This is a genomic window from Pelagicoccus albus, assembly GCF_014230145.1.
Lineage (GTDB): Bacteria > Verrucomicrobiota > Verrucomicrobiia > Opitutales > Opitutaceae > Pelagicoccus > Pelagicoccus albus.
The window spans coordinates 180514-238039 of sequence record NZ_JACHVC010000005.1 but is presented as its reverse complement, the minus strand read 5'-3'; the positions used below and the strand labels follow the sequence as shown (position 1 = coordinate 238039).

General features: G+C 52.2%; 53 protein-coding genes and 1 tRNA gene (2 of these 54 running past the window's edge). 22 read left to right on the top strand and 32 right to left on the bottom strand.

Features of this window, described 5'->3' with window-relative positions:
* The 3 genes from H5P27_RS03005 to pyk form a co-directional block, all read left to right on the top strand.
* On the top strand, positions 1–904 hold the 3' portion of the coding sequence (locus tag H5P27_RS03005) for an ATP-binding cassette domain-containing protein (RefSeq protein WP_185658889.1). Its footprint begins 515 nt before the window's first position; only the last 904 of its 1419 coding nucleotides appear in the window; its start codon lies beyond the left edge, outside the window; it ends in the stop codon at positions 902–904.
* Positions 905–997: 93 nt separating this feature from the next.
* Positions 998–1795, top strand: coding sequence for an MBL fold metallo-hydrolase (locus H5P27_RS03000; protein ID WP_221774583.1), 798 nt, complete (start codon positions 998–1000; stop codon positions 1793–1795).
* A gap of 113 nt (positions 1796–1908) precedes the next feature.
* Complete coding sequence (gene pyk / locus H5P27_RS02995) at positions 1909–3369, top strand: pyruvate kinase (RefSeq protein ID WP_185658888.1); 1461 nt, start codon at positions 1909–1911, stop codon at positions 3367–3369.
* Positions 3370–3462: 93 nt separating this feature from the next.
* On the opposite strand, the gene H5P27_RS02990 is transcribed toward pyk, so the two are convergent.
* Positions 3463–4875, bottom strand: coding sequence for a hypothetical protein (locus tag H5P27_RS02990; protein ID WP_185658887.1), 1413 nt, complete (start codon positions 4873–4875; stop codon positions 3463–3465).
* A 220-nt stretch (positions 4876–5095) separates the two neighbouring features.
* On the opposite strand from H5P27_RS02990, the gene gdhA reads away from it, so the two are divergent.
* The 4 genes from gdhA (at position 5096) to H5P27_RS02970 (ending at position 10484) form a co-directional block, all read left to right on the top strand.
* The gene (gene gdhA / locus H5P27_RS02985) at positions 5096–6433 is read left to right on the top strand and encodes an NADP-specific glutamate dehydrogenase (protein ID WP_185658886.1); all 1338 of its coding nucleotides are present in this window, start codon (positions 5096–5098) and stop codon (positions 6431–6433) included.
* A 165-nt stretch (positions 6434–6598) separates the two neighbouring features.
* Positions 6599–8803: an ATP-binding protein gene (locus H5P27_RS02980; protein WP_185658885.1), complete on the top strand. Its 2205-nt coding sequence runs from the start codon at positions 6599–6601 to the stop codon at positions 8801–8803.
* 14 nt (positions 8804–8817) lie between these two features.
* Complete coding sequence (locus H5P27_RS02975; RefSeq protein ID WP_185658884.1) at positions 8818–9249, top strand: response regulator; 432 nt, start codon at positions 8818–8820, stop codon at positions 9247–9249.
* Positions 9250–9401: 152 nt separating this feature from the next.
* The gene (locus H5P27_RS02970; protein ID WP_185658883.1) at positions 9402–10484 is read left to right on the top strand and encodes a sensor histidine kinase; all 1083 of its coding nucleotides are present in this window, start codon (positions 9402–9404) and stop codon (positions 10482–10484) included.
* Between the two features lie 41 nt (positions 10485–10525).
* On the opposite strand, the gene H5P27_RS02965 is transcribed toward H5P27_RS02970, so the two are convergent.
* The 4 genes from H5P27_RS02965 to H5P27_RS02950 all read right to left on the bottom strand — a co-directional run bounded on the left by H5P27_RS02965 (position 10526) and on the right by H5P27_RS02950 (position 13533).
* The gene (locus H5P27_RS02965; RefSeq protein WP_185658882.1) at positions 10526–10951 is read right to left on the bottom strand and encodes a DUF6941 family protein; all 426 of its coding nucleotides are present in this window, start codon (positions 10949–10951) and stop codon (positions 10526–10528) included.
* Between the two features lie 65 nt (positions 10952–11016).
* Positions 11017–11853, bottom strand: a complete 837-nt coding sequence (gene trpA, locus H5P27_RS02960; RefSeq protein WP_246462475.1) for a tryptophan synthase subunit alpha — start codon at positions 11851–11853, stop codon at positions 11017–11019.
* Between the two features lie 69 nt (positions 11854–11922).
* On the bottom strand, positions 11923–12951 hold the full coding sequence (locus H5P27_RS02955; protein ID WP_185658881.1) for a LacI family DNA-binding transcriptional regulator: 1029 nt from the start codon (positions 12949–12951) through the stop codon (positions 11923–11925).
* A gap of 505 nt (positions 12952–13456) precedes the next feature.
* Positions 13457–13533 (bottom strand) — tRNA-His (locus tag H5P27_RS02950).
* A gap of 349 nt (positions 13534–13882) precedes the next feature.
* Between H5P27_RS02950 and H5P27_RS02945 the strand changes: the two genes are divergently transcribed.
* A complete protein-coding gene (locus H5P27_RS02945; protein ID WP_185658880.1) occupies positions 13883–15088 on the top strand; it encodes an MFS transporter in 1206 nt (401 codons plus the stop codon).
* A 100-nt stretch (positions 15089–15188) separates the two neighbouring features.
* Here the strand turns inward: H5P27_RS02945 and H5P27_RS02940 are convergent, their stop codons facing one another.
* Both H5P27_RS02940 and H5P27_RS02935 read right to left on the bottom strand, forming a co-directional pair.
* Positions 15189–16064 (bottom strand): DMT family transporter, encoded by an 876-nt coding sequence (locus tag H5P27_RS02940; protein WP_185658879.1) that lies wholly within the window; start codon positions 16062–16064, stop codon positions 15189–15191.
* A 98-nt stretch (positions 16065–16162) separates the two neighbouring features.
* Positions 16163–17446, bottom strand: coding sequence for an O-acetylhomoserine aminocarboxypropyltransferase/cysteine synthase family protein (locus tag H5P27_RS02935; protein WP_185658878.1), 1284 nt, complete (start codon positions 17444–17446; stop codon positions 16163–16165).
* Between the two features lie 190 nt (positions 17447–17636).
* Between H5P27_RS02935 and H5P27_RS02930 the strand changes: the two genes are divergently transcribed.
* The gene (locus H5P27_RS02930; RefSeq protein WP_185658877.1) at positions 17637–19016 is read left to right on the top strand and encodes an MATE family efflux transporter; all 1380 of its coding nucleotides are present in this window, start codon (positions 17637–17639) and stop codon (positions 19014–19016) included.
* Positions 19017–19085: 69 nt separating this feature from the next.
* On the opposite strand, the gene H5P27_RS02925 is transcribed toward H5P27_RS02930, so the two are convergent.
* From H5P27_RS02925 to H5P27_RS02910, 4 genes are all read right to left on the bottom strand, one after another.
* The gene (locus H5P27_RS02925) at positions 19086–20450 is read right to left on the bottom strand and encodes an OmpP1/FadL family transporter (protein ID WP_185658876.1); all 1365 of its coding nucleotides are present in this window, start codon (positions 20448–20450) and stop codon (positions 19086–19088) included.
* Positions 20451–20566: 116 nt separating this feature from the next.
* Positions 20567–21484 carry a 3-methyladenine DNA glycosylase gene (locus H5P27_RS02920; RefSeq protein ID WP_185658875.1) on the bottom strand — a complete coding sequence of 306 codons (918 nt, stop codon included), beginning with the start codon at positions 21482–21484 and terminating at the stop codon, positions 20567–20569.
* The gene (locus H5P27_RS02915) at positions 21460–21861 is read right to left on the bottom strand and encodes a phnA protein (protein ID WP_185658874.1); all 402 of its coding nucleotides are present in this window, start codon (positions 21859–21861) and stop codon (positions 21460–21462) included. Before H5P27_RS02915 ends, H5P27_RS02920 begins: the two co-directional genes overlap by 25 nt.
* A 71-nt stretch (positions 21862–21932) precedes the next feature.
* Positions 21933–22781: a methyl-accepting chemotaxis protein gene (locus H5P27_RS02910; RefSeq protein WP_185658873.1), complete on the bottom strand. Its 849-nt coding sequence runs from the start codon at positions 22779–22781 to the stop codon at positions 21933–21935.
* Positions 22782–23073: 292 nt separating this feature from the next.
* Here H5P27_RS02910 and H5P27_RS02905 point away from each other — a divergent pair, with 292 nt between their 5' ends.
* The gene (locus H5P27_RS02905; protein WP_185658872.1) at positions 23074–23313 is read left to right on the top strand and encodes a hypothetical protein; all 240 of its coding nucleotides are present in this window, start codon (positions 23074–23076) and stop codon (positions 23311–23313) included.
* An 82-nt stretch (positions 23314–23395) separates the two neighbouring features.
* On the top strand, positions 23396–24037 hold the full coding sequence (pdxH, locus tag H5P27_RS02900; RefSeq protein WP_185658871.1) for a pyridoxamine 5'-phosphate oxidase: 642 nt from the start codon (positions 23396–23398) through the stop codon (positions 24035–24037).
* Positions 24038–24047: 10 nt separating this feature from the next.
* Here the strand turns inward: pdxH and H5P27_RS20020 are convergent, their stop codons facing one another.
* The 4 genes from H5P27_RS20020 to H5P27_RS02880 all read right to left on the bottom strand — a co-directional run bounded on the left by H5P27_RS20020 (position 24048) and on the right by H5P27_RS02880 (position 27804).
* On the bottom strand, positions 24048–24848 hold the full coding sequence (locus H5P27_RS20020) for a DNA-formamidopyrimidine glycosylase family protein (protein WP_185658870.1): 801 nt from the start codon (positions 24846–24848) through the stop codon (positions 24048–24050).
* Positions 24849–24866: 18 nt separating this feature from the next.
* Complete coding sequence (locus H5P27_RS02890) at positions 24867–26033, bottom strand: M24 family metallopeptidase (protein ID WP_221774582.1); 1167 nt, start codon at positions 26031–26033, stop codon at positions 24867–24869.
* A 63-nt stretch (positions 26034–26096) separates the two neighbouring features.
* Entirely contained in the window at positions 26097–26894 is a 798-nt protein-coding gene (locus tag H5P27_RS02885; protein ID WP_185658868.1) for a disulfide bond chaperone, read from the bottom strand.
* Positions 26895–26958: 64 nt separating this feature from the next.
* Positions 26959–27804 (bottom strand): hypothetical protein, encoded by an 846-nt coding sequence (locus H5P27_RS02880; RefSeq protein ID WP_185658867.1) that lies wholly within the window; start codon positions 27802–27804, stop codon positions 26959–26961.
* A gap of 198 nt (positions 27805–28002) precedes the next feature.
* Here H5P27_RS02880 and H5P27_RS02875 point away from each other — a divergent pair, with 198 nt between their 5' ends.
* Positions 28003–28710 carry a hypothetical protein gene (locus tag H5P27_RS02875; protein ID WP_185658866.1) on the top strand — a complete coding sequence of 236 codons (708 nt, stop codon included), beginning with the start codon at positions 28003–28005 and terminating at the stop codon, positions 28708–28710.
* A gap of 26 nt (positions 28711–28736) precedes the next feature.
* On the opposite strand, the gene phoU is transcribed toward H5P27_RS02875, so the two are convergent.
* From phoU to H5P27_RS02840, 7 genes are all read right to left on the bottom strand, one after another.
* The gene (phoU, locus tag H5P27_RS02870; protein WP_185658865.1) at positions 28737–29399 is read right to left on the bottom strand and encodes a phosphate signaling complex protein PhoU; all 663 of its coding nucleotides are present in this window, start codon (positions 29397–29399) and stop codon (positions 28737–28739) included.
* A gap of 110 nt (positions 29400–29509) precedes the next feature.
* Positions 29510–30349, bottom strand: coding sequence for a phosphate ABC transporter ATP-binding protein PstB (gene pstB, locus H5P27_RS02865; RefSeq protein ID WP_425511335.1), 840 nt, complete (start codon positions 30347–30349; stop codon positions 29510–29512).
* The gene (pstA, locus tag H5P27_RS02860) at positions 30349–31491 is read right to left on the bottom strand and encodes a phosphate ABC transporter permease PstA (protein WP_246462473.1); all 1143 of its coding nucleotides are present in this window, start codon (positions 31489–31491) and stop codon (positions 30349–30351) included. Before pstA ends, pstB begins: the two co-directional genes overlap by 1 nt.
* A gap of 9 nt (positions 31492–31500) precedes the next feature.
* Entirely contained in the window at positions 31501–33093 is a 1593-nt protein-coding gene (gene pstC, locus H5P27_RS02855; RefSeq protein WP_185658864.1) for a phosphate ABC transporter permease subunit PstC, read from the bottom strand.
* Positions 33094–33252: 159 nt separating this feature from the next.
* Positions 33253–34092: a phosphate ABC transporter substrate-binding protein gene (locus H5P27_RS02850; protein WP_185658863.1), complete on the bottom strand. Its 840-nt coding sequence runs from the start codon at positions 34090–34092 to the stop codon at positions 33253–33255.
* 167 nt (positions 34093–34259) lie between these two features.
* Entirely contained in the window at positions 34260–35594 is a 1335-nt protein-coding gene (locus H5P27_RS02845; RefSeq protein WP_185658862.1) for a putative porin, read from the bottom strand.
* Between the two features lie 231 nt (positions 35595–35825).
* Positions 35826–36761 carry a tetratricopeptide repeat protein gene (locus H5P27_RS02840; protein WP_185658861.1) on the bottom strand — a complete coding sequence of 312 codons (936 nt, stop codon included), beginning with the start codon at positions 36759–36761 and terminating at the stop codon, positions 35826–35828.
* 261 nt (positions 36762–37022) lie between these two features.
* On the opposite strand from H5P27_RS02840, the gene H5P27_RS02835 reads away from it, so the two are divergent.
* Entirely contained in the window at positions 37023–37400 is a 378-nt protein-coding gene (locus H5P27_RS02835; protein ID WP_185658860.1) for a hypothetical protein, read from the top strand.
* A gap of 36 nt (positions 37401–37436) precedes the next feature.
* Here the strand turns inward: H5P27_RS02835 and H5P27_RS02830 are convergent, their stop codons facing one another.
* Positions 37437–37985 (bottom strand): hypothetical protein, encoded by a 549-nt coding sequence (locus H5P27_RS02830; RefSeq protein ID WP_185658859.1) that lies wholly within the window; start codon positions 37983–37985, stop codon positions 37437–37439.
* A 137-nt stretch (positions 37986–38122) separates the two neighbouring features.
* On the opposite strand from H5P27_RS02830, the gene H5P27_RS02825 reads away from it, so the two are divergent.
* Positions 38123–39307: an isochorismatase family protein gene (locus H5P27_RS02825; RefSeq protein WP_185658858.1), complete on the top strand. Its 1185-nt coding sequence runs from the start codon at positions 38123–38125 to the stop codon at positions 39305–39307.
* 2 nt (positions 39308–39309) lie between these two features.
* Here the strand turns inward: H5P27_RS02825 and tsaD are convergent, their stop codons facing one another.
* Positions 39310–40344, bottom strand: a complete 1035-nt coding sequence (gene tsaD / locus H5P27_RS02820; RefSeq protein ID WP_185658857.1) for a tRNA (adenosine(37)-N6)-threonylcarbamoyltransferase complex transferase subunit TsaD — start codon at positions 40342–40344, stop codon at positions 39310–39312.
* Between the two features lie 192 nt (positions 40345–40536).
* Between tsaD and H5P27_RS02815 the strand changes: the two genes are divergently transcribed.
* The 3 genes from H5P27_RS02815 (at position 40537) to rpmB (ending at position 43218) form a co-directional block, all read left to right on the top strand.
* Positions 40537–41709: a CsgG/HfaB family protein gene (locus H5P27_RS02815; protein ID WP_185658856.1), complete on the top strand. Its 1173-nt coding sequence runs from the start codon at positions 40537–40539 to the stop codon at positions 41707–41709.
* A 168-nt stretch (positions 41710–41877) separates the two neighbouring features.
* On the top strand, positions 41878–42891 hold the full coding sequence (locus tag H5P27_RS02810) for an SAM-dependent methyltransferase (RefSeq protein ID WP_185658855.1): 1014 nt from the start codon (positions 41878–41880) through the stop codon (positions 42889–42891).
* Positions 42892–42987: 96 nt separating this feature from the next.
* The gene (gene rpmB, locus H5P27_RS02805; protein WP_185658854.1) at positions 42988–43218 is read left to right on the top strand and encodes a 50S ribosomal protein L28; all 231 of its coding nucleotides are present in this window, start codon (positions 42988–42990) and stop codon (positions 43216–43218) included.
* 166 nt (positions 43219–43384) lie between these two features.
* Here the strand turns inward: rpmB and H5P27_RS02800 are convergent, their stop codons facing one another.
* Positions 43385–44104 (bottom strand): phosphoadenylyl-sulfate reductase, encoded by a 720-nt coding sequence (locus H5P27_RS02800; RefSeq protein WP_221774581.1) that lies wholly within the window; start codon positions 44102–44104, stop codon positions 43385–43387.
* 289 nt (positions 44105–44393) lie between these two features.
* Between H5P27_RS02800 and H5P27_RS02795 the strand changes: the two genes are divergently transcribed.
* Entirely contained in the window at positions 44394–45581 is a 1188-nt protein-coding gene (locus H5P27_RS02795) for a methyl-accepting chemotaxis protein (protein WP_185658853.1), read from the top strand.
* A gap of 186 nt (positions 45582–45767) precedes the next feature.
* On the top strand, positions 45768–46739 hold the full coding sequence (locus H5P27_RS02790; RefSeq protein WP_185658852.1) for a D-2-hydroxyacid dehydrogenase: 972 nt from the start codon (positions 45768–45770) through the stop codon (positions 46737–46739).
* Positions 46740–46755: 16 nt separating this feature from the next.
* Here H5P27_RS02790 and H5P27_RS02785 read toward each other — a convergent pair whose 3' ends face one another.
* From H5P27_RS02785 to H5P27_RS02775, 3 genes are all read right to left on the bottom strand, one after another.
* Positions 46756–48192 carry a S1/P1 nuclease gene (locus tag H5P27_RS02785; protein ID WP_185658851.1) on the bottom strand — a complete coding sequence of 479 codons (1437 nt, stop codon included), beginning with the start codon at positions 48190–48192 and terminating at the stop codon, positions 46756–46758.
* Between the two features lie 106 nt (positions 48193–48298).
* Positions 48299–50209 carry a RecQ family ATP-dependent DNA helicase gene (locus H5P27_RS02780; protein WP_185658850.1) on the bottom strand — a complete coding sequence of 637 codons (1911 nt, stop codon included), beginning with the start codon at positions 50207–50209 and terminating at the stop codon, positions 48299–48301.
* A 32-nt stretch (positions 50210–50241) separates the two neighbouring features.
* Positions 50242–51237 carry a nucleoside hydrolase gene (locus H5P27_RS02775; RefSeq protein ID WP_185658849.1) on the bottom strand — a complete coding sequence of 332 codons (996 nt, stop codon included), beginning with the start codon at positions 51235–51237 and terminating at the stop codon, positions 50242–50244.
* 164 nt (positions 51238–51401) lie between these two features.
* Here H5P27_RS02775 and H5P27_RS02770 point away from each other — a divergent pair, with 164 nt between their 5' ends.
* Positions 51402–52142, top strand: coding sequence for a DUF2293 domain-containing protein (locus tag H5P27_RS02770; protein WP_185658848.1), 741 nt, complete (start codon positions 51402–51404; stop codon positions 52140–52142).
* Here H5P27_RS02770 and H5P27_RS02765 read toward each other — a convergent pair.
* The 3 genes from H5P27_RS02765 to H5P27_RS02755 form a co-directional block, all read right to left on the bottom strand.
* Complete coding sequence (locus tag H5P27_RS02765; RefSeq protein ID WP_185658847.1) at positions 52139–52618, bottom strand: ribonuclease HI; 480 nt, start codon at positions 52616–52618, stop codon at positions 52139–52141. The genes H5P27_RS02770 and H5P27_RS02765 overlap by 4 nt on opposite strands.
* A gap of 50 nt (positions 52619–52668) precedes the next feature.
* Positions 52669–53643 (bottom strand): ADP-ribosylglycohydrolase family protein, encoded by a 975-nt coding sequence (locus H5P27_RS02760; protein WP_185658846.1) that lies wholly within the window; start codon positions 53641–53643, stop codon positions 52669–52671.
* Between the two features lie 116 nt (positions 53644–53759).
* Positions 53760–54140 (bottom strand): SpoIIAA family protein, encoded by a 381-nt coding sequence (locus H5P27_RS02755; protein ID WP_185658845.1) that lies wholly within the window; start codon positions 54138–54140, stop codon positions 53760–53762.
* A gap of 294 nt (positions 54141–54434) precedes the next feature.
* Here H5P27_RS02755 and H5P27_RS02750 point away from each other — a divergent pair, with 294 nt between their 5' ends.
* Positions 54435–55319, top strand: coding sequence for an alpha/beta hydrolase (locus H5P27_RS02750; RefSeq protein WP_221774580.1), 885 nt, complete (start codon positions 54435–54437; stop codon positions 55317–55319).
* 118 nt (positions 55320–55437) lie between these two features.
* On the opposite strand, the gene H5P27_RS02745 is transcribed toward H5P27_RS02750, so the two are convergent.
* Positions 55438–56925, bottom strand: a complete 1488-nt coding sequence (locus H5P27_RS02745) for a fibronectin type III domain-containing protein (protein ID WP_185658843.1) — start codon at positions 56923–56925, stop codon at positions 55438–55440.
* Between the two features lie 311 nt (positions 56926–57236).
* Between H5P27_RS02745 and rlmN the strand changes: the two genes are divergently transcribed.
* Positions 57237–57526, top strand: partial view of a 23S rRNA (adenine(2503)-C(2))-methyltransferase RlmN gene (gene rlmN / locus H5P27_RS02740; protein ID WP_185658842.1) — the 5' portion only. It continues 739 nt past the right edge of the window; 290 of the gene's 1029 nt are visible here — the first part of the coding sequence; its start codon is at positions 57237–57239; its stop codon lies beyond the right edge, outside the window.

Sequence of the window (57526 nt, the reverse complement as noted above, 5' to 3'; positions counted from 1 at the left end):
CCACCAGGTTATCCTCTTTGCCAATCGCCGGAGCGACATTTCACCTTGGTGCACCCACCTCGCTTTGCTGGAACACGGTAGCCTAATCGCCAAAGGGAGCATCCAAGAGGTACAGAGCAACCCCGAACTTGACCGACTCTTCCCTACCGAAATGGGAGCTGCCCCAAAACTACCCGAGGCTCCGGAGGCACATTCCATTTCACCCATATTCAAACTGAGCGAAGTCCAGATCAAATATGGCTCCACCTACCAATTCAAAGACCTGAACTGGACCTTGATGCCCGGAGACCACAGTTTGATCGTCGGCCCTAACGGTTGCGGAAAGTCTAGCCTACTCGCCCTCCTAACCGGAGACCATCCACAGTGCTACACCAACCAAATCGATATCTTCGGATTTCGTCGCGGTACCGGAGAAAGCATCTGGGAGATCAAGAAAAACATCGGCTACCTTTCTCCGGCCTTACACCGAGACTACCGCGTCAGCTGCGACCTCACCAGCGTTTTGATATCTGGCTTCTTCGATAGCATAGGCCTCTATCAGACCCCCAACGCTCAACAAAGACGCATCGCCCTGCAATGGCTCGAGCTTTTCGACCTGCAAGAACATCAACGCAGCTCCTTCCGCTCCCTCTCCTACGGCCAGCAGCGACTCGCCTTGATCGCCCGAGCTCTCATAAAACAGCCTCCCCTCGTCATCTTGGACGAACCAACCCAAGGTCTCGACGATTTTAATAGACAGCTTGTTCTATCTTGTCTCGATCGATTGGCCGGATTGAAGCAGACCACGCTTCTTTTTGTGAGCCACCGGGTAGACGAGCATCTTTCGCTGTTCAAAAAACGCCTTCAATTCGAACCAATCAGCCCGCAAACAGATACTCTTTATCAGATAGTTAAGAATTTCTAATTTCCGCTTAACAGTTATGTTCTGACGGTCTGGAAATATTTTTTTCATTTCCTAAACCCGCATACTAATCCCTAATCCCGCCCAATTATCCTCATGACGATGCAATTTTCCATTCTAGGTAGCTCTAGCTCCGGCAACGCCGGGCTCTTGCTGACGGAAAATTGCAAGGTCCTGATCGATGCTGGCTTCAGCTGCAAGCGCTTGTGCGGAATGCTGGAGGAGCGCGGGATTCGTCCCGATGAGATCGACGCGATCTTCGTGACCCACGAGCATAGCGACCACATAGCGGGCATATCTACCTTTTCCAAAAAGTTTGGGCCCAAAGTCTTTGCCAATCCTCTCACCGCAAAAGCGATTCAGCCAAAGCTCAAGAGCTCCCCTAACTGGATGCTCTTCCAAACCGGATCCCAATTCGAATACCGCGACTTGCAGGTACAGAGTTTCTCCATACCGCACGACGCTCACGACCCAGTCGGATACAAATTCACTAACGGCACGGGCGACGACCTGTTTTCTCCAATCAAGCGAATGGCATGGGTGACCGACCTCGGCTTCGCCCCTCAGCACGTCAGCCAGAATATCCAGGATGTCGATACGCTTGTAGTGGAATCCAACTACGATTCTAAGATGTTGGAAGAGGATACCCGCCGCCCTTGGGCTCTCAAACAACGTATCAGCGGCCGGCACGGCCACTTGTCCAACTCGGCCGCCCGGCAATTGCTGTCATCCATCGACAAGCCGTCCTGGAACCGAGTTTACCTCGCCCACTTGAGCAGCGACTGCAATAGCGCAGACGCAGTGGACGCCGAATTTTCAGAACTGCGCCAAAACGCAAACTACCAAATAGAGACTGTGCTTTCCGGCCAAGGCTCCACTCTCGCAGCCGTCTAGGCATAAGCTATGCTTAACCGAAGAATGGCGCAGAAAAGCAACCGAGAGCTCCTTGCCATCTTCCGGCTGTCCGAAAAGCTACGATTTCATCTCACCATCCAGAACACATAGATATGTATCAGGACTCACACCGCATACCTCGACGCACCAAGATTATCTTCACCATCGGTCCCGCGACCGACAGTGAAGAGATGCTCGAAAAGCTTATCGGCGAACAGTACGTCGATATTTGCCGCATCAACATGGCCCATGCCAATCATGACTATGTGCGTACTGTCGTCCGACGTATTCGCAAAGTCGGCGAGCGTTTAAACCGGCACATACCAATCATGATGGATGTCAAGGGCCCGGAAATACGCACCGGCGATCTGGAGGCTCCGATAGAATTGAAGCCAGGCGAAATCTTCGACTTCACCATCAAGCCAGGGGGAGCCGACGGCAAGCCAAGCAGCGGCGAGGAAATCCGCTCGGTAGACGTAAACTACGCGGAACTCATCAACGACGTGGAAGTTGGCTCTATCGTTCTAGTCGACAACGGTCTGATCCGCCTGGAAGTGCTGGAAAAGATCGATGCTCGCATCCGCTGCAAGGTCATGATCGCTGGTGAATTGACGAGCCGACGCCACATCAACCTTCCCGGCGTTAAAGTGAATCTCCCTGCCCTCACGGAAAAAGATAGAGGCGACACTCGAGTCGGCATCGAAGAAGGCGTCGATTTCTACGCCCTATCGTTCGTGCGGGAGAGCTCCGACCTACAGCTTCTAAGAGACTTCCTCGACGAAAACGGAGCCCATCGAGCTCTCATTATCGCAAAGATCGAGGACCAGTCAGCCATCTCAAACCTACAAAGCATCGTAGCGGATTGCGATGGCCTCATGGTCGCCCGTGGAGACCTCGGAATCGAGTGTCCTTTCGAAACGCTTCCCACCATTCAGAGAAAAGCGGTCAAAGCCTGCCTCGCCCAAAGCAAGCCGGTCATCATCGCAACTCACATGCTCGAATCCATGATCGGCAGCCCAATGCCGACCCGAGCCGAGGTTTCGGATGTGGCGAACGCCGTACTCGAAGAAGCAGACTGCGTCATGCTGTCCGGCGAAACGACTATCGGAAAGTATCCCTGCGAGTGTGTCGACGCCATCACTAAGATTTCCACAGAAGTCGACCGAAACGGGGAAAAGACCGGCTACGCCCAGTACGTGCCACTTGATAGCGACAAGGCTAAGATTCAGCACTCCGCAGTCGTAATGGCCAATGAGCTGAACGCGGTCGCCATCATCTGCTTCACCAGAAGCGGCAACATGGCAAAAGGTGTATCCGCTCTACGCCCCGAGCTCTCGCCAATATTCGCCTTCTCGAATTCCCACGACACCATCAAGCAACTTCGCCTGCACCACGGTGTCATCCCCTTCGAGATGGTTTTCTGCACCGAGCCAGACGCCACTGTCAGCCGGGCAATGAAGCACCTCAAGAAGATGGGGTATTTGGTTCCTGGCGACAAAATCGTCGTGGTATCTGACATCCTCGCCGCAGACTCGGTGATAGACAGCGTACAACTACGTACCGTATCTAATTAAACCTTACAGAACAGCATTTGCAGAGAGACACTCGAAAGAGTGTCTCTTTTTTTGTCTCAGTGGCCAAGGCTTGAACTGCCAATTGCGGCAATTCTAGAAATTGTGGACGTAGAACCCGTCCCTGGTCTTGCTCGCAAGCGTGTAGTGAACCGCCGCCAATAGGAAGGGCACCCATATCAAACACTGCAAGGTCCACGGCATGCTCCACTCTGTCGCGTCGCCAAAGACTCGATACGCGCCAAAATAGGCAAAAGCTGACAGGCTAGCGACCCGGAAGATATAATTCCCATGAGCAACTCCTACGATAGCTAGAATGGCAAACGTCCATGGATAAACGGAAGTGGCCAAGACCAAAGTCCACACAAAATAAAAGGACAAAAACCGCTCCAAACTTTCGCAGCTATGTACCATCCAAACCGTTCCAAGCCCGAGGAGAACGAGGAAGAAAGTCGGTCCCAAGCTCTCCGCGAAAACGAAGTTCAAGATCGCCGGGATCAATGCAACACCCCGGCCAGACCTTCCGAACTCAGGAGCGATCACCGCCGCAAGGTCCACCCCGAGCGAGATTGACGCCCACATCAATGTCAGCACCAAAGGAGCCGCCCCGAAAACCATGGCCACCAAGCCTGCCCGTATTCCACTTCGCTTCAGGACATGCCAAATCAGCCAAATAAGACCCGGAAGCAGGATGATATTCAATGCAGCCCCGATCCCCATCAACAGGGAGGAGACGCAAACCATTTGCCCCAGAGCGCTGCCGATTCCACCCGAAGCCTTGATCGCGGAAACGCCGCCTTTCTGATCAATCCAGAAGTCCCACATTAAAAAGCCGCCCACGAAGGGAAGCAGACTCAAACTGTAATCAACTCCCAGGCCTGCTACTGCGTAAATGACGAGCGGATTCCACGCATAAAGGACCGCGCGATCCGCTCCGTAGCGGAGAGCGAAAAGCAGGCAAATCACAAGGTCTACGATGACGAGGAATGACTTAAACCAATCTCGCGGTTCCCCAATGTCCTGGATCGCCGAGTAAACCCAGAGCAATCCCGGCAGGTAGCTCGCAGGTTGATCCTTGTTTTCGATCTTTTCCCAATTGTCGCCTCGGAAGAGCAGAAATACGTCCGTGCTCGGCGGCGACTGGTAAGGATTATGTTCCGCGGCCAAGACCTGACTATCCCAAAGACGCCTCTCCAAGACATCACCTGGCTCGATGGGCAACATGGCAATTCTAGCAATCGCTGCCACGAGCAACATAACCCAAATCAAACGTTTGGAGAACTGCCAGGCCAGCACGTAGCCAAGCGCAATGAAGCCGAAGCTGATCTGGAACTTGGACACGTTCTCCGCCACTCCGAGGTCCGCGAAGCTCACCAATCGAAAACTTCCCACCAAAACCAATATCGCCGCCAAAAACGGAAGCACGTAGTCCCGTCGCTTGGTGCGATAAAAGGATGCCTGGCGAGAGCCATCGCTTGACTGGTTGAGAATTACCGAATTTCCACGCATAAAAGGCGGAGGATCAAAGGGATGCCTAGAGCTGAAGAGAGGATGCAACTCTCAACATTTCCGCTCATCACTCAAGCAATATGCTCCGACAAATGTAAATATGAGCTAATTCGACAAATCCTCTCCGAGATCTCGCCTCCTCAACTTGCAGCTAGGAACTATACCCCATAGAATACTGTCAGCCGGACAATAACCCCAACCCGTTTCGGCACGAAACCCCATGAACGAGTATATACAGAATTGCATCGATTCCCTAACGGAAAGAAACCCCGCCCAAAACCTTTTTCTGCAAGCTGTCACCGAAGTCTTCGAGTCTCTCGACCCCATCGTCGCTGAGATTCCGGACATTGAGCAGCATTCCATTTTACAACGCATCTCCGAACCGGAGCGACAGATCATGTTCAGGGTAGCTTGGGTGGACGATCAGGGAAAGATATGCGTCAACCGTGGATACCGAGTCGGCTTCTCCTCTGCCCTTGGGCCTTACAAAGGCGGCATGCGCTTCCATCCCTCTGTGAGGTTGGACGTCATTAAGTTTCTCTCTTTCGAGCAGATTTTCAAAAATGCCCTCACTGGCCTTGGCATCGGCGGCGGAAAAGGTGGTTCCGATTTCGATCCCAAAGGGAAATCCGACGGAGAGATCATGCGCTTTTGCCAAGCATTCATGTCTGAACTCTACCACTTTCTCGGGGAAACGACAGATGTGCCGGCGGGCGATATCGGTGTCGGAGCTCGCGAGATTGGTTATCTGTTCGGTCAATACAAACGGCTCACTAAACGTTTCGCCCAAGGAGTGCTCACCGGCAAGCAGGTTGGACTAGGCGGATCGCTCGCCCGCAAGGAGGCAACCGGATTTGGAGCGGTCTATTTCGCCAAAGAGATGCTCGCCACCCGAAGCGATACGCTGGAGGGCAAGACTTGCGTGGTATCTGGCTCTGGAAATGTCGCCATCTACTGCGCTCGAAAAATCCAAGAGCTGGGCGGCAAAGTGATAGCCATGTCGGACTCGGGCGGCGCGATCCATGATCCCGCCGGTATCGATCTCGATATCGTCACCGCTCTAAAAGAGGTCGAGCGGGCCCGAATATCCGAGTATCCAAATCGTCGGCACGGCTCTACCTTCCTACCCGGTGAAAAAGTATGGAAGCTCCCCTGCGATGTAGCATTTCCCTGCGCCACCCAAAATGAACTCGGTTTGGTAGACGCCAAAGAGCTCGTCGAAAACGGCTGCTTCGCCATCATTGAAGGAGCGAATATGCCGACTACGCCGGAAGCCATCGCCTACCTCCGGGAGAAGAACGCACTATTCGCCCCCGGCAAAGCGGCCAACGCAGGCGGAGTGGCTGTATCAGCCCTCGAAATGCAACAGAACGCCGCTCTCCAAAATTGGACTTTCCAGCAAGTTGACGACCGACTCAAGACAGTCATGGCCTCGATCCACAGCGACTGCGTCTTCTACGCTAAAAAATACCATCGAGAGGAAGACTACGTTTTCGGAGCAAACGTGGCCGGATTCCTCAAAGTGGCCAATGCCGTCCAATCTTATGGAGTCGTGTGAGAAATTTCGGTACCTTCACTGAGCTTTGGTAAATTGCGATAGAACATTACCCTACGCCGCTTGACATAGGTCAGGATACCTACCCCAGCACAATCTAGACAAACTTAGATAGATCACCCCAAATAAGTTTGCAGGTTGCTCGAATTTCGAATTCCAGTGATCCTCATGGACAGCGCTTCAGAAATTGCCGCCCTGGAGAATTGTGCCCGTGAGCCCATACGCACCCCCGGTGCGATTCAGGCTTTTGGGCATTTGCTTGTTTGCGATAAATCGTTGGAGACCGTCTTACAATGCTCCCAAAACATTTCGACTCTGTTCGGCAGATCCGTTGAGGACACCCTCAATCAGTCCGTCGCGAGCCTAGTCGGGCAAGAGCTGCATGCGCAAATCCGAGACCGAATAAGCTCGTCCAACAAATCGAAGGCCTACTTACGTGCTACGATTTCAGAGCAAGAGCTCTGCATCATCTCCCACCTCACGGACGACTACGGCATCATCGAAATCGAACCGATCGAGAGAGATCTGACGCTCGAAGGCTTCCTAGTGGATTTCGAATCCATCATAGACTGCCTACAGCCGCAAATGGGGCATAAGGAGCTTCTCAAAAGCGTGACCCGGCAAATCAAGACCTTAAGCGGCTTCGATCGCGTGATGGTCTACAAGTTCGACGAAGAATGGAATGGCAAGGTCGTCGCCGAGGAGAGAGAGGCAGACCTCGAGCCGTATTTAGGACTCAACTACCCAGCTTCCGATATACCTCCCCAGGCTCGTGCTCTGTACGAGACCCAGCTCGTACGCGTCATCGTCGATACGCTCTCGCAAAATCAACCCCTGGTTTCTAGTCCCGATTGTAGGACCAAGGTAGATTTGGGAGAGACCACCATGCGAGCCGTTTCTCCCATCCATATCGAGTATCTTCACAACATGGGAGTGCGAGCGACTCTGACGATTTCGATCCTGCTCGAAGGCAGGCTATGGGGGCTCATCGCTTGCCATCACAGAGCTCCCAAGCATGTGGATATGCGGGGGCGTTCCGCCTGTCGTATGCTAAGCAGCATTCTTTCTAGCAAAATCGAAGCTGCCATATCTCACGAAAAGACCTTTGACCGCCTTCAGCTAAACCAACGTGGAGAGAAGCTTTTTGAGAATCTTCTGGAGTCCTTCGACGTCGAAAAGTCTTTGGCCGGCGAGACGGAGAACCTCATGGATTTCATCCCATGCGACGGGGCCGCTCTGGTCCGTGGAGCAACGTGCAAGATCATGGGAACTACCCTTCCCGAGCTGACCATTCGGGCATTGATTGACGAGGTTCCCTTCGATTCCGAAACCAGCCTCTTCCATACCAACAAACTCGCTCGTTTCCTGCCTCAGGATGCACTCAATGAACACGCGATCGCCGGAGTCATCATAGCGCCAATCTCCCATGACAACGAGCAATGCATGCTCTGGTTCCGCCTCGAGAAAACTCAAACCATCGAGTGGGGAGGTAATCCGCAAAAGACGATAAAGCATACCGATAATGGCCCCCGACTTTCCCCCAGAAAGTCCTTCGAAAAATGGACCGAAATCGTGAAGGACCAAGCCGAGCCTTGGACTGAAATAGAAATCCGAGGCGTCGCTAAGCTCAGATCTCTCGTGGTCGATATTTTCGCCAAAAGAAGTCTCGAACTGGAGGAGCTCAACACTCGACTCGCTCTTGCCAACGAAGCGTTGGAATCATTCACCCATACCGTTTCCCACGATCTGCGAGCGCCACTCCGGCGCATAAAGATCTACTCGGAAATGCTAATGGAGCACCAAGACTTCGTTTCCGATCACCCACTTCACCGCATCGAATCCTCAGCGAAACAGATGAACGGGCTTATCGTAGACTTGTTAGAGTTTTCGAAAATTGGACATATTGCAGAATGGCGTTTTCAGTCCATCGACATGACCAAGCTCGCCCGAGAGGTCTTCAGAGATCTAACCGAAACGGAACGAGTTCATAAGATAGATTTCACCTGCCAAGAGTTGCCTGCTGTCTGGGGTGATCGAACACTTCTGAGACAGCTTTTGGAAAACCTTTTCTCCAACGCGATCAAGTACACATCCCATAGAAGCTCTCCAGCCATAAAAATCTCAGGCGCTTCAAAACCTGGATACAAAACATTTTGCGTGGAGGACAACGGAGTCGGATTCGACATGGCTCACCGGGAAAAGATTTTCGACATATTTCAGAGGTTCCAAGACTCCGATCGTTTCCCGGGAACTGGCATAGGACTCGCTATCGCGAGACGAATCGCAAAAGCGCATCGTGGTTCGATTTGGGCAAAATCAAAACAAGGAGAAGGAAGCGAATTCTACTTTCAGCTCCCCGTAATGGCGATGTAACTACGTATATACCTATGGATTTGCTAATTTTAGAAGACAACGAGGATGACATTTTCCTGATCCAGGCAGCCATTAAGGAGGTAAGCAACGGGATGGAAATCGTCTTCGCTCGAAACGTCGAGGAAGCGAATTCACTTCTTACGCAAGCGATTGCCGACAGGACTCTGCCCAAGGCCTGTCTTGTCGACCTACGCATAGAGGGAGGCGTCAGCGGATTCGAGTTTTTGGAAAACGTTCGCTCGAATCCAGAAGCAAAACTCATTCCTTTGGTGGTTTTCTCGAGTTCAGACTACGTTGTCGATATCGAGACGGCCTACAGAAAGGGTGCAAACAGCTACCTCGTTAAACCGTTTTCCTTCTCCGCACTAGTGGAACTAGTTAAATCGTTTGAAGACTACTGGATGAGACAGAACAACCTCCCCCCTGCCTTTCGAGGTGAGTCTTAACGGACAAAAAACCTGTGAGATCCAGATAAATGACTCTCTAGGCCAAGGCAGCCGAAAATGAAATACCACATTCTCAGAACGAAAGTACGGGAAATTAAAACAGATCAGCCAACAGGAAAAATTTAAGGAAAGGGTTCCCCCTAATACGCGAAATGGAGCGAACAAAACGCCCTAGGACATTGAATATAGTCGTCGTCGACGATCAAAAGGAAGAATACCAATGGATCGGCCAAGTCTTGGACCGACTGCCAAACGTGAAAGTAAACCACTGGTGGATATCAAATCCGCTGGAGGTAAACGATCTGCACGAGCTACATGATCTGGATGCGATCCTCATAGACTTCCATCTGGAGGACCTGACCGCGCCTGAAGCACTCGACCTCTTTAACTACGGAGTTCGCTCCTTACCCATCATCATGATGACGAGTACAGGTGGAATCAGCTCAAGCGTTGGCGGTCTGGAGAAGGGAGCCACTCTCTTCATGGATAAGAATGAACTAGAGCCATCCTTGATAGAGCGAATTCTTCTCTACTCAATCCGCCAAAAGGAGCACGAAGCACGACTGTCAAAGTTTGCTGGATACGTTGCCCACGATATTGCCGCCCCCTTGAGAAGTATCCAATCTTTCGCCAATATCCTACTCGATTCCTTTTCAGAACACGTCGGAGAGACGGAAAAAGAGGTGGCGAATGACATCATCAGGAGTTCCAAGAAGTCGCTTAACCTAGTAGACGACCTTTTAACTTATACGCTCGCTGCCCAATCCGAAATCGAGATCACCGAGGTCAAGTTTTCCGAGTTTGCCCACTCCGCGGTGGAAGGCATGAGAGACACCATCGAAGAAGCCGACGCGGATGTAGTCGTCGAAGAGACCGACCTCACAATCCATTGTAGCACATCCCTCACGAATCACGTACTCACAAACTTAATACAAAACGGAATCAAGTACAACAATTCAAGGAGCCCATCCATCAAAGTCAGCTATGAATACCGTGATCATTGGCAGGTTGTGTCGATTACTGACAATGGAATCGGGCTAGAGATGAAGCATGCGAAACAGGTATTTGAACCGCTTTACCGACTCCAGGATGTCAAGAAGTCGAGCAAAGGGACGGGCCTAGGATTGGCCATTTGCAAAGAGGCAATTGAGAGACAGGGAGGAAATATTTGGATCCAGTCCGAACCAAACGTCGGTACAACCGTATTTTTCAGAATCCCGTTCCCAGAACACTAGATGAGATAGCCTCGAACTTCGAGCTGCTGGCCGCTGCTAAATTAATTTTCCATCGCTCCCGTGATCCTGGAGCGAGCTCGCGCTTGTGCGACGAGGAGTGGGATTTCGCTTTTCCATTCCCCATCTACTAAAAGCTGAATTCGGTAAGTTCCGAATCTCGGAAAGCTGATGCGATTCAAGTTCACCACGAGATTGTGAGCTCCGCTCTCCCTGCCCTTCTGCATTTTCACACTGATCCCCGCATTCATAACCGGGCCAATAGTGTTGTCATCTTTGTCCACGAATTTGACTGCGACGAGATGCTTGCCTTCTTCCAAAACGCCAAAGCGCATCCGAATAGCGATTGAACAGCTCTCCCGCGTAATGGGAGCCGACGCAGAGGCAATCCCTTCGAAGGCTCCGAGCAAATTCAGTCGCCCACTATAGTCAGTGGCGGCATCGCAAATCGATAGGATCTCAACAATCATTCGTAGGGAGACTAGTCGCCTTCGGCGAAAACTCAAGTGACCAAGCTAAGATGCTTCGAGCAGGACTATCTTACCTGAGTTCCCGCGACCAAATCGGAGACCAAGGTTCCCATGTTAGAGGTAATCGCGGCCGTATCCCCTAGGTTTTCCTTAATCGTATTCACGATCGCGCTACCAACCACGACCCCATCCGCCAATTCGCAAATCGCTCTGACTTGCTCGCGTTTGGAAACTCCGAATCCCACGACGAGGGGTTTGTCTGTAGCCTCGCGGATCATTCCAACCATTTCATTCAAATCGTCGGCGAGATCATCCCGAACACCCGTAACACCCGTGCGGGATACATAGTAGACAAACCCGGTAGCGTGCTTGGCGATGTAGCCGACTCGATCGGACGGGGTCGTGGGAGCGATCAGAAATACGGTGCCCATACCATACTTTTCGCAGGAGGCTAGGTGGTCTTCCGCCTCTTCTGGTGGCAGATCGAGAACCAGCAAGCCGTCAACACCCGCAGCTCGAGCGGCGGCAATGTACTGATCCAAGCCATTGCTGAACATCAGATTATAATAGGTATAGAATACAATTGGTACCGTGTCATTTTCGGCGCGAATCTTCCTGACCAGATCAAAAACGTCAGCCTGAGTGGTACCTGACTCCAAGGCCCTCTGTGCCGCCAGCTGATTAGTCAAGCCATCTGCCAACGGATCAGAGAAGGGAACGCCGAGCTCCATCACGTCCACGCCACTTTTGATCAGCGTACGGCAGACTTCGAGCGAAGTCTCGATATCAGGGTCTCCAGCGCAAACATAGGACACAAACGCGGAACGCCCTTCGGACTTGGCTTTGGAAAATGCGGACTCGATACGATTCATCGCCCAAGCCATGGAGAATGCGGGAGACAAGGTCAAGCGCAGCGGAGATCCACTCGCCCCCCCCAAACCTCCGCCACAAAAGCGCGACTCTGCTTTGGCTTAACCCGAGGCCTGCATTTGCCTCATGGTCGGTCCATCCACCCAAACCGGCGAGGCCATGGAAGTCAGTTGCACACTTGGTATTCCGTAGTCATTGCGGTGCAGCTTTCCGATTAGCAACTGCATCGCCCTTTGCCCCAACTCTAGCGGACAGAGATAGAGACCGGATACCGGTTCCGGGCTGGTCGTGATGTTTATTTTGCAGAAACCATGCGTCTCCGGAATCTTAGCCCCCAAACGCTCCATCCAAGCCTTAATCTGAATTCGGTGAGATAAAATGAGATCGGGTTTATTTGCCTCGAACCAGCTCTTAAACTCGGACTCATACAGCTTCTCTCCCGTGTAAGGCTCTATCCAATCGAATCCTTCGTGGTGTAGGCCAAAGGAGCGGAAAGCTGCTTCCCAACGATAAAGTAAACGCTGATCGTAGTCTGCCTGCAAAACAAAGCCTGGACGCCGGTAACCGAGTTCCTTCGCCTTGGACAAAGCCAGCGTCATGGCTCTGAAATGGTCCGGACAAACGGAATCCAAGGCCGGCTTCTCGATGATACAGTCCGTGTAGACCCCCGCATATTCGCTCCAATTGAGCTCGCTGATATCCGGAGCGCTTTTGGCAGGAAGAATCAGCAAGCCCCGAATCCCTCGGGATTTGAGAATGGAATCCAGGCGGGCCACGGTGATCCCCTCTTGACCTAAAACGAAGAGCTCTACCTTAAAACCAAGTTGCTCCCCCATTTTCTTGGCACCTCTACGCAAGGCGGATTGAAAATCCTCCGTCTTGTCCGGCCTCGCCTTGGGACTTTCCAAATCGACCACCGCGACTACGCCTCGAAAGGTTGAAGCTCGAGCGCGACGCACCTCAGACATGAGCGAGCCGACCAAAGGATTGTACTGGAAACCGGCTGCTTTTGCCGCCTCTAAAATCCGATCACGCGTCTGAACCTTCACCCGAGGATTTCCACGCAAAGCGTCGTAGACCGTCGAACTGGACAATCCCAAACTCTGAGCAAGCTCTTTGACCGACTTCATTTCCAGCAGAAATTTCCCGCCTCGTAGACGGAGAGCAAGCGTAAAGCGAAATCTAGCTGAGGCATTAACCCCACACAAGTGGTCTAACACTTAGCATAGGCCAAAAAAAAGTCGAGACCACGATAGCTCGGCTTTTCTCTTAGGATGGGGTGATAAACCGGATTGACTCGCGAGCCTGCAGCTCGTCTCGGGGCTTCGCCCAAACGCCTGCGGCGTTTCCTGTTCGCTACGCTCACCAAACCGGCTTCGCCGCTTCAAGTCCTCGTCATCTCTGCACTGGCACAAAAAAAGCCGAGACTGCGATAGCTCGGCTTTTCTCTTAGGATGGGGTGATAAACCGGATTGACTCGCGAGCCTGCAGCTCGTCTCGGGACTTCGCCCAAACGCCTGCGGCGTTTCCTGTTCGCTTCGCTCACCAAACCGGCTTCGCCGCTTCAAGTCCTCGCCGTCTCTGCATAGGCACAAAAAAAGCCGAGACTACGAGAGCTCGGCTTTTCTCTTAGGATGGGGTGATAAACCGGACTCGAACCGGCGACCCCCGGAATCACAATCCGGTGCTCTAACCAACTGAGCTACTACCACCATCCTAAAAAAGAAGGGCACTAAGTTTCACTGGCCCTCCCCTTTGTCAATGATTTTAGCGTGGAAAATCAACTGTCCTGAACGATCGAGCAGAATCAAGCAAGAGCCACAGCGATCAGCCTCCTATTCGTCAACTCATTCATAAGCATGCGCATCAGCCTCTGCTTCTTTGTCGACACCCGACCCAATTTAATAAACTTTCGAAAAGTCCCTATCCCCCGACCCCACCTACATCACTCCCGGATAGCCCCCGCCCGATTACCCCATTTTCGTATCCCGACCTGCCACTGAAGTGGACTCGGTCTACCCATATCCTGACAACCACCCCCCACAGCAACTGAACCAGTCTATGAGCAACGTACACGCTTCCAAACTTTTCACCGCGAGCTGCCTAGCCCTGATCGTCACGGCGATGACATTCGCCATCCGAGCAGGTATCCTATCCCAACTCGCAACAAATTTCGGATTGAGCGACACTCAACTTGGCTGGGTAAACTCAATGGCCTTCCTCGGCTTTCCAGTAGCAATGATGGTGCTTGGCCTAGCCTACAATTATCTGGGGGCTAAAAACCTTCTCATCATCGCTTTCGTCGGCCACTTGGCGGGCTTGCTTTTGACCATATTTGCAGGGGGATTCTGGAGCTTGCTGATCTCGACTTTCCTGATCGGCTTCGCCAACGGTTCTGTGGAGGCAGCCTGCAATCCGCTCATCGCGGACATGTATCCGAAAAACAAGACAACGATGCTCAACCGCTTCCATGTCTGGTTTCCCGGGGGCATCGTGATCGGAGCGCTTGTCTCCAAATTCATGACCGACGCTTCCCTTGGCTGGCAGCTTCAAATAGCCACCATGCTACTACCGACCGCGATTTATGGTTTCTTTGTCTTCACTCAATCATTCCCCAAATCCGAAAACATCGAGACTTCAACAGGGACAAATATCCGTAGCCTCTTCTCGCCGCTATACTTGTTCATGATCCTGTGCATGACATTGACCGCCACTACCGAACTCGGAACTCAACAGTGGGTCGAAAGAATCCTTGGCGAAACCGGTGCCCACCCGATGGTGCTTCTGGCTTTGAGCACGGGATTGATGGCTATTGGCCGCCAATTCGCAGGTCCCGTCATCCATACTCTCAACCCAATCGGCGTTCTCCTACTCTCCGCGATCGCATCCGCTATCGGACTCTATCTCCTAAGCGTGGCAACTGGCGGGATGGTCTACCTGGCTATTATTATTTTCGCCGTGGGCGTATGCTACTTCTGGCCCACCATGATTGGTTTCATCGGCGAATATCAGCCTAAAACTGGAGCCCTGGGAATGTCGCTTATGGGAGGGGCCGGCATGTTCGCAGTAAGCATGTGGAACCCCGTCATTGGAGCGTGGATCGATTCCGCCCGCGAGAAGGCGATTGCCGCAGGGGTCCCGGCAGAGGAAGTAGAACTCGCTGCCGGACAGGCAACCTTGGGCAACATGACTCTCTTCCCCATCGTTCTCATCGTCGCTTTCGGAATCCTTTTCGCATTACGAAACAAGGTGCAACGTTCCGCCTAGCTTCCCATTTTGCCATCCCCACAAAGGCTCTTCACGAAAAACGCTCTTCGCTTCACGCGGGGAGCGTTTTTTTCATGCGTCTTTGGCCGCAGCGCCTCCCCTACCTCATTACCACCACAATAGCGGTCGCGAGTAGTGTAGCCCCGATTAGCCTGCGTCCCAGAACAGCTCTTCCGAGATTGCGTTCATCGTTTGAAAACCAGTGCCCAATCGCCCAAACCAAAATCACACTCCAGATTCCTCGGGCGCTGTAGATTACGTTCACCACCGCGGCTTTTCCGAAAACGCTGAAAACGTAAGACATCATGGCGGCTTGGAGAGCCAGCAAACTGGTTCCGGCCAGCAACCAAGTCCAAGTTCTTCCACTAATTCCCCGCACTGAGCCACTAAAAAACGGTATCAGCAAAAACGAGTACGCCATCACCACTGTGAAGGTGCCTGCGGTTATTTTGTGAAATCCTAAGGTAGATCCGTAAGCCTGCATAGCAGTGTCGCAAGCGGCGAAACTGAACGAAGTACCCAATCCGAAAGCGATTGTCATCAGAGCTCGCTTTCGTTCCACCTTCGAGCTGCCACTCATGAGCAAAACGGCCACTGCGCTCAATACCGCCCCTATCCAAACTTCTGCTCGCAGGTCTTCGCCAAGCCCGATGGAAACCATGAAGGCGACCATGATCGTCTTCATGCCAAGCAACGGGGTAAGCAAGCTTACGTCACCCTTGTGAATGCCCAAGCAGGTCAAAACTTGCCCGAAAAAGAACCCAGTCCCAATCACCAAAGGCATGAACAAGGTTTTGAAATCCTCGATCGGCTCACCAAAAAACCAAAAAGGAAAGGCGACCAGAAAGATGACAAAATTTGAGACGAACGTAGTCCGCCAAGGGCCGACGCCATTAGTAGTGGCCCGCTTGATACACAAAGTGGCAACGGTGTATATCAGGCCGGTGGCGATCGGTATCGAGTGGTAAGGCTCCATTGCTCGATCACGTTGCAAGTCCGAAGCTCACCGCGCGATAACAAAAAAAGGGACGCGCCAAATTTCGACGCGTCCCAAATTACAAAACTATAACCGCATTAGGCCGTCGCAGAAGCGATCGCTTGATCAAGATCTGCGATAATGTCCTCGACGCTTTCGATCCCAATGGAGAGGCGAATCAGCTCCGGAGTGATGCCACCGGATGCCTGCTGCTCCTCCGTGAGCTGGCTGTGCGTGGTTGTAGCGGGATGGATCGCCAGACTTTTGGCATCGCCGACGTTCGCCAAGTGGCTGAAGAGCTGCAGAGAATCGATGAACTTCGATCCAGCTTCTGCTCCTCCTTTGATGCCGAACACCACCATGGAACCGCCCTTTCCATTCATGTACTTTTGGGCTTTGGAGTAGTTCTCGTTGTCCTCAAGTCCTGGATACTTGACCCACTCGACCGCATCGGAAGCTTGCAGATGCTTCGCTACCGCGAGGGCATTTTCACAGTGACGCTCCATACGAAGGTGCAGCGTTTCCACGCCTTGCAGAATCATCCAAGCGTTATCGGGAGAAATGCAGGCTCCCAAGTTGCGCAAGGGCCCGGTGCGCATGCGCAAGATAAACGCTAATGAAGCGAGAGGCTCTGGCAAATCGTGGGCCCAACGCAGTCCATGGTAGGCGCTGTCCGGCTCGTCGTAGAGCGGGAAGTTTCCATTGGCCCAATTAAACTTGCCTGAGTCTACCACGATGCCTCCGATGCCGGCGCCATGGCCACCTAGCCACTTGGTCAAGGAATGCACCACGATGTCGGCTCCGTGCTCGATTGGACGGCATAGGTAAGGAGTCGAAAAGGTCGCATCGACGATAAGCGGCAGGCCACGAGCGTGCGCGACTTCCGACAAGGCAGCCAAGTCAGTCACATCGAGGCCCGGGTTTCCGATACTCTCGCAAAATACGCCACGAGTCTTGTCGTCGATGGCATCTGCCACTGCTTGCGGATCGCTGGCATCCACGAACTTCACCGTGATACCTAGATCTGGAAGGATGCTGTCAAACTGGGTGTAAGTGCCGCCGTAGAGGTTGTTGGCAGACACGATATTGTCACCCGCTTTGGCGATGTTGATGATGGTGTAGAAAATAGCGCTTGTGCCGGACGCGACGGCTAGAGCGGCAGCTCCACCCTCAAGAGCCGCGATTCGCTGCTCGAGCACGTCGTGAGTGGGGTTCATCAAGCGAGTGTAGATGTTACCCAGTTCCTTTAAGGCAAAGAGGTTGGCCGCGTGCTCAGTGTTGTTGAAAACGTAGGAAGTGGTGCGGTAGACCGGCACTCCTCTCGAATTGGTAGTCGGATCCGGCTGCTGTCCGGCATGAAGGCATTTCGTCTCTAGATTCATTTTGGAGAGATTGGGTTGGGTTAGCAAATAGGTCCAAAGATGGGAAAGGACCTAGAGGAAGGCGAACTGTGGCGAAGCTTTGGGTTGCCGACAATAAGGAATCCTCGCATTTGCAAGAGAGCCTCGGGAAAAGCTGAAAAAGCTAATTGTCTTCCAAATACGCTGCGGTTCCTTAGGTCCCAATCCAACCATGCTCTCTTCGATCAATAACCGCTGGAACGAGGAAGCCGGCTATCGCCAACTGCTTCAAATCGCATTCCCGCTCATCCTAAGCACCGGCTCGACTTCTATCTTGTTGTTCGTCGACCGCATGTTGCTGAGCTGGTATTCCAATGAAGCGATCGGAGCGGCCCTGCCAGCAGGGATCCTAAACTGGACTTTGCTCTGCCCCTTTTTCGGCACCGCCATGTACACTTCCACATTCGTGGCCCAGTACACGGGAGCGAAGCAACACGACAAAGTGGGAACCGCGGTTTGGCAGGGGCTCTACATTAGCCTGATCGGGGCGGTAGCCCTACCGCTGATTTCTCCCTTCACCGAGGAGATTTTCGCGGTGATCGATCACGCGCCCGCGGTGCAAAAGATGGAAGCGAGCTACCTGAAGATTCTGAACTTCGGAGCCGTCCTCTTTTTGTGCAATGCGGTCCTATCCTGCTTCTATTCAGGACGTGGACGGGCTTGGACCATCGTTTGGATAAATGTTCTGCTCACGATTTTGAATACAGCCTTCGACTACGCCCTGATATTCGGAAACTGGGGATTTCCAGAAATGGGCATCGAAGGGGCCGGTTATGCCACTTTGGCAAGTTCCACGATCGTAGTCGTGATCTACTTTCTACTTTTTCTGAGTCCGCAAAACGAAAAGGCTTACGCCACTCGTTCGTCCTGCAAACTGAACAAGGAGCTCTTCCTCCGCATGCTCCGCTTCGGTTTCCCATCCGGAATGCATTTCTTCTTGGATGTGATCGGCTTCACCATTTTCACGTTGCTGGTAGGTCGACTCGGCGTGGTGGACGCGGCTGCCAACAACATCGCCCAGCAAATCCATTTGCTAGGAGTGCTGCCGCTGGTCGGACTCGGCATCGCGACCACAATCGTCGTAGGCCAATATCAAGGTGGCGGAAGGAGCGACCTTGCGGAGAAGTCGACCTACTCGGCTATGCATATGGCGGTCTTCTACAACGCAGCCGTATCCATTACTTACCTGACAATCCCTTACCTTTTCATCGCCCCATTCTTTCTGGCCAGAGAAGTCCCCCCGCCGGCTGAATTGATCGATCTGATCAAGGACCTCTTAAAGTTCGTGGCCGTTTTCACGCTCTTCGAGGGCGTAGTTATCCTCTCCAGCGGCACGTTGAAGGGAGCGGGCGATACGACCTTTGTGATGCGGGTTTTGGCGATCACTTCCGTGGTTCTGGTGATAATCCCCACCGTGCTGGTGGTAGAGATTTTCCAACTTCCGCTGATCTGGGCGTGGGGAGTCTTAACTATCAACTTGGTGGCCCTCAGCATCATATTCTTCAGTCGCTTCCGCAGTGGCAAATGGAAGGACCGCCGCCTGATCGACTAGGTTCGGTTTCTACAAAAAACGCCGCCGCGAACAGGTCGCGAGCGGCGTTGGAAAGAGTCCTAAGTTTCGCTAGAACCGTTTGGTCAGACCAAAACTCAGAAGGTGTACCGACGCGTCAATTCGCCCGTAGAGCCGCTGTCCGGCGGAGTGGGTGCTGTTGTCGATCATAGGGTCGTCGACCAAGATGTTCACGTAGGCCAAGTGCAGATCCAAGGAGTCGGACATCGCGGTGCTCAAACCGAGCGAGATCCAGGTTCGATCTTCGTCTGGGATTCGAGGCGAGCGGTATTCGTTGTCCGGCACAGGAGACTCGTCGTAGGCGAGACCGAAACGACCGGTGAAGACGTCATTGAATTTGTAGGTAGCTCCCACGCTGTACTTGCTGACATCCTCCCAAAGTTCCGGGATTACGCTGTCCGAAGGAGTACCAGTTTCGAACTTGATTCGAAGCTCTTCGAATGAGCTCCAGCCCGTTTTGGTTACGTCTGCCATCAACGAGAGACGCTCGTTCACTTGGCCAAACACGGAAAGAGAGAGCGTATCGGGCAAGGTGATATCCACTGAGCCCCCCTGATCGGCAAAGGCCGCTCCGAGGATACTCTCGAGCGGACCGACCGTAAAATCGGCCGTTCCCTTGAGATTGAGGTCAACTTCCGAGCGGTAGTGCAAGCCGACTCGCCAGTCCTCGCTCAGCTCATAGATGGCCCCCAGATTGAATCCCCAACCGTCCCCGTCTCCTTCCAATTCGATAAATCCGTCGTAGGCAGAGCTTCCGAGATTGGCGCTGACATCGCTGGCCAAAGCCATTGTTTGCGCGTTCGCTGGAATGGCTCCGGCTTGGAACTGGTTGAGATAAACCAGTCCCATATCAATCGCGTTGCTCAGAGTCGCGTCAGACTGCACGTAGCTGAGCCCTCCTCCGATGGAAAGCTTGTCGGTAACGCGATACGCCAAAGACGGATTGAAAAGCACCGTCTTTAGCTCGGTCTTTTTAGCCACATAGCGCCCTACCCAACCTTCGTCGTAGTCCGTAGTCAGACCATAGGGAGCGGATATCCCCAATCCCCAGACCAAGTCATCATTCAACGGGGCGACGTAGTAGAGGTTCGGCACGATCGCTTCCTCGTCTGAAACGGAATCGCTACCCTGGGTCGGAGCGGTCAAGGTCGTGCTGCCTAGATTGGTGAACTCCGCATCTGGAAAAATGAGATGCATGCCAACATGGACTTGCGGCTTCTCAATCAAAGACATCCCCGCGGGGTTAAAGTAGACGGTGGAAGCATCCTCGGCCGAGGCAGCAGCCCCAGCGTAGGCATTTCCAAGGCCTGACACACTTTGCTCCTGGATAGCAAATCCAGATCCAAAAACACTAGCGGCGCCCAGGCCAAACCCAACGAGAGCGAGGCCGCAAGAGGACAAAATACGAAATTTCATAGATTAGATATACGGGGTTGAGGGTGTAACACCCCCATGCATTAGCGGGACTGGTATGACTGTAAACCTAATACAGCCAAGAAAATCACAGAATCCGGTTAAGTACCTATAAACGCCTAAGACACTTTCGCAACTCCTGCTTGGCAAAGCACAAAATCGCATTGAGCGAGCAAGCGCCCCGCCAAGACCTGACCGGCATCGTGGATACGCTTCTGCTCGATGACATAACGCTCTCGGCCCTCCGACGTTTCGATCAATATCGCCTCGTAGCCATAATCCGAGAGGTCGTAAGGGCTAGCTCGCATGTCGAGCTCGCGAGCATCCAAAGCAAGCAGGAAACAATCACGCATCAGGTCCGACCCGATCCAAGGGCTTCCCTTATAACTCCAGCGGTAGAGGTCCATGTTGAAATGGATGCAGCCAAATTGTTCGTAGCTGTCCCGATCCTCTTTCTGAGGTTGCAGTTCGTTAAGCGGACGGGCCTCGGGGGTGAAGAATCGGAAAGCGTCAAAATGCGAGCAGCGGATGCAGCCATTTTCCACGACTTTGGCGACTTCACCCTTGGAAAGCCGCAAGGGCGTGGTCTCGTGCCGGATTTCATCCGCCTTGTACACCATCGCCCATTCGTGCAACCCGAAGCAGTTGAATCGTGCCGGTCTCGCCCGAGCGGCCCGAATCAAGTTAGCCGTCCAAGCGATTCGCTTTAACTCTTTCTCTGAAATAGCAGTGAAATCGAGCCCCACGCCCATCTCTGTTTCCCGGTACCTCGGATCGGACAAAAATTGGCGAGCCGCCTCCCCTTGCAGAACTTGAGTAGGATCCGGTCGCCACCTTCGCATAACGGTGCGATTGAGCTGATAGTAGGCGAAGAGAAAATCGTGCACCGGATGTTTGGTGCGGCTGGAACGGCGATACCGATAGGCATCGATGTAAGGGCCGACCACATTCTCGTGCGTCTCCGCACGGGCCTGCCATGAGGCCTCGTCAATAGACTCGAAAACGCTGTCTTTTACAGCGGTTTGCTCGCAATCCACGACTCTATGTCCTCCTCGAAATAAACGTCTTCTAGAGCTTCCCTCGCCCACAATTCCGTTTTGCCCAGCCGATCAAGCACACGGGCAGCCATGACCTGCACCGCAGGAACTTCGCTCCATACGGACTGGCAGGCGCACCGCCAATGTCCGACATCCAGACGCTTCGGATTGGAGAGCTGTTCGCTACAGGTGCCACAAAGAAAGATGCACTTATCGAGATCCGGCTCCTCTTCTTCGGGCGGAACCTCGAAAACACGAAGTGGCGTCCCGGAAGCCTCGCAGAGCTCGCACTTGGCCCCAGACCTCCGAGTAAGGTCCTTTCCCAGAAGATTCAGTGCCGCCTGCCGGGCCTGATGCTTTTCCAATCCTTTCGCCATCGCCGTATTTTCGGGAAGCTTTGCCAGCCCCGACTCGATTTGGCAACCCTTTGCGCCCTTCGCCGAGAGGATCAACTCTCCCGCCGATCCGAGTCGAAGGCGTCGCCAAGCGACTCGACCAAGCGAATATTGTCCTCCCGAGCTTGCTGAAGATCCGAAGTCATATCGTTGATCGCCGATAACAAAGTCGCCATTTCGTCGTCGCGGCGTATCTCGATTTTCCTCGAAAAATCCCCCGCCGCAACTGCCTGCACCTGTTCGACCATCGCGTCGATTGGCTTCTTGAAGTGCCGCGACATCCAAGTCGCTATGAACCACGACACCACCAAGGTGGTCATTAGTCCGATCCAGCCGGCGATCCGAATTTGGTAGAGTTTTTGACGGACCTCGTTCACACGCATATCCACGCCCACCAAGTACTCGCCCTTCCCGTTTTTAAGTGGGGCGTAGCCGGAGAAAAAGGTCCCCCATTGGTCAGTCGTCAGACCGGAGTCGGCTGAAGTCTGCAAAAAGCCATCCTTCAATTCATCTGTCGCCGATTCGTAAACATCACCCGGCAAGGCCTGAGCATCCGATTCGTCAGAATCGACTACGAAAACGACTTCCCCGTCCTGAGTCTTCCGCATGACGTAGAGGAATGCGATGTCGCTGTTGCTCCGTTTCATCGCCCGCAAGGATTCCAGAGTTTCACTGTAGTCTAGTTTCTCGGTATCCTCCTTAAAGCGGATATCCCTAAGCTGATTGGCGTCCAGCTCCTGAGCAATCAAAGATGCCGTGCTGCCTAACCGGTGTTTGAGTTGCTCAAGGATACTGTCGCGAGCCATCAAGTAAACGAAGCATCCTACAGCGCTAGATACTAAGAGTGCGGCCAGAAAATGGGATACGAACAGCTTTCGGTGTAAGGGAAAGGAATGTTTCATGAAGCAAAGAGCGGGGATTAGAGGAGAAAAAGGGGAAGCGATACTGGGAATCTAAAGAAAAACACCCTACTCGCTGCCACTCCAAGCCAAGATTACCCAGAGAAAACTCTCTATATTCAAGCGGAGTTCGTAGAGTGTTCCCTCTAAAATGCATTATTTCTGTTGCGGGGATTAGCTTGGAAGGCACAAATTTGAAGCCATACTACTTGGAGTACCACCAGTAACTGAGCGGATTCACTCACTCTCCAAACGTTGGAGAACCCACGACTCGCTCGACAGCCCACGCCAAAAGATGGATCAGATCAATACCAACGCTTCCTTCAATACAGCACGACTCTACCAAAACCATCAGCTGCAGCAAAAGCCCGACTCTACCTCCCCTGTCCAATCGTCACCCCAAAATCGGGAGCAGCAAGTCGAGAGCAAGGACTTCTCCAGCATGTTCGACGACAACGCTCTGTTGAAATTGCAGGGCAACCTTGAGGCAATCGCCCAGATGGCTGAGCAATCCCTCAAAAAGATCGATGGCTAGACCATCCGCCTGGCACCCTTTTTAAATTGGCGGGCAGGCAAAATCATTGCGCATCTGCGATCGAGGGCTAGACCCTTCTCTCATGGCTGATCTAGGCGAATTGAGAGAAGAATATGGTCACGACTCACTGACCGAAGAATCCGTAGATCCTAATCCGATCGAACAATTTCGGGTTTGGTTCCAGGAGGCCATGGATCGAAAGGTCACTGAGCCCAACGCCATGTCATTGTCCACCGTGGACGAGTCCGGCCAACCATGGCAGCGAATCGTACTGCTGAAAGCTTACGACAACAAAGGCTTCGTCTTCTACACCAACTACGATAGCCGCAAAGGCAAACAACTCGCCAACAATCCCAAAACTTGCGTCCTCTTTCCTTGGATACTATTAGAGCGCCAAGTCATTGTTACGGGCACCGTGGAGCGAGTTTCCACCGCTGAGTCGCTCAAGTACTTTAGCAGCCGCCCCTTTGGAAGCCGCCTAGGAGCATGGGTTTCAAATCAAAGCAAAGTGGTTTCCTCCCGCTCCATATTGCTGGCGAAATTCGAGGAGATGAAAGCCAAATTCAAAGACGGCGAAGTCCCCTTGCCCTCCTTTTGGGGAGGCTATCGCATCGTACCAGAGACAATCGAATTTTGGATGGGTGGAAAGTCCCGAATCCATGACCGTATCTACTACTCAAAACAGCAGGACGGAGCATGGAAGATCGAACGCCTTTCTCCCTAGGCCAAAGGCCTTAAACCTGGATTGCCGGTGACCAGCAAGTTGTGCGGCCGCCAATGTTTTCTCGCAAAAGCGGCTCTCCCGATACAGGGCAAATGCCGCCGTCCTTCCAGCGATGCTTGAAGAGCCAGGATACAGGCGGGTCGCTGTAATCTTTGCCAATGATCCGCAAAGCCTCCGAACTAACCCAACGGATTGAATCAAAAAGCTCTGAGCGCTCCGAATCGTCGAGGGATCCGAATTTTCGATCCGGCCGGATACGAGCCCGCCATAGAATCTCATCGGCCATCCAATTCCCTATACCGGGAAAGAGATCCTGCTGAAGTAACAGAGCTTTCAATACACTCCCTTTCCTTCGAGCTAGCATCGAATCAAACCAAGCCCGATCGAAACCGTCTGTCTGGGGCTCCGGTGGCAAACGCTCCCACCACGAAGGTAACTTGCCCTCCTCACTTAGGTGCAGCTCCACCCGCCCGAACTGCCTAGGATCCCGAAAAACGAGAATCGATTCTTCGCTCTGGAGCGCAAAATGATCGTGCTTAGCTTCGGGATAACCTCCCGGGCAACGGTGTAACGAGCCGGTCATGCCGAGATGGACCTCCAAGTTCACTCCGCCTGAAAAAGAGAAAAGCATCCGCTTTCCGTGCGTGTATCCAGCGTTTAAGGTCAGACCCGAAATTACGGTCGGCAGTTCGACTGCGTCTAGTTTTCGGCAGCAACGGGTTCTCGCATGCAACCAAGCAAGCCCGAAGGACTCGCCGATCGCAGCTTTCCAATGCGAGCTGTGAAAAAATACCTCAGCGAGCTCAGGCACAAGTGGAACGGCCTTTGATTAACGAATTTGCCAGCGATAGTGGTAGGAGCTGAGCAACTCTGCTCCATCGTCACGAACCGCAACCACATCCTCTATTCTGCAACCGCCCAAGCCCGGATAATACAAGCCCGGCTCAACCGTAACGACTGCATTGCGTTTCAGCTTATTGGATACGATTGAAACTCGCGGAGCTTCATGAACCTCAAGTCCGAGCCCGTGACCAGTTCCATGGAAAAAGCCTTCCGCCCCATTCTCGCCACGAGTCGTCTCATAACCGAGTTCCGTAAAAGTATCCACTACACCACCATGGATCGCCTTTCCGTTCACACCGGTCTTGATCGCCTTGATCGCGTCTTGTTGAGCTTTGAAAACCGCATCGACCAGGGCTTTCTGAGCGTCCGATGCCTTCCCTTTCAAAAAGGTGCGGGTCATATCGCCATGGTATCCAGTTTTCGATACGCGTGGAAAGACATCTACGATGATCAGCTCATTGGCGCGAAGCGGACCGTATCCTTCACAGTGCGGATCACAAGCTTGATCCCCTCCCGCCGCGATCGTGCCGGAGGAAACGGATCCCGCTTCCAAACAAGCCACTTCGATGAGACTGCGCAGTTTTTCTGAGGTCAGGACCTTTCCGTCCAAATAGAGTTTTCCCTTTTTAACGACGCTTTGGCGGATGGCCTTTTCAGCAGCTCGAATACCTGCCGAGCTACAACGATTTCCTTCGCGAATGAAGCCCAGCTCTTCTTCCGTTTTGACTTCGCGAGCGGGAAAGATGCTACCATCGCAAACGTCAACCTTCAGCCCCAATTCGAGCATCTTAAAGGCAAGCGAACTCGGAAAATCCGCAGGTACCTTGAAGGTCTCTATCTCAAACTCGTCAGCAATGGTTGCCACAAGCTCTGGGTAGCCAACTTTGGCCTTTTCGAATTTCTCCCGAGCCATCTCGAGCCAAACCTCGAGAGATAGCACCTCATCAAAGCTGGATTCTTTCAAACCTCGGGCAAACTCAAGCTGGTTGAGCAAGGCGTACCACTTGCGGCCCTTCTTAAAGGAGATGAATGCGTCGGGTACTGAGAATCCACCCACGTAGAGATGATCCGCGCTCTTTTGGGTATCGGCGAAAATAAGGGGAGAAGCAGACGTCTTGGTCACTCGCTTAGAGGCGCTTTTTTTCTTTGGCATAACGAGCATGCAAGCTCGCCGCGCCGTTTCTGTAAAGATCCGAACGAAGCGAGCTCCGCCCTATCATTGATCCGCCACGTAGGCTTCCAACATCTCCCGCGAAATCCGGTGTTTTCCCGCGCAGCGGGGACAATTAACCTCGATCAATTCTTCGCCCAAAAATAGACCTTCCGGATCTGCCAGAAATGTCGGAGCCAAAGCGCCTAGGATGCGGTTTTGATTACAACCACAGTGCCAGCGTACGAAGCGTGTCTCCAAATCCACTACCTCTTCGGTAGCTTCGATACCGCGAACGTCCTCAGTGGTAAGCGTATCGAACCAGTCTTCATCGTAGTCCGGGTGCGCAGCGACGATGGCAAATACATCCGGCTCCAGTCGAAAGAACTTGGCAGGCCTTTGCTCGCTGCGGCGATAGAACTCTTCGACTGCGTGAATCATGCTGCCGCCTTGAAAGCCGACCACCGAACGGTGTGGCTCGCGATTTAGACGAACCAAATCCTGATAAAAGCTGTTCTCCTTAGCCTCCTTGACCCCCTCGTCATAGATGCGCCCAACTACATCGCCTGTACCCGTATCGCCCGCCAAAAACACGTTTACCAAAGGCTCTTGGAAATTGACGGTCCACGCTAGAATGTCATTCCGCGGACGCGAGATGCAGTGCAGGCTGAACAATGCCAAAGCCTCTTTCAGGCGATCGTCAAGATCAGCAGCTAGCTTCAGATCGTTGTCCTTGAGGTGGAGGTAATAATCTACGAAAAGCGGGCCAAAATCTGCCTTAGCGTAAAGCATGTTCCGGCCTCTCACGAAGCGTGACTTGATGGATAGAACGTCGTTCTCCTGCTGCGAGTCGTTGTCAGACATGAAATGGTTTTGACGAAACACTCGCCTCGTCGTCAAGCCCGAGGCGCGGAAGCCAAGGAAGCCTTCACTGCGAGAGAGCGGACTCGTTTAGCTGCTGGCGGAGTCTGCTGGCATTCTCGGCAAACGCGATCGCCTGCGGATGATTGGGAGCGATCAGCAGCAACTCGTCATAAGCGGACAAGGCTCGCTCGGTCTCACCTATTTCCTCTCCCAGAACTGCCAAGCGTTCCAGAACCTCGATCTTGATGGACTGCACCGGAACTCCCAAATCATACGCTTTCTTGAGATGTTTAAACGCTGATTCCGAATCCAGTTCGAAAGCCACATAAGCTTCACCCATTATCCGGTGGGCATTCTGCTTGAGCTTCGAGATGCTAATTTTATTGAGCATCGGTTCCAAATCCTGGATACGCGTCAAAACTTCATCGCCACTTCCGTCGTCGTCGTAGATGTGCAAGGTCGCATATTTCACGAAAGCCATCTGCCCAAAGAAGCGTTCCGGCCATTTTTCATAAAGGTCCCAGTACAACATCTTTGCTTTGGCGATATCCTTCTCGTAAGGGTTCGACTGAACGACACGAGCCAAGTAGTAGGCGGAGGCCAGTCCGATCGCATCACTGGAGTTGTCGGAAATCAAATTCTCGAAGATGCGCTCTGCCACTTTGTAAGGCTCTTCTTCCTCGACCTTCAGCTTACCATAAACCGTGTCCAAAGCTTCCGTATACAGAGCGAGCCGATTGTTGTTTTTGCCCAGCGAGCGGAGCCGGTTAAATTCCGTCGACTGTCCATGATAAATCAGCATGGCCTCTTGTTCCCAGATAGGACGTTCTTCATCCTGCGCCTTGAGCTGGAATGTAGCGAGCAAGAGCAAAGCTGGAAGAATTCGCAGGAGTGCGGGATAAGTCTTCATAAGCGGAAGTGAGGTCGGGGGACTTGGGCTTGTGTGTAACCGGTAATCGAAAAACACGAGCACGCAACCTGAGAATCTCAAGCCTTGGCAAGAAACCACTACGCGACAATGGGGAAAGCAGATTCCTCCTTTGCTTGCGCCAGTCCGATTTTGGTGGGACCCTGTCGATCCACCTGCCCCTTAAACGCCTTGATAGCGATGTTGCCAAAACGCCGACTCATCCAAGCTGCCACTCTTTGCCTGATTCTTACCTTCCTTTCAGGCTGCGTCTATCTACGGCTTCTTCGCTTCAAGAACCAGCTTGCTGACTTCGACCAAAATGTAGTGGTAGAGGACTCTCACGGGCTATCCCTTCAATTTCCAAAACCTGTGGTGCGAGACGAGGATTTCATTTTCATTACCGAATCAGCCCCTACTCGAGTCGAACAAATCGCCCACGGTCCCAAGGTCGAGGATTGGCATTGGAGATTTGAGAAGAAACGAGCCGAGGACGCGGGCAGCCCGTTCAGCATCGTTTTCATGACCCGCTTTGAGGACGGCCTCCTCACTCGGATCGATTTTGATCAGAAGCTCCTGGAAGCGATCCCAGAAGATTTCATCGTCGAACTCTTCCGCAGCCTCGGAAAGGCGAAAATCAACAAGCTCCGAAAAAGCGCCACTGCAGCGATGAGCCGAGAATCCTTGGACGGAATCGAGCTGCCTAGCATGTTCGACATTTCCGAGGTGATGGGACAACCCACCCTTAAAAGCCGAAAGGACAAGAGACGCCTTTGGCAGTACGTATTCAATTTCTACAACCCAAAGAACAAAGACCTCTCGGGACAATTCGCGATCGTCTTCACGAGCGATTCCGAGAGTCTCGATCAGGAGATCGAGGGCTTTGAATTAACAGGGAAAGCTCGCTAGAGAACTCTCCCCATGAACGCGGGAAGCTAGCGCGACATTTCCTCTTTGAGGTTTTTCGCCGTGAGCAAAAAGTAGACTTCTTCCGCAATGTTTTGGGCGTGGTCAGCGATTCGCTCCATCGCCTTTGATATGAAAACTAACTCCGTGCAATAGAGCACTAAGTCCGGATCAGATTTCATCTTCTCCACGAAATAGGTGAAATTTTCACGGTGCAAGGAGTCGACTTCCTTGTCCCTCTCGAAGATCGGGCCAGCTTTGGTTTCATCTTCGTCGATAAAGCAATGCAGCGCCTCTTTGAGCATGCCCACCGCCAAATCGCACATCCGCGGGAGCTGGCCTAATTGGCCAAAGGAACGACCGCTCTGAAGAATCTTAGCGGTGCGTTTGGCAATACTAGTCGCCTCATCGCCTACTCGCTCCAGGTCGTTGCTGGCCTTAACGGTTACGAATAGAAGGCGAAGGTCTCTGGCCACTGGGGCACGCAAACCGATGTAACGAGCTACCTCGTCGTCGATCTGCTTCTCTATATCGTCGATGCGGTCATCCGCTCGCTTGACCTCTTGAGCGAGGGCGATGTCCGACTCCAAAATCGCCTGCATGGCAAGGTTCACATTGTCGATGGCCTTTTCGCCCATCAGCATGAGGTGCGATCTCACGTCTTCGAGCTCTTCGTGGAAGTAACGTTTCATATCAGGGGGATAACGAGAGAGATTCCCTCATGGCGGGGAACTCCATCTGTCAAAATCAGTTGTTGGATCAGTTTTTCGGAAAGGCTACTAGCAGGGATCGCGCTACGCGATCAACCAAATCGACCTGATATGTAAGCTTCCGTCTGCTCGTTCTTCGGACTCATGAAAATCGTGTCGGTCTTCGCCATTTCAATGAGCTTACCCAAATAGAAAAAGGCAGTTTTGTCGGAAACGCGAGCCGCCTGCTGCATATTATGCGTTACAATTACGATCGTGTACTGGTCTTTAAGCGAGTGGATGAGCTCTTCGACTTTCGCGGTCGCGACCGGGTCAAGCGCCGAGCAAGGCTCGTCCATCAACAGGATATCTGGCTCAACCGCTAGGGCGCGGGCGATACAGAGACGCTGTTGCTGACCGCCAGAGAGGCTCAAGCCACTGGTGTCGAGTCTATCCTTTACTTCGTTCCACAAGGCGGCCCCCTTCAGGCAACGTTCAACCGTCTCGTCCAAAACGGACTTCTTGTTGATACCCTGAATGCGAAGGCCGTAAACGACGTTTTCGTAAATTGATTTCGGGAACGGATTCGACTTTTGGAAAACCATGCCCACCCGTTTGCGGAGTTCGATCGTGTCGACGCGCGGGTCGTAGATATCCGCCCCGTTGACCTCGATCTTGCCTCGGCCAATGCGAGCGACTTCCACGAGGTCGTTCATCCGATTGATGCATCTCAGCAGCGTGCTCTTACCGCAACCAGAGGGTCCGATAAAGGCAGTCACCTCATTTTCGAACATCTCCATGTTGATGTCGAAGAGAGCTTGTTTCTCTCCATAGAAAAAATCGAAATCGGACACGCTGATAAGCGGACGCGGCGTAGCTGGCGAATCGGAGGACATGGACGTACTGATCTTAGGAGAAGTGGTGACGGAAGGGTTATCTTTTAAAAGTGTCATTACCAGCGATATTTTTTCCGCATGCGGATTCTAAGCAGAATAGAAGCAAGAGCGATTCCGGCGACTATGAACAAAAAGACGAAAGCAGTACCGTACTGCATCCTCTCGGTGTATTCGTTTTGAGGAATTTTGGCGCTGACCACGTAGATGTGATAAGGCAAAGCCATCACCCCCTGGAAGAAGAAGTCTGACCACTTTTCCAATCCTTCCCAAGGAAGCTGGTCACGCATAGCATAGGCGGCCGTAAACATGATCGGAGCCGTTTCTCCCGCCACACGGGCGACACCGATGATAGAAGAGGTTAAGATACCTGGCATCGCGTAAGGCAGCACGTTGGTACGGATGGCCGTCCACTTGCTGGCCCCCAAGGCGAGCGACGCTTCCCGCAAGCCTTGAGGGATCGCCCTGAGAGATTCCTCACTCGCCGAGATGACGATGGGCAAGACCATGAATGCGAGTGTAAAACACCCTGCCAAAAGCGATACATTCCATCCCGCGAATCCGAAATAAACTGGAAGTGGCCAAAACTGGAACGCAGCTCCCTCGAAATCGCTGAATGAAAAGACAGGGCCTGCCAAAACGAAGAATCCTAGGCCAAAAATACCAAACACCACGGAGGGCACACCTGCCAGATTCAGGATCGAGAGGCGGATGATATTGAGCGTTTTACCCGGTTTGGAATACTCGCTCAGGAAAATGGCGCTGAGCACTCCCAGCGTCAGGGCGATCGACATAGAACCGAGCACCAGCAATACCGTTCCCACGATACAAGGCCAAATGCCGCCACCTGAATAAGCGTAAGTCGTGGAAGAGATATCGACCCCCTGCTCGGCTTCGAAGGCGCGGAAATTCGAATCGCTCAGTTCGTATTTCTGGCCGTCGTACTCGAATACGTGCAAAGTCTGCGGAGCTTCGGTGAGGAACTCGGTATTCACGAAGGGAAACTCGCTTTGGAACACCGTCTGACTTCCCTTGAAAATGATGGTCAGGAATATGACTGACGCGCAAAGCAGAATGAAATACGTGCTCAAGCGGAAAAACCACAGCACCACCGATTCGGTAGTCTTTGCTTTGGAAGGTTTCTCGTGAAAATCCAAGCCTACGCTCGGACGTTCTTTGGTTTTGATCATTTGAGTAGTCATGGTCGTAGATCAACCTCTCGAAATCTGGTACTTGAGCACGATCTTCTGAGCCAAGTAGTTAATGAGCAATGACAGCAGGAACAGAACCATACCTACCATAAACAGGGCTCGGTAGTGGATGCTGCCATTCACCACTTCGCCCAGTTCCTGAGCAATGATTCCCGTCATGGTGTGGACGGGTTCAAAAAACGTACCGATCCCGTTGGCGAAGTTTGGTATCTCGATACGGTTACCCGCGCAAAGCAACACAACCATGGTCTCCCCGATCACACGCCCAAACCCGAGAAGGATGGCGGAGATGATTCCTGAAAGCGAAGTGGGAACGATGATACGGAGAGTGGTTTGCAAACGAGTCGCCCCCATCGCGAGCGAGGCCTCCTTGAAGGATTTTGGCACGTTGTTGATGGCATCTTCCGCGAGCGTGAAGATCGTTGGTATCGCCATCAAAGCTAAGAGACAACCAGCCGTAAAAGCGGTCAAACGTTCGCTAATCGGAAAGAAGTCGAACCCAGATAGTATCGACCAACCGGATACTGAACGAACAAACTGTCCAAAAACCGCGATACCGAAAAACCCGATTACCACGGATGGAATAGCCGAGATGAATTCAATATATGGCTTGATGAAATTTTGCTCCGCGGGTTTCGCAAACTGGTTGATATAAATCGCGGCTCCGACTCCCAATGGGATGGCGATAAGCATGGCGATCGAAGCAACAAGGAGCGATCCTGTGAAAAGAGGCAAAATCCCGTACCAATCCTGAAAGGAGCTATTCGTCACCCATTCCTTTCCGAAAATGAAGGAGGTCACAGCGGCAGACATGCCCACTGTTTTGTCCGCATCCCACTCCGCCAATCGTGTTTCAAATTCATCGAGCTGAGCGATGAACATTTCACAAAGCTCGGCGAAACGCTCCATTTTCGCATCCAAGGACTCGATACCGATTTCAGGCAAGTTGGAGATCAGATTCGTGATCCCCGATTCCATGGTATCGTTCAGAGCCAAAAAGTCAGGCTCCCCTTCTTTCAGCATGTTGACGAACATGCTCAGGTCCACATCCAGCACTTCGACCTCCGCCGCCTCCTCATCTCGACCAAGGTCAAGCAGGTTTTGACGGTGCTCACGGAGGTTTTCTGACTCCTCATACATGTCGCGGGCCCCGATTGCGACCTCACTCATTTCGAGGGCGTATTCGCTAATCGGATATCCAAGGTCCTCGAAATCGTAGACAAAATCTTCGTAACTAGAGAGAACCTTTTTGGACTCCTGAAAACTCAATCCTTGGTCGCGGAGAATTTGCGTGTGTTCGCTGCGTATCGAGTTGAGGTAGCGATTTAGCTGCATAAACGCATCGCTCTCCTCCTTCATAATCTCGACGTATTCGAGCCCCGAAGATCGGTAGAGGGCGATATCCTGGCGGTATTGGCCAAAAAAGCCGATCCCTTCCTTGAAGAGGAAAAAAGTGATAAGAGCTAAGACAATGATGGAAACGAGAGCGTTTCCTCCAAACAGGCCTTTGAGCGCCTGATCCTTGTCCAAGCCGAGAATTCGCCTGCTGCGCGAATGCAGGTCGTAGCGATTGGTCTCTTCTTTGTTGTCCATGCGGGATCTAAAATTTTAGAGCCTGGAAATGGCTCTACGATTTTAAGGATCTAAATTATTGTCCCTCTGTAACGCGAACAGTTGGCGTCATCACGAGCAAAAAAACGGCGTCCTCAGAATAATTGAGGACGCCGCTAAAAATTCGGCTTTCCTCTGAGATTAGAGAACAGAGATGAAGTGCACGTCCTTGACGATCTGCTGACCTTCTGGGCTGAGGCAGAAATCGACGAATTCCTTTACGATAGGACGCATTTCCTTGTTGCCGTCGTGGTAGTAGTAGAGCGGACGAGCAAATGGGTAGTCTGGACGCTCTGGAGTGACGCCGTCTACTGGCAGAGTCTTGATGCCTGGCGTACCGAGGTAAGCGAGGCCAACGTAGCCAATACCATTTGGATTCTCAGCGACTTCCGAGGCGATTTGCTCGTTGCCAGCCATCTTCTGAGAGGCAGGAGCGTAGTCGCGCTTACGAAGAGCCATTTTCTGGAAAACGGCATAAGTACCGGAAGAAGTGTTACGAGTGTAGATGGAGATGTCACCGGAAACGCCATTGATGGAGCTCCAGTCCGCTACGTCGCCAGTGAAGATCTTTTCCACTTCGCGAGCAGAGATTTCATCCATCGGGTTGGATTCGTTGGCGATGACCGCAATGCCGTCGAGAGCGATGGTGATAGACTCCATCTTAACGCCCTTGAGCAAAGCCTTGGACTCTTCTGTCTTTTTCGCTTCGCGAGAGGACATTCCGATATCAGCGGTACCGTCGATGACTGCAGCGACACCTGTGGAAGAACCCTCCGCGGCGATTTCGAAGATAACTTCAACGCCTTCCTTAGACTTGATAGCCTTAAACTCTTCGGCGAGTTGAGGAACCATCTTGGCTCCGAGGGTATCCGACCCCTTGATTACGATCTTCTCAGCCGCGGAAGCGAGACTGACAAAACCGAGAGCAAGAGCTACGAGGGCGCTTTTCTTAGCGATACGTGATACGTTAATTGATTTCATAATTCCTTAGGTTCGTTCGGTAAATAAATTGTATTACCAGATAGGTGATTGTTTTGCGCGGTTCCCTTTAGCCAAGAGCTTAAGTGTCACTTTTCTGTTACGGGAACGTCTTTAAAAGCGTGGCCGGCCAACGGCTTGGGCCACGCGAATTTGGTAGACTCCAGCTTTTAGAACTTAACGGCTGCGTCTACTTGCAGCAGCTTCACGTCGTCCTTCGCCACGACTGGAGCGGTGTACTCCTCATCGATCAGGTCGCTATCCATGTAAGTGAGCCCTGCGGTGAAGAAATCCGTAACCGCGTACTTGTAGCTCAGAACAAACCCCTTGTGGTTGAGGCTGTTCTTCGCGAAGTCAGAATCGGAGAGGTTTGGCGTGTAAGAAGCTCCTTCGAGGTAACGATACTCGATGCCAGCCTGCCAGGTTCCAGTCTTCTTGGCGCTGCCGTACTGGTAGCCAATATTGAAGAACATATCCTGATCGCCGGTATCGATCTCGTTGTAGTAAGGGAAACCGAAGTGGTCTACGGCATCGCCACCCGAGAAGTTCTTACCAAGGGTGCCGAATACCTTTTGGCCGATCCCATTTTCACCTTTGAACTTATATTCTACTGGTACCATCAGCACGTCGAAGTTGCTGAAGTAGGATATCGCGTTTTCGCCACCAAATGAAGCGCTCTCAGAAGCAACCACCTGACCACTTGTCGTGGTGAGGAAAATCGGTGCAACCGTCAGACCGCTGTCGTTGCTCCAAACCGCCTGCGCCGCAAACATGAAGTCGTCTTCCCCACCCTTGTCTTCGCGTTCTTCGCTGATGACGTACTGACCGAGATTGTAAGTGATGCCGCCTGCGGAGAAAGATTCGGAAACGCCCTCGGGGTTGATATCACTATCCCAAAAAGCGGAGCTTATCTTAAACGGGTGCTTGTGCTTGCCAAGCTGGACCGTGACATCGTCGCCTGCGTACTTCATGTAGACGAGGCCTAGACGAACTTCGTCACCAGTCTTATCGAAGAATCCGCCAAAGTTGGCGTTGGTAGAGTCGTTTGCGCTAGAAGTTTCGAGACGGAGCCCCATGGAGTAAGGACTTTCCTTGAACGCGTAATCCGCACCGAAGCGAGCACGGTAACGCCAGCGTTGGCGAGTGCTGGCATCGTCCACATCCTCGGCTTGGAAGCGGAAACGGGCATCGCCGTAAAGCTTAAGACCATCGAGAGCCTTAGGCATCGGCACTGCATTAGCGGCAGGAGCTGATGGAGCAACTGGAGCAGAAGTCGACGCAGCGGCTACCGCTGATTCGACCACGAGCTCTCGCTCAGCCGCGGCAACTTCCGCGACTTCCTGACGGATGGAGGCAGCCTCCTCCTCAGTGAGGATGCCTTTCATTACCAAAACATCCACGAGGATGTCGGCAGTATCGCGCTCTGCGTGAAGCTCGAGCGAGAGTGGAGCGCCCAATAGCGCGCCGGTCAAAACAGCTGATTTAGCAAATTTCGAAATGTTCATTTTGTGATTTGATTACGGGTCTCGGGAGGGGGATGCCCGCCGCGATAGTTGGGCAGAAGACTCCGTTTTTTCCGAAAAGCGAGGGAGATGTAGGCGCTATTCCTAATTATCACCTCGGCGTAACATAGCCGTAACTTGTTCGTAACATTTCATGCCCCATTCACGCTAGCGTTACCTGTTTGTAACTTACGCGTGACACAAATGAGGCAAAATCTCGACCCGTAACGCCCGCTAGTCCTTCAAACGCCGGGTCAATTCCGCCAGCTCTGCAAGCAGTTCATCGTCCGCTAGTTCCAAATCGACCAACCGTTCCAGAGCATCGATAGAGCTTTGAAATTCGCCGGAATCCCGGGCATTTCGGGCAAAGGCAAGCAGGCGTTCGCGATCGTAACAATAGCCGATGAGAAACGCTAACCTCGGGTCAAAGGGGACCTGCACCAAGTCACGGGATTCCGCTTCCAAGCGTGCTTCCCGAGCCTTTTCAAATTCACCAAGCTCTGAGTAGACATCCGGCAATAAATCGTAGGCGAGAGCGGGAGTCGGCTCCGTCAATACAGCCTTCTCCAGCCAATCGCGGGCAGCGGGTAAATCCATTCGCCGAACCTCAATCTCCCCCAAAGCCGCCAAAGCCCAAGGATCCTCCGGTTCTCCTTCTAGGCGGTAATGGAAGGAAATTTCGGCCTCATCGAGCAAACCGCCTTCGAGGTAGGCATCTCCCAAATACAGATAGGCCATCGAGTTGCTGGAATCGAGCTGGATGGAGCGAGAAAAATGCTCGGCCACTTCGGCTTGGTCCGTGCGGTCCAATTTGAGAATCCCTAGCAGATAAGGCCAAAGCGGATTATCAGTCTCGTACGATTCAAGGCCTAGATAGCAAGACTCAGCCTGCCCCGAAAATCCGTTGGCATGAAAGAGAAAGGCGAGTTCCTGAAGCGAATCCAATTGCTCCGCCCCTATTTGTAGCCCCGCGTGGGCGTAGCTGAAACGCTCTATCAACTTCGGATGAGCGCCGGCCAAATCCGGGAGATCCGGCAAAGCTTCCACAATCAAACGATCAAACGGTCGCGGAGCCTCTCGCTCGAACTTCTTAACCATCAGCGACAGACTTCCCATAATGACGAGGGAAATCAGAAGTGGGGCGACCTGTTTGAAAAAACGTTTATACACGATCTGTAAATACGCTCCCTACGCTTCTCAGGATGCGCTTCCCACGCAAGCTCCTTGACACGCGAGCCGATGAAAGTACGGTGACCGACGTGAATAACATTAAGACCACCGCAATTATGATGACCAAAGCGAACACGCCTTGGGCCGGTGGCTTGCGTCAACCTAGATAAGACTGACAGCAATACACTTTCTTGAAAAGCCCGAGGCCGAAACGCCTCGGGCTTTTTGCTTTTCAAAAATCAATCAGCAACGACCACTCACATGCAAACAAGCCAAACACTCGAGCCCAGCCGATCTCGCTCGTTCCCATTCGCAACGGAACGCGCCCCCAGCGTATTTGGGCAACTTACCGATCTCGCGGATCGAGTCGTAGACTACGCCCGAGCTGCGAAAGTCCAACGCTTCCGCTACTGCCGCCGCCCAGCCGCCGCTATCGTTCCTGACTACAATTTGTTGGAAGCGATCGAAAACTTGCGGGCCGAAGTCCACCACGCGGAACGCCAACCGATTTGCCAGACGCTCGCTGTGGAGCTACTGACCAAACTATCCCACCTCGGTGGACAGCCTCCTTGCGAGAACAACGAGCAACAGGAAACGGCGATCCAGATCATAACCATCGCGCTCCTGGCCCTCCGCTAATCTAGTGAGATTTTAGATCCTTGGGCGAATGGCCCTTCAGGATTCTTCGGTTTCCTTGGGCTCATCTCCGCCCGCTTCCGAATCCTCTCCTCCATCGATCAAGAACGAGAGCTTCTCTTCGTTCTCGATGAAGAATCGAGGATCGAGGTCTACTGCCGGCACAAGAAATTCCCGCTTGCTGGGACGATGTACATAACGAGTGTACTTGCGAGTGCGGGCCTTGACGCGCAACACGCGGCGACGTTCCAACATCAAGCCGAGGAATAGCTTCAGCTCCGCATTCTCCTCGGAGAGGGTTCCCTCTTCTTCCCCCTCGAAAAAGCTGATGAACAAATTGTCCGCGGTAAGCTTCAACGCTTCCGCTTCCTCTTTGCCGTCGCTGGGCTTAGGCTTGAACAACTGAGTCCAACGGCAAAGCACATCGCCAGGCATTTCCACTTTGTTCGCTTCCGAGACAAGGGTATCCACGCGAACGAGCTCGCCTTCTCCGTTTTTGACCAAAGCGCAGGCAACGCCATCGTCTTTCGCGAAGTCCTTTCCCGAGTGGTACGATTTAGAAGCGATCGGTGAAATATGCCATTCCATGGCACTCACTATTTGAGGAGCTGCCTCACTGGCTAGAAAAATTTGGGGCTTCGGATTGATTATACGCGGAGAATCCTCTTTAAGGTCAGTTTCCTACGGGACCAGGCGGTCCCGAAATTCAACCAAGACACCCTGGCATGCAACTAAACCGCAAGGTTCGCCCTGAAATCCTCGACTCTGTAGCGCTCCTCGTAATCGACGCTCAAGACAGCTTCATTGACACCATCAGCGACAAGGAAGGATTCCTAAAACGCACCGCTTTCGCCATCGAAGCTGCCCGCTGCCTGAAGCTGAATACCATTTTCACCGAGCAGGCCCCCGAAAAGTTGGGTCGTACCAACAGCGACCTTTACAAGCTGGCCTACAAGCCACGCGTATTCTCCAAGCAAACGTTCTCTGCTCTCGGAGCCCAAGGCATCGAGCGCTACCTGCGCGAAAAAGAAATCTACAATCTTTTGGTAGTGGGTCTCGAAATCCCCATCTGCGTGTACCAGACTGGACTACAGGCCACCGATGAAGACATCGACATCACCTTGCTAAGCGACTGCCTCGGATCTCGCCGCGTAGAAGACGAAGCCCCTACCCTATCCGCATTGACCCGAATGGGCTGCCAGCTCCTCCCTTCGGAAACCGTCTTCTACTCTCTTCTTTCCGATACGCAAAATCCCTACTTCCGCCCCTTCACTCAAATAGTGAAGGCATTTTCAGCGGACGAGTTCTCTCTCGAAAAGTACTTGGAAACCCGCCCGCCCGAAGTGGACGAAACGCCGGAACGCCCTAAAAAGCAAAATAGCGATCGGTCGCAACGGGATGGGAATAAAGAGGGTCAAGCAGACAACCGTTCCCCCAAGCCCCACGAAAACCAGCACGGAAACAATCAAGGCGAAGACCAGGAAGAGCGACGCGGACGGAAGCGCAGTCGCCGCCGCCGCGGTCGTGACAGAGATCGTAAAGATCAGAATGGCGAGCGTAAGCAAGACCAGTCCAGTGAATCGCCTAGAGGTGAAGGACAATCTCCCTCTCCAGAAAAACGAGATCAGGCGACCAAGTCCGAGCAGGAGGAAAAACCCGTTTCGAAACAGCCAGAGAAAAAGAAGCCTGAGAAACCAGCGGATGCGGAAAAAGCCCCTTCACCCAAAAGCGAGCCAACTCCGGTAGCCCCTGAAGCGAAGCCTGCTAAAAAAGCGGCCAAGAAAGCAGCTAAAAAGGCTGCCAAAAAAGCCGCCAAGAAAGCGGCCAAAAAGGTCGCCAAGAAAGCAGCCAAAAAGGTTGCCAAGAAAGTCGCGAAAGAGCCAGCTAGCGAAGTACCGCCGGCTGAATAGTCCTAGACGATAGCGTCGAGTTGCAAACTCGGCGCGATGTCGAGAGAGCCAGCACTACGTATTCGATTTTCGAACACGTGGCTAAAGGCGATCATACCCGCATTGTCGCCCGTGTGGCAACGCTTGGCTAATAGGCTAGCGACACGACGCCTTTTCCCAAGGGCTTCAAACCGCTGTCGCAATACACCATTGTTCGAAACGCCTCCGGAGAGGCCAATGCTCTTGAATCCACCTCGTTTCAGAGCCTTGTCCGCCTTTCGTATCAAAGCATCAACTACGGCTTCCTGATAAGATGCGCAAAGGTTCTTAATATCGGACTCCGCTGCCTCGACGCCCATCTTTTCGACCTGGTACCGAAGACTGGTCTTCAGTCCGGAAAAGCTAAAATCCAAATGCGGCTTATCTACTAAGCCTCTCGGAAAACGATAAGCCTTCGCATCGCCACCCTGAGCGAGCTTCTCGAGTTTTGGGCCGCCCGGATAACCGAGAGCCAACAGTTTAGCCCCTTTATCGAGGGCTTCTCCCGCCGCATCGTCTATCGTCTGGCCTAGGATCGTGAGAGAGCGATCCTTCGAAATCTTTGCCAAAATCGTATTTCCACCCGAAACGATCAAAGAAAGGTGCGGCAAAAGATCATCCGCCAAATGAGAATCGAACTCAGCCGGATTCTCCTCGTAAACCGACACAAACGGAGAATGAGCATGAGCCCTTAAATGATTCACTCCGAAGACTGGCACCTTCCAAGCGAGCGACAGAGAATTCGCCACGGCCAACCCCATTGCGAGGCAGGCTGCTAGACCGGGCCCCGTGGTCACTGCAATTTCGGATACGCCTTCAAAGCCCATTTCCTTGCGAGCTGTTTCCAGTAGCGGAGCGAAATTGTTTAGGTGTTCGCGACTGGCTAGATCCGGAACGACCCCGCCGTATTCGGCATGCAAGGACACTTGGCTGCTTATCCATTCCCCTTTGATGCCGACGCCTCGCTCGAAAAGGGCGAGTGCCGATTCGTCACAAGAACTCTCAATCGCTAAAATCATTTAAGCCTTAATGCACTAGGTCGAAGTTACGAGTCGACAAACAAATTGTCCCTTTACGATCCTTCAAAAAGCCCTCTACCCGGAAAAAGGGTTGAACGGCGAAACCATTCTGGCAGAACTACCTAAAGATCTCTATCGAAGATTCTCTTTTCCTCGTTCTGACAAACTCCAACCCAACAAACTACGAGTTTCATGAAAAAAGCTCTACTGACCCTGACTTTGGGCTTGTTGCCATTCGCAACATCTCAAGCAGACTTCCTCGCCTACGCCGACCTTAACGGCGATCTAGTTCCACTTCCAGAATCGCTCGACGCGATTGCCGAAAAGAGCCCCATGGACCTGATCAAGGTTCAGTACGGCGAATACGAAGGCCCTCAAACACGAATCGGTGTGCTTCCGGTCGAAAACTCGTCCTCTACTGGCAGCTACCAAGTCAATTACGGCAACGGACAAAGCGTCAGCTACTCCGTTGGCGATTTCAATCAGGTGCCCGTAAACGGGATCGACGCCATGATCACCGACATCCTCAACAATACGGGTCGTTTCCGCATCGTTGAGCGCCAAGTCCTAGACAACCTTCTGAACGAGCAGGATCTCGGAGCTTCCGGCCGCATTTCTCAACCTTCAGCCGCAAAAGTGGGTAAGGTTTTGGGCGCCAAAACCTTCATCAAAGCGGTCGTCACCTCCTACGAGCCAAACTTCAAGGGCAACAAGATTGGATTGGGCGGCATTACTGGCGGAGCGCTCGCAGGTGTCAGCGTTGGCGGTTCCAAATCCATGGTCCAAATGGCTTTCCGTCTCATCGACGCGGAGACGAGTGAGGTCACCTTCACCAAGCAAGTAACCGTGGTGACCTCCTCCAAGTCTCTTGGATTCGGCGGAGGAGCTTGGGGCGGCAGCGGCGCTGCGGGGGGAGCTTTCAGCAACTTCTCTAAGGCTCCCATCGGAAAAGCGATGATCGTAGCCGTAAACGTCGGTATCTACGAGCTGATCAAGCAAATCGGAATCGAACCAGCCGAGGGCTCTGTTATTCAGGTAGCCAACGGCCAAGTAATCATCAATCTTGGCGAAGACGTCGTTTCCGTCGGAGACAAACTACAAGCAGTTTCCAAAGGTGAAGAATTTATCGACCCGGAGACAGGCCTCTCTCTCGGTTCTATGGAGACCGTTCTAGGCGAGCTTCAAATAGCCAAAGTCCAAGAGAAGTTCAGTTTCGCCAAGGCGATCGACTTCGATCCGACTACCCTAACCCGTGGAGACAAGGTGATATCCACTGCACCTGTAGCGGCTATCGAATTTGGCGATGCTTGGAAGGATAACGGAGCCCGCGATAAGAAAAACAAAAAGTGGGGAAAGAAAAACTAGTTAGCTTCCCGCGATCTATTTAAAAGAAGCCCGCTACCCAAAAGGTGGCGGGCTTTTTCGTGGGAGCTTACTCCCAAGGGAGACTTAATTTGGGAAATCCAGAGCTAGATTAGATTCAAATAGCGTGACTCACCGGCTGGATTCTGTCTCGTTCCGGTAGCAGCGAAAATGACCAAAGCTACCGAACAGTCCTCCGAACTCTTGACCGCTATTGGAGAGAAGGCGAATGCGGATGGGTTCATTGAACTTCCCGATTTCATCCAAACCGCCCTCTACCACCCGACCTTGGGCTACTACTGCCGTGACAAAAAGCGCGTCGGACGGGAAAGCCAATCCGACTTTTTTACATCGATCAGCCTAAAAGAGGCTTTCGGCGAGATAGTGCTAGAGGCCACGCTTGAGCTACTAAAAGCCGAAGGGCTGGAAGCAGCTGATACGCATTGGGTGGAGCTTGGAGCCGAACCGGGGGGAACCCTATTCGATCAAGATCTGCCGCACTTCAAAAGCATCTCCACTATCGGGGTCGGCCAAGCATTGGAGATCCCAGAGCAAGCGGTTGTTTTTTCCAACGAACTCTTCGACGCCCAAACATTTCGCCAGATTCGCTTCGATGGCTCCCAATGGGTAGAATTTGGAGTTCGGGCAGAGGATTCGAAATTCGTGTGGGCTCCACGAAAGGAGCTAAGCGAGGAAGTTTTGCCCTATGTGGATCAGCTGGAAACGGATTTGCCGTCCGGATATACCATCGACCTTCCCCTCGGAGCTAATATTCTCGCCTCTCGAATCGCCAAGCTCGATTGGTCGGGCGTCTTTCTAGCCTTCGACTACGGCAAAGTCTGGAAAGCGATGGCTGCGGACACACCACAGGGAACGGCGCGTGCTTACAAATCCCACCAGCAGCTCCCTAATATACTAGAGGCGCCGGGCGAGATAGACATCACTCACCACATTTGCTGGGACCACATTGAGGATATTCTTCAAAATAACCGTTTCGAAAAACTCAGCCTGCAAAGCCAGGAAGCATTTATAGTGCGTCGTGCCCCCAATTTCCTCCAGAAAGCCTTCGATCCCAATCTACCTGCCTTTTCGCCCGTTCGCCAAAAGCTGAAAGAATTGATGCACCCGGCCATGATGGGGCAAAAGTTCCAAGCCTTGACTGCGATCCGTAAGCTCGCCAGGTAGATACTCGACAGACTTGGCCGTCAAAAAATTTCCATTTGGTTCTTGCCAAGGTCCCCCTCGAACCATTTCTTCCCCGTTTCTCAACCAATTTCCACCATGGCAAGAATCTGCGCAATTACAGGCAAACGTCCAACCACTGGCTCCATCATCCACCGCAAGGGCCAGTCCAAGAAAAGCGGCGGTATCGGCACGCACGTCACCAAGACGACCAAGCGTAAGTTCCGTCCAAACGTACAACGCATCCGCGTACGTCTTGCTTCCGGGCAAGTGAAACGCATGTGGGTAAGCGCTAAGGCCATCAAGGCTGGACTCGTTGAAAAGGCGTAAGTCCCTCCTAGATAAACACTTTCAAAAACCGCTAATCCGTTGAGGATTGGCGGTTTTTTTGTGTCCACCCGGCACAAAAAAGGAGTTTCAAAACCGAAAGGCTACGAAGCTAGCGCTGACAACGGTTAAAAAAAACTCCTCAGGGATCCGGCTATTCGACGGACGACTAGATCTGGAAATCTGCTTGGCCAGATATCTCGTGCAGCCCGCACTCCCGTTTTAAGCCGCCAAATCGAGTATCTTCCTCAGTCATTCCGGGCATCAATTTGGAAGTACTATGCCAGTCGCCCAGAGAAACATAACCTTCATCCCATAGTGGATGGTACGGCAACTTGTTGGCTGTCAGGTACTCGTGCATCTTCCGATTATCCCAATCCAGGATGGGATAGATCTTGGTGAGCTTGTTCTGCTTTTCAGCGATCGGACGTTCACTGCGACCGGAGCTTTGGCTGCGACGAAGACCCGCTAACCAAGCTTTAGCTCCCAACTCGCGAACCGCGCGGTCCATGGGCTCGACCTTGTTGATCAATCCATACTGCTTGAGACCCGCTTCCCCATTTTCCCAAAGCTTGCCAAAAAGAGCCTCTTGTTCCGCAGCGGAAATCTTGGCCTGATACTTTTTGAGGTTAAGCCCCAAACGATCCGTTAACTCGACCGCGAAACGGTAGGTCTCCGGAAAAAGGTACCCCGTATCTATGAACACGACCGGGATATCAGGCAAAATGGAGCTCACCAGGTGCAACATTACGGCAGAGTGAGTCCCGAAGCTGGTAGTCATGATCAACTCGTCGCCGAATTTCTCCGCTGCCCACTGGATTCGCTCTTCTGCGCTTGCTCCTTCCAAATCGATTTCTTGTGAGTCCATTGTATCAAGTACTGCGTCCATTGCTTAACTTAAGTAAATTGGTTATTTTATAGATGTTTATCTAGAGCAAGCACGTTTTTAGCAGTTTCAGGACTGCGCAAAACTCATTTGAGGAGCGCTTTGAGTATCTTGATATACGGAAATCCCACAGAAAACCGGCCCAAGGCCGGGTAGTTTCAAAAAGCCTAAAAATTCACATCAAGGCTCCGGATGCCCTGCCGATTATCCCCCTGCAGGGTGTTGACCTTCACTACGTAGTGACCTCTACCCATCCTAAGCCTAGCAACTTTGCCTCATCCCAAGTCTAATCATGCTCAAGAACCTATCCATCCAAGCTCGCCTTTATTCGCTCATCGGAGTGTTCGCCTCCCTATTCCTCATCGTAGGTTTGATTGGCCTCAAGGGGGCCTCAGAAACACGTTCCCTTGTGGACGGCATCGAGCAAAAAAGCGATTTGGACCCCCAAACCATCGAGCAAATCGAGCAATTAGCCACCTCTTCAAGCACATCGTTGAAGCTCACATCCATCGCCCTTGTGGTAGGTTTAGGCGCCACGTGTTTCTTTGTATTCAATTTGAATGCTTCTATCACCAAGCCACTGAACGAGGTTGAATCCTCCCTGATGGCCATGGCGGAGCAAACCGGAGCGGCCGCCTCTTTGGTCTCGACCTCAAGTCAAGGACTGGCCGACGGATCTAGCCGGCAGGCCTCCTCCATCCAACAAACCGCAGCTGCTCTTTCCGAACTTTCAGACACCACTTCCCGCACTGCTCACAATGCGAACCAAGCTCGGTCTATGGCCAATGAAACTCGATCTGCAGCTGAAGAGGGCTCGAGTGGAATGAGCGAGATGATAGACGCAATGAACGCAATCAAGTCTTCGAGCGACAACATCGCTAACATCATCAAGACTATCGACGAAATCGCTTTCCAAACGAACATCCTCGCCCTGAACGCCGCAGTGGAGGCCGCCCGAGCGGGCGAAGCGGGAGCAGGCTTCGCCGTAGTTGCCGACGAGGTACGAGGCCTGGCCCAACGTTGCGCATCCGCAGCGAAGGACACCGAGTCGCAAATCGAAGATTCCATTCTTCGCTCTGAACGGGGCGTAGAAATTTCGAGCCGCGTCGGGGAATCTTTCGAAAATATCCTGAGCAAAGCTCGAAGCGTAAACGATTTGGTCGAGGAAATCTCCACCGCCAGCCAAGAGCAGACCCAGAGCATCTCTCAAATCAATGGTGCCGTCGGGGAATTGAACCGGGACATTCAGGTGAATTCCTCCACAGCCGAGGAGGCTGCCAGCACCTCTGAAGAGTTGTCCTCCCAAGCGGAGACCATGCAACACACCGTCATGGAGCTGCAAAGAATTTTGAGCGGGAAAAGCCCAGCTCCAATCAAGACTTCGACGAAGAAAAAGCATGACTCTTCTGATTCGGAGATGGATTGGAGTGAAATTTCCCGCCAGTCGAACAGACCCCAAGAAGCAACCTTCTTCAATTAAAGTCCAAATCGACTCACAAAACGACTCAGGCCGAGCTCTCGCCAGCTCGGCCTGTTTGCGTTTTACGGGGCAGCGTTCGCAGCCTACCTACCCCCAAAACCTTTCCAAGCTGGTGTCGCGGGGACAGAGAGACTATCGATACACATGCCATAGTTAACGCCATTAACTCGTTAACCCACACATACTATGCCGCTAAAAATCTACGTCGATTTCGCCTTGGGGCCAAAGCCCTTGGAGCTTCTCAAAAAAGGTGTTGGAGCCCATCAGCTTCTCCTTCCCTCCAAACCAGCAGCGTCCGTTCTGACAAAACCTGAGGTCGATCCCAGCTTTTACCAAGCGGACATAGCCTTCGGTCAGCCGGATCTGGAAGCGATCGACAAAGCGGAATCCTTAAAGTGGATACAAATCAACACGTCCGGAATTACCGCCTTCGATACTCCAGGCTTCAGAGAGAAGATGGAGAAACGGAGCATCCCCGTCTGTAACAGCGCCAACGTTTATAACGAAGCCTGTGCCGACCACCTTTTTGCCTTTATGCTGGCCCAGTCGAGGCGACTCGTAGAAGGGCTCGCCTCCCAAGCCGCTAATGGCTCGCCAGAGTGGCTCAAGCTCCGCAGCGATAGCGGCTCATTGAAGGGACAGTCGGCGTTGATTCTTGGATACGGAGCCATAGGCTCTCGGCTCGTAGAGCTCCTGGCGCCCTTTCGCATGAATGTGACCGCATATCGCCGCAAAGCTCGCGGCGATGAACCAATTCCCGTCGTCGGACCCAATGAACTTTCTAGCGAACTGGCAAAAGCGGACCATGTGATCAACATCCTGCCAGACAGCGAAGCGACCAAGGATTTCTTCGACGCAGCCCGATTCTCAGACTGCAAAAAAGGGAGCGTATTCTACAATATCGGACGCGGCACCACGGTTGACCAGAAAGCGCTGGAGGTAGCATTAACCAGCGGCCAACTCAAAGAGGCCTGGCTCGACGTGACCAATCCAGAACCCTTGCCAGCCGAGCATCCACTCCGAGCCCTCGCGAATTGCTACATCACGCCGCATATCGCGGGCGGTTATCTGGGCGAATCAGAAGGCTGCGTCCAGCATTTCCTGGACAATCTGAAACGATTCGAAAACGGGGAAACGCTGGTCAATCGGGTTATGTAGCCTCGTTTGGCCTTATCTAAAGACGAGGGTTTTTGACCCACGAACCGTAGACTGGGTTCGGCAGCACAATATATTCCCTGCCGAAGGAGTCGAAATCCTCTTCGTCATCAGAAACTGCGAGGTCCTGCTCCATAGCAGGAAAATCGTGAATGTTATCGCCAAAATACATCACGATTTCGAAAGCCTTGAGGCCCCGCTTAGCCTTACCGCTCTCGATCAAATTCCACCTAGGAGTCTTGTTGCCTTCTTCGTCCATCAACAAAACAACGTCGAAATCCACCCCGAGTTCCTTCAGGTTTTTCTCAGTCGCCTTTTGAACAACTACACTCCGATTCGAAACGACAGCAACCTTGCCTCCCAACTCCTTGACTCGCTGGATAAACTCCACCGAACCAGGGACAGCCGGTGCCTCCATTCGCTCGCACCAAGCATTCCAAACATCTAGATCAAATTTCCTGCCCATGCGCTCTTTGGCTTCAAGCGAGTTGTCTAAAATCGTTTCATCCGCGTCGAGAGCAACTCCCCAAGATTTTCCCTCGAATTCACCTGACGCCACTCTTTGCTCAAGTTCGATAGTCGCCGCTCGGTAAATCTGGCGAACCAAAGCTTCATACTCGGCGGAGTTCCGCACCCAGTGAAGATCAAGGCTCATGTCAGCCCAAGCGTCGCCTCCGACGAGAGCGTATTCTAGGGTCAAAGCGAGCCTAAGACCTGCCTGCTTCAAGCGTTGCTCAACCAGCCAAAGGTGGTCGTAAACGTAGCGATAGCTACCGCTATACCCTTCCTCCGGCATTTCGTAGGCGAATTTTCGATACTCGGCAGACTCTTCCAGCCAACGCATAACATCTGGCTCAGGCCCATCTTCGATCTCGACCTTGACACGGCGATCCAAGGATTCCGCCAGTTCCGAGAATGAGTAATCGGTATAGTCAATAAGCCCCGTATCCCAAATTCGATGAGCATTGGTGCTTTCGCCGAAGAACTCGCCACGAATCGAATTTCCTCCGCGATCTTCTCCTCTGCCGGCATGCAGAGGTTGATGCAAATCTGCGACCAAGTGGGTAATCCATCTTACCGCATCGAGTTTCATCTCTTTGCTACTGGACTCGTCCTTCAAAAGCTCGATCGATTCGGTGAGCTTCACGTAAGCGTCTCCCTCGGGATTCTTCTCGCTATCCTCGTAGCTGACACCATCAGGCGTGTTCACATAATGCCAAGGCCCCGTGTGCGCCATATCAGGGTCGGAGCGGATCCAATCCGCCCAGGTGGAAACCTCGACCAAGCTCTCGTCTCCTAAAATCTCCGACAAGGCCATCTTTGCCTCGGGTGATAGGTGCTCTTCAGCAATTCGCCCTACCACTCGGTGGCCCTTAGCCCCCCAAGCCCAGCAGCTTGCGATAATTGAACTCGCTCCTAAAATAAGAACGGCCAGACGCGCGAGACGTTTCGACACAACTCCACTGAATCCCCAAACAAAAGCAGGTTTACGCAACATTCCGCACTAAGTGACAAATTTGCTGCCGCCTCGCAAGTTCGGAACACACTACGGCGCAAACCCGCTACAATTCGTTTGTCGCCTGGAGCAAAGCCATTTCAACCAATCGAAGAGGTGCCGTTTCCAGAGAGCCAAACGCCTTATCCTTTGTCCGACCTGTATTAGGTGAAGCGATACCGCAAAGATATTTTGCCGCTTCCCAGCTAGATTCAAATTTATCTCCCACTTTTTCGCAGAACTGCCGAACAATCGACAAAGTTGCCTCGCTCAACTCTTCTGCAGGCGGGCTAAGCTTAGCAGTCGCTCCTGTCTTGCAGTATCCACAATGCCCACACGACTCCTTCAGGTCCTCTCCGAAATAGCTCAGGAGATAGCGAGTCTTGCATCCCTCGTGGTTAATTAGAGTCACTACATCTTGGATTCGATCGATTCCGCCTCGCTCATTTCGCTGAACCTTATCCCTCAACATGGCAGCCGTTTCTTGAAGTTCTGGTCTCTTGAGGAGCCTAAATCCTTGTCTCAAGCCACTAACGCCGACCTCCAACAAACCATTTTCCTCTAAATAATTGAAAGCCTTAACGATGCGTGCCCGTTCCACCGAAAGACTGTTTACCGCTGTATCCAAATTCAAGTAACTCCAAAGCTTCTTCTCGTCCGCTAAAGAGAGTATATCGCGAAGGAACTGCCCAGGTTCACCTTGAAATCGAGAGAGCAATTCAGCTTTAGGTTTGAGGTACTTGAATTTGTATTCGCTATAAAATGGACTCGTAAATTTGAGAATACCTTCCAGCTCCAGATAGGTAAGCAAGGTACTCAGAACGAGAGGACGAATATTCGTTTGTTTCGAAAAGTGATACAACGACAAGTCGAAGACATCCTCCCGAGCTAGGATATACCGCACAAAGCCCTCTATCGATTGAGGCTGCGGAGTGTCTCCATAAACGAAGTTCTCCAAAACCAAAAGGTCTTGGCTTCCGCCTAAAACCTCACAATGAGAAGGCAAGCCATCGCGACCGGCTCGCCCGATCTCTTGAGAATAGTTTTCTAGCGTTTTGGGTAAATTGTAATGAAAGACACGACGTATATCCGATTTGTCGATACCCATTCCGAAAGCGATGGTGGCTACGACGATTCCGTCTTCCGACTCCATAAACCAATCTTGAATTTGAGAACGGAGATCACTTTTCATTCCAGCATGATAAGCTCGAGATAAAAAGCCACGCTCTGTAAGGCGTTCGGCCAGAATCTCTGCCGTTTTCTGTAGAGTGACATACACGACGGTCGCTCCTCCGGGCGTAGCGGCGAGTCTATTCACTAAGACTTCAAGACGGTCTTCTTCCTCAGTCGGACTGAAAGCCAAGAAAAGGTTTGGTCTATGAAATCCGGTATTAATGTAGGCATTGGGAGGAATATCAAATTCCTCCCTGATGTCATCCACAACTGCAGGCGTAGCAGTCGCCGTAAGAGCCAATACTCGCCCTACATTCAGGGCCTTAGCTGCAATAGCGAGTTTGAGGTATTCCGGTCTGAAGTTATGCCCCCATTCTGATATGCAGTGAGCTTCGTCGATCACCAGAAGCGAGATTTCCATCCCTTCGAGCGAAGCAAAAAAACGCTCGTTGGATATTCTTTCAGGAGCAACGTAGAGCAGTTTCAGGTCTCCATTTCTTAGGTCTCGATAAACGTTTTTGGTTTCCTCGGAACTGAGGCTTGAATCCAAGCGAGCCACCTTGATTCCTCGGCTCTGCAAGAATTCGACCTGATCCTTCATCAGAGCGATCAAAGGGGAGACAACGATCGTTACGCCTTCTAGAAGCAAAGCGGGCAACTGGTAACAAAGACTTTTGCCACTCCCCGTGGGGAAAACCGCGAGAGCAGAATTACCCTGCAGGACTTGGTCTATGATTTCAATCTGACCCGGTCGAAAATCCTCAAATCCAAAAACGTGCCGCAGCGTGTTATACGCCTCAGGCATTTTATCTGCTGAACGTTTTCCCACTTAAATCGCTATTTCTCAATCAACAGCGCTTCTAAAGAAGCGAGCAAGATTTCGAAAACCGCATCCGGATTCGTGATACGTTCGCAAGCCCAATGCCGCCCCCCCGCTTCAGGACTAAAATTCACCTCGCCATCCTCTTCGATCGAAACAGTGCCGTGACGCCCAAGATAGAGCTCCGGAGCCACCATAGATACGGTGGTATGCACATCATGCATCACCGAATTAATCCCAAACTTAGCTTGGTCCATAGCCTCCGGCGCCTGCAAAAGATCTAGTAGTTGCTGCAATTTCTCGGGCTCGGAGCTCAGAGTATCCTTGAGACGGTTTGCTCGCTCTTCCGTGAACGTCAGTTGATGCGTGCAATCCATCGGAAAGAGAGCGATCGGTATTCCACTTTCCAATACAACTTTTGCATCATGTGGAGCTTGCTGAAAATTGAATTCAGCCGTTTCTGTGATATTCCCTTTGCGGGCGATAGGTTTCTCGCTGGTTCGCTTTAGATTCTCATCGACTCGATAACCCTGCATCGGGTCAATGCATCCTCCCATGATTCGAATCTCTTTCAATCGAGCCATAGTCTCGGGAGCTTGCCGAATCGCTTCAGCGACATTCGTTTGCGGTCCGGTAGCAATCAGAGTGATAGAATCTTCGATCTCTTGCTCAAGACGCTCCAGAAGGAAGTCCACTGTCGATTGTTCTTCTGGCAAATAGCTCGAAAGCGGGAGAACTGCGTCCCCTAAACCGGTTCTTCCGTGTGCCTCATCGCCCTCCGGTTGAAACTCCTTGCCACTGGGAGCCAAGGCTCCGGGATAGCGAGAGATTTGAGAATCCATCCCGAGGAAGCGGAGCATAGCTCCCGCATTATCCAAATTTTGATTATGGGTAGCATTTCCAAACGTAACGGTCGCCCCCAATAGTTCGTATTCAGTTGGTCGAGACAATAGTATGCTGGCCAACTGCATAACATCCCCACCCCAATCACTGTCGATGATTACACTCCGCATGTATGGGGAGAATCATCAATGAGCAAAGGATCGGCAAGCCTTTGCGTCAGCAAAATGAGCATTGCGGGATTACGAATGCGATATTGCCTAAGCTCTGATTTCGTACCAAGCAGTGCATCACGAAAGCTCTCCGTATTACTTTACCAAACACCAGCCCCAACTTCATGCCACTCCAATCCCGGGAAGTAAAACCCCACCCCAAGCCAAGACAGGTAGTCACGCTCTCGGGTGAAGTTCTAATCGTTCCTGCACATTGGGACTTGCTAGAACCAGGGGACGCTACACTGACCAGACGAGTTAAAGCGAAGGGCCCTAGTTGGACTGTGAAGGAGAAACGAGGCCGTCGCGTTGTGTCTCTTGGCGTTTGGGCCGACAAGGAAACCATAGAAATTGAACGGCTTAAGCTCAAAATAGAGCGACAAAAACCGGAGTACCAAAAGCAGCTTCAAGCGGGAAGAGATCGAAGAGCCAAGCAACAAGAGAACTACGTGGAGGACTTTCGCCGGAAGGTGTTCGAGTTTCTCGATTTTCACCCCAAGTACGAGGCTATGGCCAGAGTCATGGCCCAGCAGATCGCCTCGCATGCTACGCCGGTCGGAAGCGGAACCGTGGCGAGAACGGAGAGAATTCCCATCGAAAAGCGGGCCGAAGCGGCTACCATCGCTTGGATGCGACATCAGACAACTGCCTACGACGACATGCACATCCCTCGAGTCAAAGGAGCCAGACGCGAAGCGAGACGCAGGCTCGCGGCAAAATCCAAGGAACTACTGGAAACTTACCGAAGGGGCACCTCAATCGAGCTGACGAAGTGCCCATTGGCAAACGCCCTCACCCCCAACAAGGTAGCTGAAAAACAATCTGGCGAACCTGAAAGACCGAGCCAAGGAGAGCTGTTTTCTTAGGATAGCTCTTTTCGTAGAGCCGCTCGCGTCGCTTTATCCACTATCTTGAAGATGCGGTCTAAATCGGAAGATTCTCGGTTTGGACGGTGGCCTTTGATCTTTTTAACTGTGAAGCTTAACGCATCACTCAAGTAATAAAATTTTAGATACAAATCTGCTTGAGCCAGTTCTTTGCCATTTTTTCCGCAAAAGCGGGCTTTCTCCAGACGAGCTCGTCGTTCGCTCAAGCCACATATAACTTGGGAATCCGTATAGAGAGTCATTGGGCCTACATGAAGAGAGATGCTCTCTAGAGCCCATATGACACACTGAAGCTCTAGCCTGGAGGAACTAGTCGGATAAAAACGTTTCGTTCGCACCAAATCAGCTAGATTGTCGCAGTCCCCCAACGGTGGACTCTCTAAAAGAAGGAAACAGCCGTATCCAATTTTAGACTTCGGATCAGAGCTCCCATCGGTGAACAAACTCCATGACATATTGGGAGACCAAGCTCTAATGCCTCCATCGAAGCGAGACCAATCTCGGATTAGGGAAACAGCTTGTCCAAAGCAGTATCTATTCGCTCCCGAGCGGTTTGATCCGCGGTCCAAGATTCCGGCAAACGTGAAAATTCCCCTTTAGCCGCTACAAGCAAGGCCAGCAGCATACCACGAGCGGAGCTATCTCCTCCTACCAGAGCATTTTGCTCAAGCATTTCGACCGGATCCGACTCATATTTCAAAGCCAGCCACAACGTAAGCGGAAGCGCTTTAACCACGCTGCAACTTTGGCCGAAATGTTGGGCGATGGAAATAGGCTCCCCCTCGAGCATTTCGCGAGCCGCATTCAACTCTTCGCCGATTGAAGATTCGTATTCACCCTCTACCGCAGCAGAATCGAAAGCTTCGGAGTACCTCGCGCCTTTTCGCACCGCATTGACAACTCGGACAAAAAACTCGGCTGCATCGGAAACGTGCGGATCGCCGTGGGTGGACTCGACTTGTTGTCGGGCCGAACGGATTTGCACCTCAAGCGGTTCCTCCGACAAAAACGCAAGCAGTGGAGCCATGCGGGAAGCTCCCGCTAAATCGTGGCTGTCAGAAGGTCGAGGGGATCCAGAGGTGTAGTTATCGAAAGCATCACGTGTTGCGCCATCGAGGTAGCTCACGGGGTCGCTCTTCCAAAACTCTGCCCAGTCCTCCAACCAGGCTTCTTGCGACCATTCACCTCGGCTCGCCAAAGATTCCAGCAAAACCAAGGTTTGGTCTCCGTAGTGCGTAAAATCACCTTTTACTTTCCCGGGATGATACTCCGAACGCGGCTCATCCAAATCAGCGATTCCTTCCGGGTAAAGTCGGGCAAGCTCATCGGTGTCGTATACCCAATGGGGTCCTAGACAAAAGGCATCGGCTGCGAAAGCAGCATTCACCAGATCCCTCTGGTAGTCAGAGGAGTAAACGTGGGTGAAGAATCCCATAATGAGGTAAAACGGCAGGCAAAAGGTCAGTCTCAATTTTCGCATCGTGTAGGCCCTTCGCCATAGCAAATTTGAGACCAGAGCCAAATATTTGATAGATCGGCTCACTATCGCAATGGTGCGGCTTATAAAAAGTCCACCATCGCGATCAGGTGGGAATCTCAAGTACCCTCGCGCAACCAAGCCCGGGCCAGCTCTAATTCCGTAATGTCGTAGTAGTTAACATCTGCCTTGGTAAACGGCCTCACGGCAGTCGCCATGGCTTTTTCCCATTTCTTGTCCCCAACGATCGCGAGTCTGAAAATCGCGTTGTAATGATGGAGTCCAAATTTGATGTCTTCCAACATGCCACCCATGGTCCAACCTTCGAATCCCTCGCAGTTGAAGAGTAGCCGAACTTGACCGTGCAGCTCCACTCCTGCGTCGATGACCGGGATGAATTCCTCGCAATCCTTCTCGGTCAGTTTTCCGTGAACATTGAGCTCGACCACCTTTCCATCCGCCCAAGTTTTCACTTTCACCTCATGCGTACCAACACTCATATAGCCTCCTTTTGGTTTGAGTTAGTCAACGAAACGAACGCGCAGAACATAATGCTCGGCTGAGAAAACCGCAAGTTCGGCGGCCTTTTCGATTACGACTTATCCGACTCTCTAATGACGCTTGATAGCTGGGCCCACGGTGGTGCCACTTTCAGTAAAACCGTGCATGATTACGGTCTGATAACAGCCTGACAATTAGGGGTTGGCTTACATCGCCTCTCCTGCGAAACACTGAGCCCCTCTACAATAACCGCCTTTATGTTCAGAACACTATTATTGACCACATTGATTTCGATGAGCCTTTCATCACCCATATTTGCTAACCCTTTGATCCTACCCCTTTGGGCCGAGACTCCGCCCAACCACCAAGAGTCAGAGCTGGAAGAGACAAACGAGACGAGTGGCGAATTCACCCTCATCGCCAAAGTACAGACACCCACCATCGAAGTGAGGAAACCGTCTCCCGCCAATTCGATCCGGCGAGCAGTCGTCATTTGTCCCGGCGGCGGTTACGGATTCCTCGCCTATGATTGGGAGGGCGTGGACATCGCGAGCTACCTGAACGGCCAAGGCATCACGGCCATCATCCTGAAATACCGCCTACCGGAAGACGCCAGCAACATAGAGCCACACAAAACACCCTTGCTAGACGCCAAACGAGCGCTGCGGCTAGCGAAAGCAAATGCAGAAGCTTGGGGCTACGACACAGTTGGGATCATGGGGTTTTCAGCAGGCGGCCATTTAGCCTCCACTTTGGGAACCCATTTCGACCTCGGAGATCCGTCTCAAGAGGATCGAGTGGAGAAATTCAGCTCTCGCCCCGACTTCATGGTTCTACTCTATCCAGTGATCTCAATGATAGAAGGCATCACCCATGCAGGTTCTAGGGAAAACCTCATTGGCGAGGCTCCAAGCGAAGACCTGATAAACTTCTACTCGAACGAATTACAAGTCACCCCCGAAACGCCACCGACTTTCTTGCTCCATTCAAGCGACGACGAAACCGTGCCCGTTGCCAATAGCCTTCGCTTTTATCAGGCCCTGCTAGAGAACGACATCGAGACCGAAATGCACTTGTATCCATATGGAGGGCACGGCTATTCACTCGCCATCGGAAAAGACCGACTATCACAATGGCCGGAGCTCTGCGCTAGGTGGATAAGAGAGGTAGAGCTTTAGAGGGACAGCGTTTCTGGCACTAACGCTGATTCGCAAAAAAAAGCCGATCCGCCAGAAGTTGGCGAATCGGCTCGATACGCGCCGAGGGGCGAGACTCGGACGCGTGGTTTAGTGCAGCTTACATGCTTGCTACCACCCGGTAGCAAACTGCAGAATTTATCGGACTGGGATCGATCAAGGTCGTGGTCGATGCGTCTGCAATGAGTTCGGCATCTTCTACCAATTCCCAATCTCCATCAAGTGAAGCGATTTTCCAGAGGGCGAAACTAGCGTCAGGGAGATTCTCCACTTCGACCACCGCGAGACGCTCTTCGATTGTGAAATCAACGATCGAGACGACTACCTCAGCGCCCAGAACTTGCAGCGTGAATGTCTCAGAGGTCGTCTTGTACCCATCGGATACGCTTACAGTAACTTCCGTGACACCGGATAATCCAGAGTTGGGCAATAGGTCCAAAGTCCGGGATGCTCCACTGCCGCCTAAGCGTAGTCCACTTGTCGATACGACTGATTCGTTAGAGGAAGTCACTTCAATATCTAACGCGCTAGCGGTCGTTTCAAAATCGCTTATCATAAAAGCGACATCTTCTAGCGTTCCATCAAAATCAACGGTGTAGAATTCTTCGAATCCACTAATCTCTGGAGCTTTGTTCTTGGATATCTCGACTCGTACAGCGCCAAAGGTCTCATTGTAGCCATCGCTCACTCCAATTCGGATGATACCGGTACCTGAGTTGTCTGCGACAGTCTGGAAGCTCAGCGTACGGCCATTGCCTGTACCAGAAATTTGTATACTCTCGGACGAAATCAATGTTTCATCTGTAGATGACGCTGATACGAGCAGCTCGGAAGGCGCATACTCAGCATCGGAGATCGAGAATTCGATCGGACCGACAAGCATGCCATCGTAGGCACTCGTTGTGGCGATGCTAGAGATGGTAGGAGCTAGATTTCTAAGAACTTCGATTGTGAAGCTCTGTTGAACGATTTCAACCCCATCACTTAGAAGCAATGTGACCTCAGCCGATCCTGTTGAAAGCGCTTTGGGTGTAAGGGTGATAGAGCCAGTGTTGGCGTCGAGCTCTAGTTGAAGCCCGTCTAGCGGGAGAAAGGTCAGATCAGATGAAATCGCTTCCAAGACAAGGGAGTCTGCCGAGCTCTCCGCATCTGAAAAATCAAAGCTAAGCTGTGGAATGCTCTCCCCTTTAAGAACCACGATATCCTCCAGCGAACTCAAACTAGGAGCAGTGTTGGCGAAGGAGCCAACTGAAACATTTGTATAACCAGAATAGCCAAAAGCGTTGAACGCACGTACACGGTATTCGTATTCAAGTCCTGGAACAATCGTTGAATCAACGTAGCTAGATTGATTCGATTCGACCACGGAAATCAGCTCATAGTTTCCGCCGGCCAGGGCCCTTTCGACCTCGAAGCCATCCTCGTAGTTCGAATTGTCGTTCCAGCTCAGACTTAGCTGCGCCGCGGTAGCGAGAGAGGATATCGCTACTCCGGCAAACAAGCCGGAGAGGACCCTGAAGAGTTTCGCATGGATCGACTTCTCGCCAAGTCGGTCTGCGTGTGACTCTGATGATTTTAGGCTTTGCATGATAGGCCATGCTTCGCCTTTAGAAACCTCCTCTGAACAGAAGGTGGCCAAAATGAACGACCACACGCACTCCTGAGCAAAAGCTACGCAACCCCATTAGGTAACGTCCTCGCGAGCCTTTGCAGAGTTACGTCAACCGACTCTTAGGGGGTCTAAATTGTAAAAAACCAGGCAATGAGAAATGAGTAGTTCTCCGCTCGAGCCGTTTTGCCCGCTTCAAGGCTCAAAACCCAAGGAAGCCTACCTATTAATCAATCCTTGCCCCTACCCTGGTCGTCGCTATTCCCAGCCCTTACCTAACACCCAAAGCTATGACGCAGTCTATCTACGACATTCCAGCACTCGAAAAGCATCTGATCCGAAATGGTTTCGGCGGGCGGGATATTCGTCGTACCTACCGTCTACTTTTCCGCGAGTTCCAAAAGATCGACACTCTCGGCTGGGACTCGGAGGTCTTGGAGGATACACGGGCCAAATTCCAGACAAGCTACCTAACTCTGATTTCACGCATCGATTCCCAGATCGACGGCGCAACTAAGCTCCTTTTCGAAACCGAGGACGGAAAGAAAATCGAGACCGTCATTTTGCGAATCGCCACCGG

Excerpts from the sequence above, each read along its gene's own strand:
- H5P27_RS03000 (WP_221774583.1), top strand. The coding sequence starts at position 998 with ATGACGATGCAATTTTCCATTCTAGGTAGCTCTAGCTCCGGCAACGCC.
- pyk (WP_185658888.1), top strand. The coding sequence starts at position 1,909 with ATGTATCAGGACTCACACCGCATACCTCGACGCACCAAGATTATCTTC.
- H5P27_RS02990 (WP_185658887.1), bottom strand. The coding sequence starts at position 4,875 with ATGCGTGGAAATTCGGTAATTCTCAACCAGTCAAGCGATGGCTCTCGC.
- gdhA (WP_185658886.1), top strand. The coding sequence starts at position 5,096 with ATGAACGAGTATATACAGAATTGCATCGATTCCCTAACGGAAAGAAAC.
- H5P27_RS02980 (WP_185658885.1), top strand. The coding sequence starts at position 6,599 with ATGGACAGCGCTTCAGAAATTGCCGCCCTGGAGAATTGTGCCCGTGAG.
- H5P27_RS02975 (WP_185658884.1), top strand. The coding sequence starts at position 8,818 with ATGGATTTGCTAATTTTAGAAGACAACGAGGATGACATTTTCCTGATC.
- H5P27_RS02970 (WP_185658883.1), top strand. The coding sequence starts at position 9,402 with ATGGAGCGAACAAAACGCCCTAGGACATTGAATATAGTCGTCGTCGAC.
- H5P27_RS02965 (WP_185658882.1), bottom strand. The coding sequence starts at position 10,951 with ATGATTGTTGAGATCCTATCGATTTGCGATGCCGCCACTGACTATAGT.
- H5P27_RS02955 (WP_185658881.1), bottom strand. The coding sequence starts at position 12,951 with ATGAAGTCGGTCAAAGAGCTTGCTCAGAGTTTGGGATTGTCCAGTTCG.
- H5P27_RS02945 (WP_185658880.1), top strand. The coding sequence starts at position 13,883 with ATGAGCAACGTACACGCTTCCAAACTTTTCACCGCGAGCTGCCTAGCC.
- H5P27_RS02940 (WP_185658879.1), bottom strand. The coding sequence starts at position 16,064 with ATGGAGCCTTACCACTCGATACCGATCGCCACCGGCCTGATATACACC.
- H5P27_RS02935 (WP_185658878.1), bottom strand. The coding sequence starts at position 17,446 with ATGAATCTAGAGACGAAATGCCTTCATGCCGGACAGCAGCCGGATCCG.
- H5P27_RS02930 (WP_185658877.1), top strand. The coding sequence starts at position 17,637 with ATGCTCTCTTCGATCAATAACCGCTGGAACGAGGAAGCCGGCTATCGC.
- H5P27_RS02925 (WP_185658876.1), bottom strand. The coding sequence starts at position 20,450 with ATGAAATTTCGTATTTTGTCCTCTTGCGGCCTCGCTCTCGTTGGGTTT.
- H5P27_RS02915 (WP_185658874.1), bottom strand. The coding sequence starts at position 21,861 with ATGGCGAAAGGATTGGAAAAGCATCAGGCCCGGCAGGCGGCACTGAAT.
- H5P27_RS02910 (WP_185658873.1), bottom strand. The coding sequence starts at position 22,781 with ATGAAACATTCCTTTCCCTTACACCGAAAGCTGTTCGTATCCCATTTT.
- H5P27_RS02905 (WP_185658872.1), top strand. The coding sequence starts at position 23,074 with ATGGATCAGATCAATACCAACGCTTCCTTCAATACAGCACGACTCTAC.
- pdxH (WP_185658871.1), top strand. The coding sequence starts at position 23,396 with ATGGCTGATCTAGGCGAATTGAGAGAAGAATATGGTCACGACTCACTG.
- H5P27_RS02890 (WP_221774582.1), bottom strand. The coding sequence starts at position 26,033 with ATGCCAAAGAAAAAAAGCGCCTCTAAGCGAGTGACCAAGACGTCTGCT.
- H5P27_RS02885 (WP_185658868.1), bottom strand. The coding sequence starts at position 26,894 with ATGTCTGACAACGACTCGCAGCAGGAGAACGACGTTCTATCCATCAAG.
- H5P27_RS02880 (WP_185658867.1), bottom strand. The coding sequence starts at position 27,804 with ATGAAGACTTATCCCGCACTCCTGCGAATTCTTCCAGCTTTGCTCTTG.
- H5P27_RS02875 (WP_185658866.1), top strand. The coding sequence starts at position 28,003 with ATGTTGCCAAAACGCCGACTCATCCAAGCTGCCACTCTTTGCCTGATT.
- phoU (WP_185658865.1), bottom strand. The coding sequence starts at position 29,399 with ATGAAACGTTACTTCCACGAAGAGCTCGAAGACGTGAGATCGCACCTC.
- pstB (WP_425511335.1), bottom strand. The coding sequence starts at position 30,349 with ATGACACTTTTAAAAGATAACCCTTCCGTCACCACTTCTCCTAAGATC.
- pstA (WP_246462473.1), bottom strand. The coding sequence starts at position 31,491 with ATGACTACTCAAATGATCAAAACCAAAGAACGTCCGAGCGTAGGCTTG.
- pstC (WP_185658864.1), bottom strand. The coding sequence starts at position 33,093 with ATGGACAACAAAGAAGAGACCAATCGCTACGACCTGCATTCGCGCAGC.
- H5P27_RS02850 (WP_185658863.1), bottom strand. The coding sequence starts at position 34,092 with ATGAAATCAATTAACGTATCACGTATCGCTAAGAAAAGCGCCCTCGTA.
- H5P27_RS02845 (WP_185658862.1), bottom strand. The coding sequence starts at position 35,594 with ATGAACATTTCGAAATTTGCTAAATCAGCTGTTTTGACCGGCGCGCTA.
- H5P27_RS02835 (WP_185658860.1), top strand. The coding sequence starts at position 37,023 with ATGCAAACAAGCCAAACACTCGAGCCCAGCCGATCTCGCTCGTTCCCA.
- H5P27_RS02830 (WP_185658859.1), bottom strand. The coding sequence starts at position 37,985 with ATGGAATGGCATATTTCACCGATCGCTTCTAAATCGTACCACTCGGGA.
- H5P27_RS02825 (WP_185658858.1), top strand. The coding sequence starts at position 38,123 with ATGCAACTAAACCGCAAGGTTCGCCCTGAAATCCTCGACTCTGTAGCG.
- tsaD (WP_185658857.1), bottom strand. The coding sequence starts at position 40,344 with ATGATTTTAGCGATTGAGAGTTCTTGTGACGAATCGGCACTCGCCCTT.
- H5P27_RS02815 (WP_185658856.1), top strand. The coding sequence starts at position 40,537 with ATGAAAAAAGCTCTACTGACCCTGACTTTGGGCTTGTTGCCATTCGCA.
- H5P27_RS02810 (WP_185658855.1), top strand. The coding sequence starts at position 41,878 with ATGACCAAAGCTACCGAACAGTCCTCCGAACTCTTGACCGCTATTGGA.
- rpmB (WP_185658854.1), top strand. The coding sequence starts at position 42,988 with ATGGCAAGAATCTGCGCAATTACAGGCAAACGTCCAACCACTGGCTCC.
- H5P27_RS02800 (WP_221774581.1), bottom strand. The coding sequence starts at position 44,104 with ATGGACGCAGTACTTGATACAATGGACTCACAAGAAATCGATTTGGAA.
- H5P27_RS02795 (WP_185658853.1), top strand. The coding sequence starts at position 44,394 with ATGCTCAAGAACCTATCCATCCAAGCTCGCCTTTATTCGCTCATCGGA.
- H5P27_RS02790 (WP_185658852.1), top strand. The coding sequence starts at position 45,768 with ATGCCGCTAAAAATCTACGTCGATTTCGCCTTGGGGCCAAAGCCCTTG.
- H5P27_RS02780 (WP_185658850.1), bottom strand. The coding sequence starts at position 50,209 with ATGCCTGAGGCGTATAACACGCTGCGGCACGTTTTTGGATTTGAGGAT.
- H5P27_RS02775 (WP_185658849.1), bottom strand. The coding sequence starts at position 51,237 with ATGCGGAGTGTAATCATCGACAGTGATTGGGGTGGGGATGTTATGCAG.
- H5P27_RS02770 (WP_185658848.1), top strand. The coding sequence starts at position 51,402 with ATGCCACTCCAATCCCGGGAAGTAAAACCCCACCCCAAGCCAAGACAG.
- H5P27_RS02765 (WP_185658847.1), bottom strand. The coding sequence starts at position 52,618 with ATGTCATGGAGTTTGTTCACCGATGGGAGCTCTGATCCGAAGTCTAAA.
- H5P27_RS02760 (WP_185658846.1), bottom strand. The coding sequence starts at position 53,643 with ATGCGAAAATTGAGACTGACCTTTTGCCTGCCGTTTTACCTCATTATG.
- H5P27_RS02755 (WP_185658845.1), bottom strand. The coding sequence starts at position 54,140 with ATGAGTGTTGGTACGCATGAGGTGAAAGTGAAAACTTGGGCGGATGGA.
- H5P27_RS02750 (WP_221774580.1), top strand. The coding sequence starts at position 54,435 with ATGAGCCTTTCATCACCCATATTTGCTAACCCTTTGATCCTACCCCTT.
- H5P27_RS02745 (WP_185658843.1), bottom strand. The coding sequence starts at position 56,925 with ATGCAAAGCCTAAAATCATCAGAGTCACACGCAGACCGACTTGGCGAG.